Source organism: Pedobacter sp. KBW01, from assembly GCF_003852395.1.
In the GTDB taxonomy this organism is placed as follows: Bacteria; Bacteroidota; Bacteroidia; order Sphingobacteriales; family Sphingobacteriaceae; genus Pedobacter.
Map to the genome: position 1 here is coordinate 1 of NZ_QAJQ01000039.1, position 57671 is coordinate 57671.

A 57671-nucleotide genomic window follows, 5' to 3' on the forward strand; every position below is an offset into this window, starting at 1 on the left:
AACTTTTTGGGGTCAGTCTAGTTTCATTAATCCGGCCTTTTGTTTTTAATCTTTTTTCTTGGGCTCGTCTAAATAGCCATTAAAAAGAATGGGTTGCTTGTTTACACTCGTTGCTGTTAAAGAGGCATAACCATTGGTAGAAATATTAATGGTAAACCGGTAATTTTCTTTGCTTACATCCTTAGTGTTAATCTGGATGGTATAGGCTCCTCTTTTGTTTTTGGTTTCGGTATAACTAAAATCTTTCGAAGTAAATTTAATTCCGCCCTGCGTTGGGTCCATAGGTGCTGAGAATGCTCTGCCGTAATAGGGTAGGTAAGCCACAATACTATCTTTAGTTACCCTAACATCGTATTGCGAACCCGAAAGGTTAATACTCGAACCGCCTTGTCCACCAGGCATCATCATCAGTACTTTATTGATGTCGTTATTCGCCATTGGGATAGCTGTATTGGCTACAAATATATAATTCTTATTGCCTACGATCCGGGTGGTGGTTTCTTTGTTTGTTTGGGCAAATAACTGAGTGGCAAAAGAAATAAATGCCAGGCTCAATATTAAATTTAAACGTTTCATAATGTGTGTTTTTAAATGTTTAACAATTTAAAGATGCGCCAATGCGGAATATTCCATAATGGTGCCAAGAATGAAATGCTTAGTAAATTTAACGAATTTAGTTCTTATATAGTGGGTTTACGCCCACAGAATTGTTCGATTTATAAAGTGGGTTATTCTTTTCACCCTCTGATGCACCAAGCGCAGTGAATTTATAGCTTCCAGGCGCCAGGTTGTTTAATTCAATTGTTCCGTTTTCATCCGTAATCAGTGTAATTAAGCTACCGCCTGGGTTTTTGCCACCTTTAACAATAATGCCACCAATAGGCGAACCAGCTACCCTCGATTTTGGATTACTTGCAGGTACGGAAATAACAAATTTATAATCGCCGGTAGTGGTATTATTGAATTGGATTTCTCCTTTTTCGTTCGTGGTGAGGTTAATGGTATTATCGCCCGATTTTTTACCTCCTTTTACCACAATACCGCCAATGGGCTGACCTGCAACAAAACTAACTTCACCTGTGGTAACATTAAGTTTGCCTTTGATCGATTTCATGATGCATGGGAAATGTGACTCTGGGTAGTTGAGTTTGCAATAATCGCAGTAGTGCCCTTCGGGAGCAGCAGTTTTTAATTGCTGCGGCACAGCTTCTTTTATAGCAGATGAGGTTTGAGTGGCAGTTCTTTGTACTTGTGCAAAAACGGCAAATGAAATGGATAGCAGAAATACCGCTATTGCAGCACATTTTTTCATAATATTTGATTAGAAGCATAAAATTAATCAAAAAATATGGCTCTTGCTACTTTTTGCCTTGCGGTAAAACATAAGGGGCTTTTCGGCCTATTTCTTCTTCGATGCTTTAGCAAATGGATTAAAATCCAGTGCGAGGTTAATCCAGTAATCGAGTTCATCATTCCGGTTTAAAACATCGGCCGATACCAGGATGTAACCCTTCATGGGACGGCCACCCATTGCCATTTGCTCCCAGCCATCTTTATCGGCCAGGCTATCAAAAGTATTTGGATCAAGGCGTACCATCATGTTGCTTTTGGAAATCCCCAGACACATTTTGCCATTAACCATAAAAACTAAACCGCTAAACATCTCTTTCTCTTCTACATCGGTTAAGTGTTGCAAGCGCTCGGCTATACGCAGGGCTAAGGTTTCGTCGTAAGTTCTCATTAATTACTCATATTATTTACCATAACAATTTAATCTTTTAGCATTCCTTTGGCAAAGGATATTTATTATTTTTACAAAATGTTATTAAACTGCTACCAAGAAGAATTATTAGAAGCTGGATGTGATGAAGCTGGAAGAGGTTGTTTGGCTGGGCCTGTATTTGCTGCCGCAGTTATTTTGCCCAAGGGTTTTGTTTTGGAAGGTTTAAACGATTCGAAGCAGTTATCGCACGGGCAGCGCGATTTGCTAAGGCCAATTATCGAAAAAGAAGCTTTGGCCTGGGCAGTAGCCTCATGCGACCATGAAGAAATAGACCGGATTAATATCCTCAATGCTTCTTTTTTGGCCATGCACCGTGCTATCGAAAAGCTAAAAGCACAGCCAGGTTACCTGGTTATTGATGGAAACAGATTTAAAACATACCCAAACATTCCACACAGCTGTATTGTAAAAGGCGACGGAAAATATTTAAATATTGCTGCGGCCTCTATTCTGGCTAAAACACACCGCGATGAATATATGACCAACCTGCATGTCGATTATCCGCATTACAACTGGCAGAAAAATAAAGGCTATCCAACCATTGCACACCGAAAAGCGGTTTTGGAAATAGGATTGTCGCCCTTTCACCGCAAAACTTTTAATGTAAGTGAGCCTCAGCTCGAGCTGTTTTCAAAAAACGCCTAAAATTTCGTATTTTCACAGCACGTGAAGATTCTGTTAATTACTAAGCGGGTTCCCTTTCCGCCAAATAGTGGTTATCCAATTGTGGTTTACAATACCATAAAAGGCCTGCTGCAACTTGGTGCAGATATTACTTTGTTTAGTCTTAACCCCAGTAAAGCCCGCGTTGATATTGAAGATATTTACGACCCGATTTTTGAGCAGATTAAATACCACACCTGCGATCTGGATACCGAAGTAAACATTTGGTCGGCCTTTTTTAATATTTTCACCAACGAATCTTACAACGTTTCCAGATATTATAATGAAGATGCAGCCCGACAGCTGGAAAGCCTGCTGCGGGAAAATGCATTTGACATTATCCAGTTTGAAGGTCTTTTCGTTGTACCTTATTTAGATGTGGTTAAGGCCAACAGCAACGCCAAGCTGATTTACCGTGCCCATAATATCGAATTTACGATGTGGGAACGTCTTTCACACTCCGAAAAGTTCCTCATCCGGCGTAAATACCTTGCTTTTCTGGCTCAGCGGTTAAAAGCTTATGAAACTGATCAGATTAACCGTTTCCACCAGATTTTTGCCATTAGCGAGCCCGACAGGCAAAGCATCTTGCGGTTTGGCTGCGAAGTGCCCATGTCTGTTTTTCCGGTGGCCATCGATCTGGAAAAATATAAGGTAGATAAAAGTAAAACCAGTTTTCCTACACTTTTCCATTTAGGGGCTATGGACTGGCGGCCAAACCAGGAAGGTTTAGAATGGTTTTTAGACGATATTTGGCCGGATATTGAAAAACTCAATAAAGACCTGCGCTTTTACATTGCGGGCAAAAACATGCAGAAACATTTTTTTGAATATGATTCTGAAAACCTGATTGTTGAAGGCGAAGTTTTCGATGCAATAGAATTTATGAATTCGAAGGCGATTATGATTGTGCCTTTAATTTCGGGCACCGGTATGCGGGTAAAAATTATTGAGGGCATGGCCATGAAAAAATGCATTATTGCCACCGCTACTGCTGCCGAAGGCATAAACTGCCGTCATGGTCACGATATTTTAATTGCAGATTCGGCCGATGAGTTTTACCGTTCTATACTACAATGCATTATTAACCCAAAACGCTGGATGGAAATCGGTGAAAATGCCAGGAAAACGGTAGAGAACGACCACGGCGTGCATTTAATATCTTCAAAAATGTTAAAGATTTACGAAGAACTGATTGGTATTTAGTAGAAAACCAGACAGCAGTGGCAGCTAAATGCGTTCATAAATCTTCAAAAAACAGCTAAATTCTCCTCAATTTTAGCCTTAAACATTGTCATTTTCTTAGTACTTTTGCCGCAACTAAAAAATTAGCATGAAAAATACCGCATTAACAGAAAAACACATCGCTTTAGGCGCTAAAATGGTTCCATTTGCTGGCTATAATATGCCAGTTACTTACGAAGGTATAAACGCAGAACATGCAACTGTTCGTAATGGAGTTGGTGTTTTCGATGTTAGCCACATGGGTGAGTTTATTTTAAAAGGTGAAAATGCATTAGACCTTATTCAACGTGTAACCAGTAACGACGCTTCGAAATTACACGATGGTAAAGTACAGTACTCTTGCCTGCCTAATAAAGATGGTGGTATTGTTGATGATTTATTGGTGTACCGCATAGATGAGAAAACCTACATGCTGGTTGTAAATGCATCGAATATTGAGAAAGACTGGAACTGGATTGAGCAGTTTAATACCAATGGTGTAGAAATGCACAATATATCTGACCAGACTTCTCTTTTAGCCATTCAGGGACCTAAAGCTGCTGATGCTTTACAAAGCTTAACGGATGTAGATTTGGCCTCGATGGAATATTACACCTTTGTTAAAGGTACTTTTGCCGGTATTGAAAATGTAGTAATTTCGGCAACAGGTTACACTGGTGCGGGTGGTTTTGAGATTTATTTCGAAAATCAATATGCCGACCAGATTTGGGATGCTATTTTTGAAGCTGGAAAAACACAGAATATTAAACCAATTGGTTTGGGGGCACGTGATACACTGCGTTTAGAAATGGGTTTCTGTTTATACGGAAATGATATCGACGATACTACTTCGCCAATTGAAGCTGGATTAGGCTGGATTACCAAATTTTCGAAACCATTTACCAATTCTGAAGCTTTACAAGCCCAGAAAGAAGCCGGAATCCAGAAAAAACTGGTAGGTTTTGAAATGATCGACCGTGGTATTCCGCGTCACGATTATGAAATTGCTGATGCTGAAGGAAATGTAATTGGCAGGGTAACTTCGGGTACACAGGCACCTTCGTTGCAAAAAGCAATCGGAATGGGCTACGTAGCCAAAGATTTTGCTAAAGAAGGAACTGAGGTTTTCATCAACATCCGCAATACACCTATTAAAGCAAAAGTGGTTAAATTCCCTTTTTATAAATAAGATTTGAGATTATGGATATGAGATTTTAGATGGTTTGACCATCAAGATCTCATATCTCCAATCTTGATACCCCAATTTCGTCAAATGTCAAAAAAAATAGAAGTTTGCTTAACACCCGCTTTGATCGATTTATACGATATTGAGCAAAGTATTGTGGTAGTTATTGATATTTTAAGGGCTACATCATCTATTACTTATGGGATAGATAACGGCGCAGAAGCTATTATTCCGGTAGCTCATGTAGAAGATTGCTTAAAATACAGCGATAGTGGATTTTTATTGGCTGCCGAAAGAAACGGTGAAGTTGTGGCAGGTTACGATTTCGGGAATTCACCTTTTTCTTATACACCCGAAAAAGTGGGCGGAAAAACGGTTGTTTTAACCACAACCAATGGTACAAAAGCTTTACACCTGGCTCAAAAAAGAGCTTTCCAAGTGGTTATTGGCTCATTTCTTAATTTAAATACACTTTGTGCTTATTTAAAAAGCCAGGATAAAAATGTATTGTTGTTGTGCGCAGGTTGGAAAGATCAGTTTAACCTGGAGGACACCTTATTTGCCGGTGCTGTTGTAAATCAGCTTCGTAAGAGTTTTGAGCATTTCGATGATTCGAGCGTTGCGGCAGAAGATTTGTACCTGCTGGCTAAAGATGATTTACGAACTTACTTACATAAATCATCGCACAGCCATCGTTTGGCCCAACTTAATATAGAAGAAGATGTGGTGTTTTGTCTGCAATTAAATATTTGTAAGGCCATCCCCGTTTTGCAAGGTGAAAGTTTGGTAGCTTTAAAATACTAAAAGCTAAAATTCAACCCCAGGGCAATTGTATTTGCTCTGAAATTGGCTCCGTTAAATTGTGTTTCTTCTGCTTGCTTGTTATTAAAATAAGCTCTGTCTACTCCGCTATAAGTATTGATGTTGTTAATTTTATAATCAAGTTCAATCTGCAGCGTTTTGTTTAGCGGAACGGCTAGATTAATATTTCCATTAAGAGCAAAAGAATTTGCGGCATGCGTAAAACTAACTGGTTTTTGAAAATCGGGAATTAAGTTCCAGTTCGCCTTTGCCGAATACGTATAAAAACCACCCAAAATACCCGCAGTTACACGGAATGATTTGGCCTTAAAAGTTCCCTCAAGGCCAAAATCGAAACCCTTGTACCTGGTTTGATAAGTAGAATTTAATCCTGCGCTATTGATGTTGCTGGCACTTTCTAATAAATGGAATTTTTGTTGATTGTAAGATAATCCGATGATGGGATTAATTGCAAACCGATCTAAATTTAACAGTTGATAACTTAGCTGTAAACTGGTATTGAACAAATAACCCTTATTGGCGTCGAGCAGATCGAAGTAAAAAGCATTTTGCCGATTGTCATCTGCATAATCGGTATCTTCTACTTCCCCTTTGGCGATATTGCTATACTGGCTACCAGCTTTAATGCTTAACCGGTTGGTAATATGATATTTAACGTCAAATCCAAAGTTTGGTCCTTTTAGGTTTTTCCACACCAGTTCTGATAAAATGTTGGGACTTGTGCCCGAAGCATTTCCGGCAATAGACCAATCTGATTTAGCTTGCTGAATACCAATGGAAGGTTTAATTTCCCATTTGTTTGGTGTATTTTGTGCTAATGCAGTTTTACAAAAGAGTAGTAAGGTTAAACAAGCTAATAATCGGTTAATGTTACGCGGGAAAATAAGCTGCATATTCTGATTTCGGTTTTAAGCAACAAAATACACATAGTGGTTTACTAAACCACCATGTGTAAATTTATTTATTTTAAAAAGGATATACTGAAGCAATAAATGATTTATCGGTAGCAGATAGTACGGTATTCCATCCCACTTCAAAATCGCCAATGGTTAACTCATTCGGAACCGAATAGTGCATGATTGAATATTTATCATACGCACTGTAATTGGTTTGTGTGGTGCTGTATTTGGCAAACAGGTTGTTGTCTACGTCAGCCTGACTCCAATAATTCGGTGCAGCGGCATAATAGGCATAAACAGCTGGTTTATCCCACGGAATAGATACCAATGGATGCTGGTGTTCGTGTATCATACCTAAAGCATGGCCAAACTCATGAATTACCACACGGCTATATTCAGAATCGGCTGTTGATGCAGTAAGCCAACCAAAATTCATGGTTGCGCCAGTACTTGGAGTCGATTTTCCGATGTAAGACCATGAGCCATCACCACTTACAAAACTTACCCTGATTTTAGCAGTGTTATCGTTGGTTACAAAGTTGAATTTAATGTTGGCGTATTTTTCCCATTCTCTGGCATACTGTATTACTTTAGCTCTAATGGCTGCAGTGCTTCCGTTTAAACTCACTTTAATTGTAGTGCCCGCAGTCCATTTTGTCGATTTTAATACGGCGCCTCTTGGAGTCGTGCCATCCAACGATCTTTCAGTACAGATTTTGATATCGCCAAGCGGGTTTACGCTTAAGGTTTCGGGCTGATCTAGGTTTGCGTTTTCGGTAGGTTTTTCTTTTTTACAAGAATATAAAGATACAGTTAGTCCTAAGGCAATTAGGAGTGCCTTATTTAATTTTAGAAATTTCATGTTTTAGGTTTTTTAGGTAAAAGTTAATGATCTGTGTTTATGACTGGAAAATCAAGTTAGAAAATTGTAAACACAGGAATCCTACGCTTCTGCTGAAGCATAATTAAGGTGAAAAACATAGGTAGACGTTTAGGTTAAATACCCTGCATTTTGCAAAGTATAATCCTAAAGTAAAATAATATTATATAACCACCAAAATAAATGTAATATTTTTATTTCATATGTGTAGTTGTTACACTATATAAAAATTTACTTAAAATATTCTTTATTGTAGTTTTAATATTACTTTATAGAAGCGTCGCTCTCGTTTATTTTGTGATGAGCTCAGAAATAGTAGGACTGTTTTTAATGGTAATCAAAGCTTCTTCGTGTGCCAGCCAGTAAATATCTTCGGCTCGTTTCATGTCGAAGGTACTAATGGCACCCAAACCTTTAGGTTCGATAAGTACATTACAGAACTTTGCTTTTCTTTCCATGTCGTGGTTAATAGACATGATGCCCGCACGCCCCATTAAGTTGGTAATGCCCGTAATTTTATCAACAGGTTTTAGGTGGTTGCAAGACGATCCAATAATAAAATCGCAGTCTTCCATTAAAGGCTCGACCGGGAAATTGTTTAAAATTCCGCCATCTACATACATCTGTCCATCAATCATAATTGGCTTAAAAATACCGGGTATGCAGCTCGATGCATGGATGGCCCTGATTAATGGCCCTTTGGTAAAATACACCAGCCGGCCTTCGCTAAAGTTTACGGCAGCTATGGTTAACGGAATTTTTAGCTTCTCAATAGTATCTTCAGGGAAGTATTCTTTTAAAATTAGTGAGGTATTTTCGATATTAATTAGGCCGAGCGAACCTACAGCGGGGCGTACAAAACGCCATAATTTTGTTTTTAGGAAAATATTAAGTCCCTCTTCAGGATCTATTCCAGCGGCAAAAAATGCTCCGGCTATTGCTCCGGCACTCGTTCCGCTAATGTGACTAAAGGTAATACCTAAATTGCTGAAAGCTTTTAAAACGCCTAAATGTGCTATTCCTCTAATGCCTCCACCCGATAATACAATGCCAACTTTCATAGGTTTAATTTAGGATAATTACTTTAATGCTTAATTGTTTTTGGGCGGCTTACTGTAAATTGATAATTGCAACTAATTCTGTTGTTTTGGTTTGTATTTCGACTTATTTAAAATTTTCTGTGCATCCTGTTCGGCCATGAGCTGTTGTAGGGTTACATCAGGATTTTCTTTCATATATTTTTTTACCATCTGCCATCCAATCCATACTCCCAATTTTGGTGCCGAATCTCTATTTTCGCCTAAACCAGGTGTAAAAGGGCCTTCTGATAAAAAGACCTGTATTTTTTGGTAATCAGTTTCGAACAGAAAGTTGCGTTCTAAAAAGTAGGCCCAAATATCGCCTTCAAAATGCTGTGCCCAATCTAATTGTTGTGTTGTATAGCCAATTTTAACCGAGTCTGGCAGCTGTTCGGGCAATACCTGATCAAGAAAATAAAGTATTTTCCCCTGAAAAACCATTTTTGATAACAGTGATTTATTTCCATCAGGTTCTGCAAAAAGTTCTTCGTGGGCATAGGTTTCGGCTACGCGTGGCACAATATAGGCTGGTGTAAACCTGCGTGAAAGATATAGGGGAACACTTTGAACAATGGCTTTGTAAAATTTGCTATCCTTGCCCAAAAACATATCAAGGCCAATACCCAGATAGTTATCGCCAACCGGCATTTGGTAAGCAAAGCCCGAGGAAAAAGCAATAAATTTGGGGATTTTGGCTTTAGGGTAATAGTATTTGATGTATTTAAAAGTTTCGTTTAAACCAGCTTCCTGTGCTTTTAAATTTGGAAAAACACTATCTACTTCTTTGGTTAAATCGGTATAGGCCTGATCGTGGTAAAGTGTAGACAATGATTCTGTATTTGCAAATTTAGTATCAAGGATCTTATGCAGAAAATCGTCATAAAATATACCATACTTTGTACTTAGCGCCTGGTTTACCTCAACAGCGTTTTTGCTTTTTCCTGCAAATAGCTCTTTATCAAATCGTTCTATTTTAATATCTACGGCAATATTGCTAACATCGGGCCTGTTGCTTTGCTTACAGGAAATAAATGCAATGGCAAAAAGAAAAATTAGATAAATTTGCCTATGTTTTACGTTATACATCATGTAGAACAAATATATATAAACACCTATAGCATGAAAAGAATATTGACCATTTTAATTTTATCACTTTTAAGTTTTGGCGCCTGGGCGCAAAATTCTACCTTAACCAGTTACGGTTTCAGGTTGGGCCTAACTGCTACACCAACCGTTGGATGGATTAAACCAGAACAGGGAAAAACGAATGGGGTGGCCTTAGGGTTCTCTTACGGTTTAATAGGAGATTTTAATTTCGCTCCGAATTACAGTTTTTCTACGGCTTTAACCATTACCAGCATAAACGGTAAAAGTACCGAAGTAAATGTAATGCCCTATAATGGAACCAGTAGTTCATCTAATCCCGTGGCCTACGACTTAAAATATAAATTTCAATACATTGAAGTACCACTTACAGTAAAACTTAAAACCCTTAAAACCGATGGTAAGCGTTGGTTTGGCCAGTTTGGTTTATCAAATGGATTTAATATCAGTGCAAAGCAAGATGCTGTAAGGAACGGAACCCAGGTTGGTGATAACCAGAATATTTCTGACTGGAGAAAATTTTATAGAGCCGGTTTAATTATTGGTGGTGGAGGCGAATTTGATGTTTCGGGTAACACCAGCATTTTAGCCGGTTTAACTTTTAACAATGGTTTTACCAATATCGCAACAGATGGCAGCCGAAATGTTAAAAACCATTATCTGGCGCTTAATTTTGGTGTATTCTTCTAATCCTTAATACTTCAATCTTAATACTTGCTACTAAATCTCGCTACAAACCACGCTTTAACCCCGATCCCTTTATGAAAATCGCTTTAGCCCAACTCAATTACCACATCGGAAACTTTGAGGCCAACACCCAAAAAATAACCGAACATATCCAACTGGCCAAAGATAAAGGTGCCGATCTGGTTGTTTTTGCTGAATTGGCGATTTGTGGTTATCCGCCAAGGGATTTTTTAGAGTTTGACGAGTTTATTATGCTTTGCGAAAATGCAGTGCAGGAAATAGCGAAGCATTGTACTGATATTGCCTGTATTGTTGGCTTGCCGATAAAAAATGAAGTACTTCAGGGTAAGGATTTGTTTAATGCAGCTTATTTTATAGAAGGTGGGCAAGTAAAAGGTGTAGTAAGAAAAGCCCTTTTACCTACTTATGATGTATTTGATGAGTACCGATATTTTGAGCCTGCTACGCAATTTGGCTGCATTGATTTTAAAGGTAAAAAAATTGCGCTCACCATTTGCGAAGATCTGTGGAACATCAACGATAACCCGTTATATGTTTCTAACCCAATGGATGAACTGATTAAAGAAAAACCTGATTTAATGATCAACATTGCGGCTTCTCCTTTTTCGTACACTCACGACGACGAACGTATAAAAGTACTATCTGATAATGCAAAAAAATACCACTTACCTGTGTTTTATGTGAACCAGGTTGGTGCCCAAACTGAAATTATTTTTGATGGAGGTTCGCTGGTTTTTGATGCCGATGGAACCATGAAAGCCGAGATGAAGTATTTTGAAGAAGATCTGCAGGTTTTTGATCTCGATGAGGTTGAGCATGTGCGCAATAAATATCCTCAGGCCGAAAGATTAAGCGATATTGAGCAGATTCATGATGCGCTAATTTTAGGAATTAAGGATTATTTCCGGAAATCGGGTTTTAGTAAGGCTGTGCTTGGCTTATCAGGTGGGATCGATTCAGCAGTAGTATGTGCTCTGGCTTGCCGGGCGCTAGGTGCCGAAAATGTAATGGCTGTTTTAATGCCTTCCAAATTCTCTTCTGATCATTCGGTACAGGATGCATTAGACCTGGTAAATAACATTGGGTGCATGCACGAAATTATCCCGATTAAGGAAGTTGCAGAAGCTTTTGATCAGATAATGGCATCGGCATTTAAGGGCTTGCCATTTAACTTGGCAGAGGAAAATATCCAGGCACGTATCCGTGGGATTATTAATATGGCCATGAGCAATAAGTTTGGCTATATATTACTCAATACCTCTAATAAAAGCGAGTGCGCTGTAGGTTATGGTACTTTGTACGGCGATATGTGTGGTGCAATAGGGGTGATAGGCGATGTATATAAAATGCAGGTTTTTGAGCTGGCCAGATACATCAATAAGGAAAGCGAAATTATTCCGTTGAATACGATAGTTAAGCCACCTTCAGCAGAACTAAGGCCCGATCAAAAAGATTCTGATTCGCTACCTGAATACGAAATCCTGGATAAAATCCTTTATCAGCACATCGAAAAGAAACAGGGATCGAAAGCCATTGTTGCACAGGGATTTGATGCTGCACTGGTACAACGGATATTAAAAATGGTTAACATTGCCGAATTTAAACGCTACCAAACACCACCGATTTTAAGGGTATCGCCTAAGGCTTTTGGTATGGGCAGAAGGATGCCTATTGTAGGGAAATATATGGCTTAGGCTGTAAGGCGTTGGAAGGTTTGAATTTGTTAAATTGTTGGAATATTCAATTGTTCGATTGCTGAATAAATAACCTGTTTAATTGTGCTGAAGTTGATTTAACGCCAGCTCCCTGATTTCATTATCTTTTTCAAAGGCAATGATGTGGTTTAGGCGCTGCTTATCATTTATTTTGCTCACAGCCAGTTTTCTGCTTGCAGTATCCTTGTCAAACGACGCAATATGGAACAGGTTGGCTTGATCATTTAATTTATTAATGGCTATTTTTCTGGTTGCAACATCATCATCGAACGAAGCGATGTGGAAAAGCTTACTTTGGTTGCTCATTTTGCTTACTGCTAATTTCCTTACAGCGGCATCTTCATCAAATGAAGCAATATGAAAAAGGTTCGATTCGTCGCTCAACCTATCTACTGCAATTTTTCTTATTGTTGCCTCATCGTTAAAGCACGCAACATGAAATAGGTTAGCTTGGTTAGTTATTTTTACTACAGCGGTCTTTACAAGGGCAGTATCTTTATTAAAACAGGCAATATGAAAAAGTTCTGCTTCCGAAGCAGTATTAAGGCTTAAGTCAGGGGAGCTGACAGTAGGGGCGCTAATTACCAATTCTTTTTTTCTGCTGATGCAGCTGCTTAAGAATAATATGATGCCAAGAAATAAGAATGGTCTGTTCATTGAGTTTGCGTTTATACTAAGTTATATATTTTTAGCTAAGGACTAAGATTAAACGCAAAAAAACGTCATCTGATTGGCGAATGCTTCCAGATGACGTTTTATATGTTAACGGTTTTTTATGCTAAAGTAGCATCAATCGTAATGGTGGTGTTTAACAATTTAGAGATCGGGCAATTTTTTTCTGCATCAGCCACCAATTCGTCAAATTTATCTTGCGATAAGCCCGGTACCGAAGCTGTTAATGTTAAATGCGATTCTACAATCTCTCCTTTTGAAGGATCGAGGTTAATCTCACATTTGGTTTCCAGTTTATCTGCAGTAAAACCTGCTTCGGTTAAGTTAGCAGATAATTTCATGGTGAAACATCCGGCATGTGCCGCTGCAATTAATTCTTCAGGGTTGGTACCCACACCTTCCGCAAAGCGCGAATTAAAAGAATATTGTGTATTGTTTAAAGTTGTGCTTTGCGTGGTAATATTGCCAGCACCCTCTTTAATAGAACCTTGCCAAACGGCCGTTGCATTTCTTTTCATGATCAAATTTATTTTTGGTTGATTTTAGATTGTTTAACAGCTAAAGATAAATATATGTTTGTACAAGGAATGAAAATCTTTGTTAAGAAATAGATCTGTTTTGGCAGATTATTCAATTTCAGAAATGGTTTCTTCTTCAGGCCTGGTGATTTTACTCCTAAACGATTGTACCAGTAAAATGCCCACACCGATCATGATGGAAATATCGGCAAAATTGAATACCCCAGTTTGAAAAATGTAAAAGTCAATGTGCATAAAATCGGTAACCGAGCCGTGCACAATCCTATCGTATAAATTACCAATACCACCGCCAATTAAAAAACACAGTGCAATTTGAACGCTTATAGGAAGATTGCGTTTGGCAAATAGAAAATACAGTCCATAACCTAAAAATAATAGAGGTAGACCTGTTAAAATGATCAGTCTGAAAATATAGGGCATCTCATCTCCCAGACTTAAAAAGGCACCGCTGTTTTCTACACGCGTTAAGGTGAAACGGTCTTTAATGATGCTGATATGTTCGTAATTGCTGATTTTTACGCGAACAATTTTTTTGGATATCTGATCGCAACCAAAATTTAAGGTTAATAATAAGAGCAATACCGACCAGCGTAGGTTTTTTATTTTTTGCATAATTTTTTATCTGATAATATCGGCATCAACCGGCGTATAGCCTAAATGCCTGCTAAGCGACATAATTTGCCCTTTATGATGAAACTCATGGGTAATAACATGGGTAAATAATTTCAAGGGGTTTACAATTAAAGATTCCTGATTTCTTTTTAGCTCAATTTCCTGTTGTTCATTTCCTTTAAATTTTTCTATAAATAAGCCGATGTATTCATCTACCTGGTTAAAATAGCTTCGACAATCGCTTAAGGTCTGATAATTGTCGAAAGGTAAAAACTCCTGTTCAATGCCTAATGCTCTTTCGCCTATCCATGCACTATAGGTTTGGCAGATATGTAACAGTAAATTTCGGATTGAACCTCTGCCGAACGAGCTGTTTTCGGTTAAGAAATCCTGCTCGGATACAGTCCCAATGTAAGTTAATAGGGTATTTCTTGAGGATAAAACGAAATCATATTGTTGTTTAAGCATGGCCCGATTTTCTGATCCATTTTCTATATGGAATAATCAAAGCTAAAAGAATAGCAGCAAGGCTCAGGAATTTTGCAATAATATCTCCGCTTTTTACGTAAAAGGTTATTTCGTCATTCAGGTTAATATTTGCTTTTATGGCTGTTCTTGTCCACCATTTAGTACTTTGGGTTACATCGCCACGCTGGTTAATGAAGCACGAAATACCCGTATTGGCCGAGCGTGCTACGTCGCGGTGTGTTTCTATAGCCCTAAGTTTAGCATACATTTCATGCTGATCTTTGCCTGAGGTATTTCCCCACCAGGCATCATTGGTAATAACAGCAATAAACTGGGCACCATCTTTAACCGATTGACCAACCCATTCGCCCCAAAGACTTTCATAACAGATTACCGGTGCAACACCAATACCGCTTTGTGCATAAAGTACTTCTGGCTTATCCTGCCAGCCCCAGCCACCAACGGTTCCACCAAGTTGAGCGAATACACCATCCATGAAGGAAAATACTTTTGGGAAAGGCATTTTTTCTACACCAGGCACCAGCTTCGATTTATGATAAAACTGTACGTTAGCAGAATTCTCTACCTGCATGGCTGTGTTAAAATTATCCCAATACAGGTTGTTTTGCGGGTCGTACTTTGCCGAAACTGTTTTTTTTGTCTGGTAAACCTTTATACTTTCTATCCCGGTAATGAGCGTTCCGTTTTTGTATTTACTTAAGAAGTTTTGCAGTGCAAAGAAATCAGGATTTGATCTGATCCGATCCTCCTCGGCACGGTTAGGGATAGCCGTTTCCGGCCAGATAAAATATTCGGTATTGGTTTGGCCAATTGAGTCGGAAAGATGCGTCAAAATTCTGACCTGCTCGGCAGTAGGTATACTCTCCAGTTTTTGATAAGGATCGATATTGGGCTGAACCACCACTACATTGCTGGGTGTGCCTTTTTGCTCAGCGTTAAAGTATTTTGTTAATGAAACGGCAATTGGAATAATAACGACCAATGCCCAGATACCTAAAGTCCTGAGCTTTAAATAGCCACTTTGTGTTTTTAATTTTTTGTAAGCTTCGAAAGCAAGAATATTGCTGGTTAAAATCCAAAGTGAGCCACCATAAACCCCGGTATAATCGTACCATTGTGCCAGTTGGTGCATGCCTGCCAGTCCGTTACCTAAAGTCATCCAGGGGAAAGCCAGGTCCCAGGTTTGTTGCAGATACTCTAATGCAATGTAAAAGGAGATTAAGCCAATATAAGCTACGGTTTTATTAACGTACCTACCCAAACGGTAATAAAGCCAAACCGAAAAAGTCATTAAAAGTGCGCCCAAACCATAGGGGATTAACGATACCGGTATAGCTACGATGGGATTGTTGTAGGCACTAATGGCGTTGTAAACCCAGTAAATAGCTGCTGTGTTCCAAGTTAAGAACGTTAAGCCTGCAGTAAGGAAAATCTGCTTGCCGGTTTTTTTGATACCACTGTTTGCAATGCTGTCGATTGCAATTAGCAGGGGCACCAATCCAATTAACAATAATGGTGTGGTAAATGGCATAGGCGGCCAGGCCAGCCACAGTAAAAATGCACTTAAGAGGGCCAGGAGGTAGGTTTGCTTGGATTTCATATAAAATTACTTGTCATTCTGACGTAGGAAGAATCTCTACGCAGCAGAAAACTGATGCTGTTCTTGTTAATATAAGGCAGTATTACTATGTCAGAGATGCTTCGTGCCTCAGCATGACAGTATTGTTTATAAACTATCTAAAATATTCGCTTTTTTGGCTTCGTACTCTTCTTGTGTAATCAGGTGTTTATCGTACAAAGTTTTAAGCTTGCGTAGCTTTAATGTTGTTTCATCTTCAGCTTCTTCTACCACTTCGGCAATTTGGATAACCGGTTGCTCAGGTTCTGGCGCCGGGGCAGGAATTTCGGCAAATGGCTGTGCATTTAAATTAATGGGAGAGGCTGTTGCACGGTTTTCTTCCAATTTTTGCTGACGCAACATTTCTTTATACTCTTCTAACTGCTGATTTGCCGCCTGGTGTAATTTGCGTGCCTGTACTTTAGGAATAAATTCGGTTACAATATTTTCGCCGTGTTGTGGCACACAGATAAATTTAGAACCGAAAAACTCTTCTTTAAACGAAACTTCTTTAATGCTTTTCCATGAAATATCTTTAAAATTCATGGTTAAACCCAGGTTGCCCGGTTCGCAGTAAAAAATCCTTTTGTTCGAAATGGCAATGCTATCGGGTAACAAGTTTACAGCTGGCTTTTTCTGCACAGCTAAATATAAAAGCTCTTCGCCTGTAGTTAAAAGATCGTTTAATTTTCCAATCACCTTTTCAACCGCTTTTGGGTCTTGTTCGTCGCTTAGAAATCTATCTATACTAATCATAATATTTTTTAAAATTGATGTGTTGTTTATGTTCAGATGCTAATCTTCGGCATCATCATATTTGTTCTTGTTCTTTGTTACGGTTTTACCCGCTATGCAAATTACAAATTCTCCTTTTAAAGTATTGTTTTCAAAGTGTGATTTTATTTCAGTTAAAGTGCCTCTTACAGTTTCTTCGAACATTTTGGTCAGCTCTCTGCTTACTGATGCCTGCCGTTCTGCTCCCAAATATTGCGCAAACTCTTCTAAAGTTTTTAATAAACGGTGCGGACTTTCATAAAGTATAATGGTGCGCTCTTCTTCGGCCAGTTTTTTAAATTTAGTTTGCCTACCTTTTTTAACGGGTAAAAAACCTTCAAAACAAAAGGCATCGGCGGGGAGACCCGAATTAACCAAAGCTGGAACAAAAGCAGTTGCGCCGGGCAGGCACTCTACGGCAATATCGTTTTTAATGGCCTCGCGCACGAGAAAGAAACCGGGATCGGAAATGGCAGGAGTACCGGCATCCGAGATCAGGGCAATTTTCTGCCCCTCATTTAAAAACCTGATAATTTCTGAAGTGGCCTTATGTTCGTTATGCTGGTGGTGCGCGAAAACCCTTTTGTCAATGCCGAAATGCTTGAGCATGGGTGCGCTGGTGCGGGTATCTTCGGCCAAAATTAAATCACATTCTTTTAGAATCCGGATTGCCCTAAAGGTCATGTCCTCCAGGTTGCCTATTGGCGTGGGTACGAGAAATAGTTTGCCATCCATTGTATCAGGTATTTGTATCGGGTATTAAGTATTAGGTATCAAGTATCAAGTTATTGAGCTGCGGATGGTTGAAAACTGCAAACTAAAAACTGAAAACTCTTTCTATCTTTGTGAAAAAAATAAAATAATGCTGCAAGTTAACTATATCCGCGAAAATAGAGAGAAAGTTTTAGAACGTTTAAGTGTACGTAATTTTAAACAACCAGAACTGGTAGACGAAATCATTAAAATTGATGAAGAACGCCGTTCCACTCAAACTTCGTTAGATAGTATTTCTGCAGAGGCCAATGCAGCCGCTAAACAAATTGGCGATCTAATGCGAGCAGGCAAAAAAGAAGAAGCTGAGGCAATTAAAGCGCAAACTGCTTCTCATAAAGAAAATATTAAAAACCTAGGCGATAAATTAAATGAACTGGAAACGGCGCAGCATAATCTGATTGTTCAGTTGCCAAACCTGCCTTATCATTTGGTAAAACAAGGCTCAACTGCCGATGATAACGAAATTGTGCTTACACATGGCGAACCAGCAAAATTACCAACTAAGGCCTTGCCGCATTGGGAGCTTGCTGCTAAATATGATATTATTGATTTCGAACTGGGCGTTAAAATAACCGGTGCAGGTTTTCCTGTTTATAAAGGAAAAGGTGCCAGGTTGCAACGTGCACTTATCAATTTCTTTTTGGATCACGCTACTGCTGCGGGGTATAAAGAAATGCAGGTACCACATTTGGTAAATGCAGCTTCGGGTTTTGGAACCGGACAGTTGCCAGATAAGGAAGGACAAATGTATCACTCAACGGTTGATGATCTATATTTAATTCCAACGGCCGAAGTTCCGGTAACTAATTTATACCGCGATGTTATTGTTAAGGAAGAAGATTTACCGGTTAAAAATACGGCTTACACTCCTTGTTTCCGCAGGGAAGCAGGTTCTTATGGTGCACACGTACGCGGTTTAAATCGATTACACCAGTTTGATAAGGTAGAGGTTGTACAAATTACCCATCCAGATAAATCGTACGAAACATTGGAAGATATGAGCCAGTATGTTCAATCGCTTTTACAAGAGCTTGGTTTACACTACCGCGTTTTACGTTTATGTGGTGGCGATATGGGCTTCACATCGGCTATGACATACGATATGGAAGTGTGGAGTGCTGCTCAGGAACGTTGGTTAGAGGTTTCTTCTGTTTCTAACTTCGAAACTTATCAAACCAACCGTTTAAAACTACGTTTTAAAGGGAAAGAAGGCAAAGCACAACTGGCACACTCGTTAAACGGAAGTGCACTGGCATTACCACGTATTGTAGCTTCTATTTTAGAGAACTACCAAACCGAGAACGGCATTAAAATCCCTGAAGCTTTGGTGAAGTACACAGGGTTTGATATGATTGATTAGGGGTAACTAACGAAGTTTTGAGGGCAAGGCGCATGAGGAACTTCGATAGTTTAGCAAGAAGGGCTAAGACTTACGAAGTTTTCACCGCATAATCCTTAGCTAACTTCGTAAGAAGTGCATAAAAAAAGCTTTGCATCACTGCAAAGCTTTTTGTTTTTATATAGATAGATGTAATTTCGATTATAGGATCAGGATCAACAATAAGATGATGATGATAATGGCACCAACTGAAAGGTAAACACCACCAGAGATTGCGCGTGCTTGTCCTTTTAACTCTCTTAATTCGCTGCGTAATGCCTTACGTTCTGCTTTAGTTAGGTTTGATTTGTCCATGTCCCTGATTTCTTCAACACGGGTTTTAATTCTTTCTAATTTTACAGCCTGTTCTGCAGTTAATTCAGTTGGATTCTTAGCAGGTTTATCAGCTGCCTGAGCCGAATTAAAACTAATGCCTAAAGCGAAAACCAAGGCTAGCGTGTAGATGAATTTTTTCATAATATTAATTTTTTTAGTGTTCGACCTCTAACTAACAAAAAACCTACCAAAATGTTCTGGTAGGTTTTAAAAACAGCTAATTAAATGTTAAATATGTTATTTGATTTCGAAAACTACATTAACACTGAAGTTTAACTTAATTTTTTTGAAGTCGATTTCCGGTGCAGCATCTGCAGATTCGGCCATTGCCGACTTCATCATGTAGTTTCTGTAAACAGGTTGTACAACATTGTCGCCACCATCCTGTATCTCAATTACGCTACCTAATTTATCGCCCAAAGCTTCTACCATGTAAGCCGCTTTTTCTTTTGCAGCTAATAAGGCTTTAATTTTCAGCTCTTTTTTCAGGCTTTCGATTTTGCTGTAATCATAGCTTTCGATGTTGGTGTTTGCAATACCTTTGGCATCAATGGCCTCAATGATGGTGTTAAACTTGTTTAAATCGCTAACTTTTAAGCGGTATTGTTTGCTGGCTAAAAAATCAGGATTTTTCTTTTTCTCTGTAGCATAGTTCCAGCTGCTTAAATTGCTGATGGTTAAATTTTCTTTTGCAATACCAGCTTTTTGAACCGCTGCATAGAGTTGTTTTTCTAATTCAGTAATTTCTACTTTTTTCTTACCGTTTAAGTATTCTTTTAGCGAAATGCCAATGTAAATAATATCGGGTGTAACTTCTGTTTCGGAGGTACCGCTAACATTAATTTTTCTGCGTAAATCTACTTGTTGAGCCATCGCTGTCGATAATCCTAAAAATGCAACTAATGCAAGTGCTATTAACTTTTTCATAATTCAAATTTTTCTTTGTGTGTACTGTAAAGATGTAAGTGCTGCACAAATTCCACACCGTGATTAAAATATTTTTTGTTTTCCCTGATAACGGGCTTCACTTTCAAATAGCTACAATCAGGCCATTATTTATTGAAGTATAGGGTGATTTTTCAGTCTATCTTGTTTATTTCCAGTTGGATGTATTTTTGTGAAATAAAGACCGAAACGAGTTTTTTTAGGCCGAAAAGGCTAAAAATAAATTATAAAATATTTTTTAAATTTTAGTGGTGATGACCTTCGTTGAGTTAAAATTGTAGCCAAAGTATAGCTTATGCCTGTACTCAAAAAGGTTAATTTGGATTGAAAAATGTAAAACGGGTAGAGCGTGTTTTCTCAATCGAGAAAAATTATGCGCAAGGTTTTATGCTTAAATAGACGGAATTATATAGGATTATAAAACCGAGCGCAGCAGAATATTTCTGCAGAATTTTAATCTTATTGTATCCTTAAACTGATACAAATGGAGCGTATTTAGCGGTTAAACTTTTGAAACTTTAACGGCAGTTGGTCCTTTTTGGCCCATTTCAACTTCGAAAGTAACTTTATCACCTTCTTTAATCTGTGTGATTAAACCATTGGCGTGAACAAAGATGCTATCCTGAGTTTCGGTATTTTTAATGAATCCGTAACCTTTACTATCGTTAAAGAAAGTAACTGTTCCTTTTTTAACCGGGCTTTCGTCAATAATATCCTCTTGTCTTGAAATACCAATCTGAATGTCTTCAGTATTGATTACTTTCTTTTTGCTTGGATCGGGTGGAGTAGAAGAGATGTTTCCGTTTTCGTCAACGTAAGCCATCATATCTTCAAGCGATAAGCCTTTTTTAGCATTAGCCTGACGTTCTTCTTTTTTCTCTTGTTTCTCTTTTTGTTTCTTTAATCGTTTTTTTTCGTTCTCTTTTTTACTGTATGTTGCCTGAGATTTAGCCATATTTTATTTAATTGTTTTGTTTTAGAAGGGTGAGTGGAATGGAGAATTATGCAAAGATAACAATACTTAAGCATAAACACGATTTTATTCGGGAATGCCCATAATAAATTATCTAAGTTTTATTCGCCAAATTCGCATAAAATCAGTTACATAGCTGCCCAGCTTGCTTTATCTACCTGGTAAACAAAATTCAATTTTACCGGTTCGCCGTAATAGGCTACTTCTAATTCGCCAACTTTGCTTGCCCCTAATTTTTCTGTAGCTTTTTGCGAACGATAGTTGCTTGCGCCAATATGCAAAATTACTTTATCTACAAATTGAAATGCATAATCAAGCATCAGTGTTTTTAGCGCGCGGTTGTGCCCTTTTCCCCAAAATTCGCGACCGATAAAGGTATAACCAACAGCAACCGAACTGTTTTCTTCATCCAGTTCGTAATATCTTGAGCTCCCTACAATCTTGCCCGTTTCTTTTTCATAAACAATAAATGCCCCTTTCGATTCGATTGCGCCCTTAAAGAAATTCTTAAAAACTGTTCTCTGGTAACGGTCTTTGTTTGGATGCTGCTCCCAGATCAGCGGATCGGATGCTACCGCATACAAGGCTTCAAAGTCAGTTTCTTTTAACGGAACTATTTGAATTAAATCGTTTTCTAAGGTTGGTTGTAAATCGAAATACATATGGGTTGGTTATAAAAACGGCCAGCTAAAAAGCCAGCCGTTTGTTGAGTATTTTATAGTAGGGACCCTGAAACAAATCCGATAGGTATTGGATCAGGGTGTCGGACTCGTAGTCTAGTCTACCAGACCTTCAATGGCAACCACTTCGTTTGCTTCTTTCTGATAATCTACTTTATCAATTTCGAAACCGAACAGGCTTAAGAAATCAGATCTGTAACCTGGTAAATCGCCAATGGCTGGCAAAGTTTCGGTTGTAGCTTGCTCCCAAAGTTCGGCCACTTTTGCCTGTACATCTTCGCGCATTTCCCAATCGTCAATCCTGATTCTGCCTTTTTCATCAACAGGAACCGGGTTGCCTGTAAATAACCTGTCGGCATATAACCTTTGGATTTGCTCAATGGTACCTTCGTGAATGCCTTCGGCTTTCATTACCTTGTACAATAAAGAGATATACAACGGAATAACCGGAATAGCTGAACTGGCTTGTGTAACCAATGCTTTGTTTACCGATACATAGGCTTTACCGTTAATATCTTTTAATTTATCGCCAATGGTAAAGGCTGTAGCTTCTAAATCGTCTTTTGCACGGCCTATGGTACCTTTGCGGTAAACCGGTTCGGTTAAAGCAGGGCCAATGTAAGAGTAAGCCACTGTGGTAGCACCATCAGCCAAAAGGTTATCGGCTTTTAGGGCGTCAATCCACATTGACCAATCTTCGCCACCCATTACTGCCACGGTGTTGGCAATATCTTCTTCTGTTGCAGGCTCGATCGAAACTTCGCTTACATTGCCTGTATGGAAATCGACAGTTTTATTGGTGTAAGTTTCGCCGATTGGTTTTAAGGTAGAACGATGTAAAACTTCTGTATCAGGGTGTTTTCTAACCGGAGAGGCTAAACTGTAAATCACTAAATCTACCTGACCTAAATCAGCTTTGATCAGTTCGAGCGTTTTTGCTTTGATTTCTTTTGAGAAGGCATCGCCATTGATGCTTTTAGCGTATAAGCCAGCTGCATGTGCTTCTTTTTCAAATGCGGCACTGTTGTACCAGCCCGGTGAAGCAGTTTTACCTTCTGAAGGTGCTTTTTCGAAAAATACGCCAATGGTAGAAGCGTCAGAGCCAAAAGCAGCAGCAATTCTTGAAGCTAAACCGAAACCGGTTGAAGCACCAATTACCAATACTTTTTTAGGGCCGTTGATAGCTCCTTTTGATTTTACATATTCAATTTGATTCTTTACGTTTTGAGCGCAACCATCAGGGTGTGCTGTTAAACAGATAAAGCCCCTCATTCTAGGTTCGATAATCATTTTTGTTCTTTTTTACGTTTTGTAATGTTAAAATAAGGACGCTTTAAAGGTCTCTTGAAAAGCTTTAGTGCCTAAATCTTTAACGAAGATAAATTTTTAATTGCTTAACATTAAATGAATTTTAAATATTGAAGGTTTTTAAGTGGAAGAGTGTTTCTATTTTTAACCGCAAAGGGCGCAAAGAAACGCAAAGCTATAGTTATTGGCAATTAGACTCCGGACTTCTAACTCCCGACTTCCGACTCTCACATATTTCTTTTATTTTAGCGGCACACAGATAAAACCGGTAACCATTAATGAAAAAGCTATTACTGCCCATCTTATTTATTTTGATGGCATTTGGAAAACTATCAGCACAGACTCAAAATCAGAACTCTGGCTGGTTTATGTTTTTAAACAATACTAAATTTAACGATAAATGGGGATTGCAATTTGATCTTCAAGTTCGTTCGGCCGACGACTGGGGTTACGTACGTAACATTCTGGTGCGCCCGGCAGTGCAATATTTCATCAACAATAAAAGTAATGTGGCCCTGGGTTATTTATGGCAGAACACCGAATTAAGGTTATTGGGTTCTTCTAATAATTCTTTAACCGAACACCGTATTTTTGAGCAATACATTTATAACCATAAAATCAGTTCAGTATTTACGAGTCACAGGTTTAGGTTAGAACAACGTTTTATTGAGCGTTTAAACAACGAAGACTTGTTTTCGCAACGGTTTCGCTATTTTGTAAGGTTTATTAAGCCTTTGCAAAAAGCACAGCCAACTTTTACCAAGGGTGCTTTTGTAGCTTTACAGAATGAAATTTTCTTAAACCTGCAGAACAAAAGCCAGATTAATAATAGTGTTTTTGATCAAAACCGCGCATACCTGGCTTTGGGCTACCGTTTTTCGAAGCAGTTTGATGTTGAGGCAGGTTATATGAACCAGGCGCAACATGGGGCAACGGCTAATACAGTTAATAATATTATCCAGTTAGCACTGTACACCAGGTTTTAATTTTAAAGTCATTTTTTGTACAACAACTCTTACAAAGTGTTAAAGCTGTTGTAATTGACCTTGCTTTTTGCTCAATTTGCCGCGTGAAAAAATTTACCATTCTATTTTTAGCACTTTTATTCGGCAAGCGGATGCACGCACAAGAAATTAAAAGTTCTTCTGCCAACCAAACGCCGACCTCGAAAAGTTTATTTAACCCTGAACACAAGCGGAATTTTTCGCGTAAAGGCGATTTTTATTTTCATTGGGGATACAATAGTTCCTGGTATGGCAAAAGCGATATCCGTTTTCAGGGGCCGAACTACGATTTTATGCTAAAGGATGTTGTGGCGCACGACAGGCAATCAAAATTAAGTTGGGAATATTTAAATCCCGGTTTAATTACGGTACCTCAGTATAATATTCGGGTAGGTTATTTTATAAAAGATAATTACAGTATTTCTATTGGCTGGGACCACATGAAATATGTGATGGATATTCCGCAGACTGTTGCCATTACCGGACATATTGGTCCAAATATTTCGCATGAAAATACACCTACTGGTACATTGGCAGGTGATTATAATGGCCAAAGTATTAATGTTAAAGAAAGCATGCTTACTTACGAGCATACAGATGGCTTTAATTATGCCAATATAGAAGTAGAGCGTTATGATGATATTTGGGTTGCACCAGGTGGCAAAACCTCATTAACTTTAGAAACCGGTTTAGGCGGTGGGCTAATGGTACCACGTTCTGATGTACGTTTGTTTGGCCAGGGCCGCAATAACCACTTCAGCATTTCTGGCTACGGTGTTTCGGCAAAAGTTGGTTTGAAGTTTTACATCTGGAAAAACTTTTATGTACAAAATACAACCAAATTTGGGGCGACCAATTTAACCAATGTACACACCACAGGCTGGGACGAGTTTGATAAAGCCAGTCAGAAAATTAACTATATCGAAAACATCTGGTTAATTGGGGTTCAGTTTTAAAAGAGATTAAAGGAGGCTTAAGCCTCCTTTTTTGTTTCCTGATCATCTTTCTGCTCTTTAATTGCCGCCGCAATCTTTGCAATATCTTTAAACGGAACATCGGCAATGAGGTTGTGGATGTTCGTTTCTTCCTCGCGCCTTATTAATTTCTTTAATGGATGCTTGTCGCTAAGTATTTCGTTTTTATTGAGGTACCAAACAAATAGATCGGCAGGTTCGCAAATTAAAAGTTTGCATAATTTCTCGATATGATCTAACCTGATCGACCGTGTTTTACCATGTAGAATGTAGTGCGCCGGGTGTGGCGTGAAACCTGCTATAGTGAGGTAGGTATGGGGACGTTCAATGCCCCGGGCAATAAAAATTGGAATTACATTTAAAAATAACATATTGTTAATCGGTTAAGTGATAAAAAACGGTATTCAGTTTATCAGGCATGATTAAACAATAGCTATAGCGGATGTAAAAAGCTGATGGACGATTTAAAAACATAAAATAACGATGTTAAAAGGTCAAAATTTTATGTAATAAATAAAATTAAGTTGCTAATCTCTATCACTGTTGTTCAGTAGTTTTTAAATCTGTACTAACTTGCTGAAGCTCCTTGCCGAGTTTGTTTTGGTTAAAGAAGGCCGCTAGCGCTTTCAGTCTTTTTCTATTGTCGTATTTCAGGTTTGAATTTAGCTTTTGCTGGCATTTTGAACATAGTCTGGCTATGCTTCTATCAGTTTCGCCTAAACTATTAGTGTCATTCATTAGGCAATTGGCTTCAACACAATGGGTTAATCCAAACATGTGGCCAATTTCATGTGAAGCGGTTTTTAGAAGTCTTTCGAGGCTTAAATTAAATTGCTCATTTGCAAGGGGCTTTTTATGGAACCGGTAAATCGAGTTTACAGCCAATCCTTTATCATAAGATGCCAGCCCGAACACAAAATTCCATTTATCATTCGGGAACAAATCCATTTCGGTTATGCCAAGGATGGCGATTGCATCTTTTGGCCTCCCAACGGCTACAACGGTATCACGTATATAGGTGGCTAATAGTTGTTCGTGTTGCTGGCTTATCCTCCGGGCATGTGGTGGCACAATATTGTTGTTTACTTTGGGCAGCAATACTGTATTAAGCTGGAAAAACTTTTCTAAATACTCACGGGTAAGTTGAATTTGTTTCCACTCGTGTACCGAAAATTCTCCAATTGGTTTTAGATAAATGGTTTTTAATATTTTGTTGGGCGTAAGTGGGTGACTATTATGGTAATTGGCCAGGGTTTGAATTCGTTCCTGATGATTAAAAAGCCAGTCGCCTTTTTGTGTTTTTTTTAGCGGAATATCATTTTTAGCCACTGCACTAAAATAGCTGGAATTGTTGTTGCAAGATGCCAGCGCTACTATGATAAACAGGTAAACCAAAAGAGAATAGATCGCCCGCTTCACATTCTAATTTGCATCTAGCAATCTTCTGTGGTAATTAATTTGCCCCAGGTGATAGGCGAGATGGGTAGCAAGGTGTGTAAGAAAATATCCGGTAGAAGTTTTTCCTTCAAGCACCAGTAGGGGATATTCGGCCTCCAGCTCTTCTATTGTTATTTTATCGAGTGTTCGGTTTACAATGTCGATGGTTTCATCTATTTTAATAAGCAGTTCTTTGCTGGGCACATCTTTTAATGAAAACTCGAGGTCACGGTTTCTGATGTACCCCCTGTTTCCAAGTGTAGCACCAATGTAAGTATTTAAATTGCCGATTAGGTGCAGACAGAGGTTACCAGCCGAATTGGCTATGCCTTGATCGATGATCCATAAATTGGCCTCGTTTTGATATGATTCAATTTCCGTTTTCAGTTTATGCAGATCGCGGTCGAATAGTTTTTTAAGGATTTGGTTTAGCATGGTTACGAAGTTTGGTTTGGAAATCTTATTCAGCTACTTTTATGCTTTTCCAGGTTTCTATGGCCCATTCTATATCCTTCTTATCATCGAAATATATGGCCAGCATTAAATATTGCTGATCTACTATCGAATCAGCATAAATTACCTGATAGGCTTTTAAATTATCGCGTTCGTTAATCATATAGCCCACTTTTAAAATCTGATCATCTGAAAAGTCGAATGTATCTAATGTTTTGGCTACCGATTGATCGCGATCTTTTATAAACTGTATGCGTTCCTGGTATATTTCGGCCCTGGTTTTATCTTGTTCGTTGCAGATAAACAGTCTGACTGATTTATCACCTGTGGTGTACAATACATCTCCATCTGTTTCTGCTATCCGCTCAAAGAGATTGTTAATATCTATAGTCCACTTGTCGCTTAGCTGGTGGGTTACGATGTAATCATCTTCCAGTTCAAAATCTGTAATTTTTTTCCAGCTGGCATGTTCATCCGCTCTCTCATAAGCCGAACCCACTCCTTTGAGCAGGATCTTTTCTATTGAGGAATCAATTTTAAGAATGGTAGACGGATTGTAGATTTTAATGTTTTGCGGATCGTCTACATATCCTTCAGATTCGTGGCCGCTAAAAATTCTCCAGCCACTGTCTTCAGCGCATATTCCTTTTTCGCGGTACATAAAACGCGGTTTCATATTTTCTTCTGCAATCATTTTCGAAACCATCAATCCTCCAATGCGGGGAAAATGATCGAAATTCTCTTCTCTTTGCTTTTTTTTCTTTTTAGATAGATGCATTTGTTTTAACTGTAAGATGTTGGAAAAAGCCGGATAACTGGCAATTAAATGTGCGCTTATGCTGGAATTACATTTACCACCACTCTTTCGGGGGCAACCAGTGAAAGCTGTTTTACACATTTCCATTTCGAGCCCGCTAATCCTTCCATGGTGTCTACTTCTTCAATAATGTCGCCATATTCGTAAACGTGATAGGCGTAACTCCACAGTAAATTGGCCATTTCATTTTCATTAAATGCTGTAAACCTAATCTGGAAATCGGGAAGGCCTAGCGCATGCATGCCGATGGTGTCCATCAGTAATTCGCGGTTTTGAGGATCGTTACTTACATTGAAAAGCCTAACGTTGCAGAAGGCATACAGTGCCTGTAATTTATCGGTTTCCCAAAGGTTGGTAATGGCGATGGGGTTTAATATTTTGTCGCCATGAAAGGTATATACTGCATTAGGTTCTGTAACCCTGATTACGGTCGTCAGGAAATCCATAAACAGGTTTACACGTGCTTTATAGGGCAAGCTTCGCGACATTAAATCGGTAATCAGTATTTCGTATTGACAGCTTTGCGCTATCTCATTGGCTTCCGGCCAGTGCCAGTTTTGGGTAAATGCGGTATCGGGAAGGCCAACTCCAGCCTCATTCCTGTCGGGGATCAGGATGTTGAGCTGTGCAGGGAGGGTAGCGTCGGTCAGCTGAACAGGATAATCGGGAAAGGAAAAAATAAGGCTGCTTGTAGAAAATGAATGATCTATATTGGTGATCTGTTTTTTGAGTTCCGCTAAAATCTGATCGGCATTGAGGTTGGGTTTGCCAGAAAATAAAAGCTTGGTCATCAGCATTTCGGGGAAATTCTGAGGTTGATTATCTTCAGCGATCGGTTCAATATCTGCTGTTATTGTGTTTTTCTTTTTAAATGGGTTGAATAAATTCATGCCTAAATGTAGCATGTTTTGGATATAGTGGGAGATTCTTTTTCATTTTTACGAATGATTTTAAGTTACGATTTGTTATAGCCTATCTTATCAAAAATGGCATTTAATATTTTACACAGTTGGCTCGTTAAAAGGATAGTATATGCAAGTCATAAAAAAACGTCCCGAATTGCTCCGGGACGTTTCTTAAATAAGGTTTTATCAGGTTTTAAACTTTTCTCACTTTTCCTGAGCCGATTACAGTTTTATCAACTGTTGGATTGCCAGAATAGTTTACACTGCCTGAACCGCTGATTACGGCCCTGATACTTTCGTCAACAGCGATGTTAACAGTACCTGAACCACTAATGGTGGTAGATAGCGTTTTTACAGCAAAAGATTTACCGGCAAAAGCACCTGAGCTGCTGATTACCACTTTGGCATGATCGGCACCGCCGGTAATGTTGATAGAACCCGATCCGCTAATAACACCGCTATAATTATCTACATCAGCCGTGGCTTTGATACTTCCAGAGCCACTAATTGTAGTGGTTAAGCTACCTGTACTGATTTTCCCGCTAACAGTTATGCCGCCATCGCCGCTAACGGTTAAGCTGGCCAGTTCTTTTGCGGTTACATAAGCGGTAATTTTTTTACCATCATATTTATTAGACCAGCTTCTGATGCTGGTTTGTGGGCGGATTACCAAAACGCCGCTTTTTACTTCGGTAACGATGGTAGCAAGGGCGTCGGCATCGCCTTCTAAACGGCAGCTTTCGGTGTTACCCAGGGTTACAATTACATTGATTGGTCCGGCCGAGGCTATACCATTGAAGTTTTTAACGTCGCGGTCGTCTTTTAGGGATTTAACAGCATTGATGTGCGAATGTGCTGTTGCAGCTATGCTAATACCAGAAGTTAATGTAAATGAAGCTAGTAATAGGGCAAATAATTTTTTCATGGTTATAGATTTATAGGTCTTTAATAATGATGAATAATCGGTTTTGAATATAAGACGGCAGTTCGGCCAAAAAGTTGCACCCGGTGAAAAATTTCGTGCTAATTTGGTGTCAGATTTTTAATGTCAGATGGGAACATCTGACCTCACCTAAAAGGTTCCAGAACTAGATCGTCATTCCCGCGCAGGCGGGAATCTTAATGCAATGGGCTTTAAGATTCCCAATCAAGTTGGGAATGACGATCGTCTAAACTTAGGATCTCCATAGGTTATTGTACTTAACCCTTCTTAATGTTAATATAAAACAGGGGATCGTGTTTGAAATTTTCCACAGTTACGCCTGCATCCACCGTAATGGCTTTCCAATCGTTGGTAGGTTTAATTAAAGTATAAGTACCGGCCTTCAAAGTAACGCGTACCGGCATATCGAAACCCTTAACATCGGTTACCCAACGGTAAGAAAGCGTATTGTTGTTGATTTTATATTCAAGCACCGGAATTTTGGTGTAACGCAAATACTGGTCGAATATCTTATCTAATTTTAAACCGCTTTGCCTGGCTATGTATTGCTCAATTTGAGCTGTAGTAACTGTTTGGTGATAAAAGGTTTTGCCTAAACCACGTAAAATCTGCCTGAATTTCTCATCGTTATTAATTAACTGGCGGATGGTGCTAATGAGGTTCGCTCCTTTAGGGTACATATCGCCAGAGCCTTCTTTATTTACACCGTAAGGACCAATAACCGGAACGTCGTTACGGATGCTTTTTTGAAGCCCGATTACATATTCATCTGCAGCAGCTTTATTCTCGGTACACTCGGTAAATAATACTTCAGAGTAATTGGTAAAACCTTCGTGAATCCACATATCGGCAATATCTTTTGAAGTGATATTATTGCCAAACCACTCATGACCACTTTCGTGGATGGTGATGAAATCCCATTTTAAACCATGCCCAGTGCCACTTAGATCGCGGCCCAGATAGCCTTGCTTAAATTGGTTACCGTAGGCCACAGCACTTTGGTGCTCCATACCCAGGTGTGGTGCCTGTACCAGTTTATAACCATCTTTATACCAAGGGTAAGGGCCAAACCAATATTCAAAACATTTTAGCATGGGTTTTACATCAGCATCCCAATGTGGGCGTGCTTTGGCACTGTCGGTTTGTAAAGCCCAGTAATCGATGGTTAGTTTTCCATTTTCACCATTGTAGCTATCTTCCCAGTGAGCGTATTTGCCAATGTAAAAGCTTACATCGTAATTGTTGATTGGATTGCCCACAATCCAGTTGTATTGCCTGTAACCATCTGGTTTATCAACCGTGTTTCTTAGTCTGCCATTTGATATTTCTTGTAAGGTATTGGGTACGCTGATACTGATAAGCATACTGTCTACCTCATCGCTCTGGTGATCTTTATTTGGCCACCAGCAGCTGGCGCCCAAGCCCTGGCAAGCTACCGAAACAAACGGATTGCCTGCGCTGTCTTTCTTGAAAATGAAACCGCCATCCCAGGGTGGTGTTTTCGCGACAACCGGGTTGCCTGAATAATAAACAGTGAATTTATCTTTGCTTCCTTTTTTTACGGCCTTAGGGAAGGCTACAAAAACAGCATTGTATTCTCTTTTAAAAGCTAGTTCAGCACCTTTGTAAACTACCTTTTCTACTTTAAGGTTATCGAAAAGATCGAACTGTAGTTTGGTGAAATCTTGTGTAGCGGTGAAGGCAAATTCGTTACTGCCGCTAACCGATTTTTGATCGATATCTATTTTCACATCTAAGTGATAGTAGTTGATGTCGTAACAAGTACGTAGCGGCGTAAGGGTTCCGCGCAGGCTATCGGCACGCGAATTTACCTGGTTTTTGCCCAGCATTTGCGCTTGCAGGCCTGAAATACTGAATGCGAGCGCTAAAATGGTGAATAGTTTTTTCATTTGTTTTTTATTAATCGTTTAAAACGATTGGTTATTACGCACACGTTAGAAACGCGCGCGGGCATATTGGCTTGTTATTTAATTACATCAACTTCGACAAAGCTATCGTTAAAAACAGTTTGTGTAGCTTTAATATAGTCGGCTTCGGTGGCTTTATAAGGATTGTCTACAAATTTTTGAGGATTGCGGGCAAACAACGGAAACGCAGTGCTCTGTACCTGAATCATGATGCGGTGTCCTTTTTTAAAGGTGTGCAATACATCCTGTAACTGGAAATTCACCTCGGTTTTTTGGTTAGCCACCAATGCCTCGGGTTTTTCGAAACTGTTACGGAAACGTGCCGGCATTACTTCTGAACGTACCATTTGCCAGTAATTACTCAAAATGATGTTTTTGTTAGGCATGTAGGCGTTGTTAGGTTCATCGGCCGGGTACACATCAATTAACTTCACAATAAAATCAGCATCGGTACCTGTTGTGGCAATTTTAAGGTGCGACATAATTTCGCCACCTAAAGTAATATCGTTATCCAAAACATCAGTTTGATAAACCAAAACATCGGGACGGCGGCCAGCGAAACGCTGATCTTCGCTCATGTAATTGTGTGGGGTAAAACCTAGTGTGGTGGTTAAATCTTCAGTGTATGGAACAGGCTTTAACGGATCGCTGATGTAATTAACTGAGCCTGTTGTGGCCGGAGCCGTCATACTCAGTTTACCATCGGCACCTAAATACAGTTTTTGTTTGCTTGCTTTTTCGGTAGGCCATTTGCTAAAGGTTTCCCATTCTTTTTTGCCGGTATCGAACATGTACGCTTCTGGTAAACCAGAGTTTTTATCGCCATTTCCTTTTAAAAAGTGGTTGAAGAATTTAGCTTCGATGTTTTTTTGATAGAAAGTGGCAATGCTATCGCCAAAATACACATTGCTGTGCATGGTATGGCCGGTTTCGCGACTCCATCTTCCGTGGCCAAAAGGTCCCATTACGATGGTGTTGTAAGCATTCGGATTTTTCTTCTCGATGGTTTTGTATATGTTTAACGGACCTGATAAATCTTCGGCATCGTACCAGCCGCCTACCACCATTACTGCCGGTTTAATAGTGCTATAGTGCTTTAGCAGACCACGTTTTTGCCAGAAATCATCGTAGTTGGGGTGGTTTACCGTTTCCTGCCAGAAAAAATTGTTTTTATAATATTTGTCAGCATTGGTTAAAGGCCCCAGATCTAATGCAAATTGATAACCGTCTTTGGTTTTAGGATTAATCATCTGGTTGTTGTACCAGGCTCTAGAAGTAGTATCGGTTTTCTGTACGCCAAACACAGGGAAGGTAAAAAAGTAACTCTGTAAAAATGAGCCATTGTGGTGGAAATCATCAAAAAAGAAATCCGAAATGGGTGCTTGTGGCGAAGAAGCCTTTAAAGCAGGGTGGTTACTTAAAATACCTGCTGCGGTATAAAAACCGGGGTAAGAAATTCCCCATTGTCCAACCTTACCGTTATTATTGGCTACATTTTTAACCAGCCAATCGATGGTGTCGTAGGTATCAGATCCTTCATCAACATCTTTTTTGGTTTTTTTATTGTCGATTACAGGTGTCATATTGGTCCAGGTTCCTTCGCTTTTCCAACGGCCGCGAACATCCTGATAAACCACAATGTAGCCTTCTTTCATCATCAGCTCTGATGGCCCTAAACGGGCAGGGAATTTATCTTCGCCATAAGGGGCCACGCTGTAGCAGGTGCGCTGCATCACCATCGGATATTTTTTATCCTTAGCCGCATCTTTAGGCGTGTAAATGGCAGTGAAAAGTTTTGTCCCATCGCGCATGGGGATGTAAACTTCTTTTTTGGTGTAGTTGGCCTTTGGGTAATTGGTATCTCCCTGTGCAAAGGCAGATGATGCCGAAAGCAGGATGATAAAGAGTTTAAAGTATTTCATTTTTTAAGAATAAGTAAGTTGGTCTGCATTTGGTTGATGGATAAAAGAACCAATGCGGTAGCAATGTTTATTTATTGAGATTAAAGTTAGTATTTAAATTTCTTTATTTGAATTCGATCCTTCGACAAGCTTAGGATGATAGTTTTGCCCTTCCGGTTCGTGTACGCACGAACCGGGGAGCGGAATTATTTCAACACCGAAACTGTAATAAACGAACTGTTAAAGGTATCGTGGTAAATTTTATGGGTTGCTTTTTGGAAATCGCCGGGCTCTGCCTGATAAATATCCATAAACTTTTGTGGGTTGCGATCAGCCAATGGGAACCATGAGTTTTGAATCTGGATCATGATTTTGTGCCCTTTTTTAAAGGTATGCGCTACATCAGGCAATGGATAATTTACTTTGGTAATAGCACCAGGTACAAAAGGCTCGGGTTTTTCAAAGCTGTTGCGGTATTTGCCACGCATAATTTCGCCGCGTACAAGCATTTCGTAACCGCCCATAATCAGGTTTTTAGGGTTAGGCACCGGGTTTGGTGCATCTTCCGGGTAAACATCAATCAGTTTAACCACATAATCGGCATCTGTTCCGGTTGTAGAAACTACCAGGTTAGCCAATACAGGACCGGTTAAAGTAATATCTTCTGTCAAAACATCGGTTTGGTAAGTTTTTACGTCGGGCCGGCGGGCTGCAAAGCGCTGGTCGTCGATCATGTACTCGCGGGTACGTTTGGCCTGAACGCCATCCTGATAAGGTACCGGATTATTCGGATCGCTTACATATTCATCCCAGCTATCGGTACGGCCCACTTTTTCGAAAGCCAGTTTTCCGTTAGGGTGTAAATACAGGTTTTTCGTTTCTACATCCTGTGGTGGCCAGTTACTGAATTTTTTCCATTCGTTGCTTCCGGTTACAAAAATATTGGCTTCGGCAGGGTTAAAATCACCTTCGCCTTTTAAATAATGTTTAAAGAAAGGTAATTCGTATTGTTGCTGATAATCGATACTGGTGGTTTTGCCAAAATTAATATCGCCGAGGTAAGAGCCATCACTGCGCACCCAACCACCGTGGTACCACGGCCCTGCTACCAGGATATTATTTGCACCGGGGTTTTGTTTCTCGATAGCTTTATAAGTGGCAAATGTACCGTACGCATCTTCGGCATCGAAGAAACCGCCAACCACCATCACAGCAGGTTTAACATTGGTTAAATGCGGGGTAATTAAGCGCGCTTTCCAGAAGGTATCGAGATTGGGGTGTTTAAATAAATCGTTCCAGAATTTAATGCTGTCGGCAAAATAACGGTCTTTTAAATTTTTAACCGATCCGGCTTCGAGGTAAAAGCGGTAATTATCCTGTATCGGGAACTGAAAACCTTTCGGTCCCTTATCTGGTGTAATCGGTTTTGGACGGGGAACACCAAAGCTGCCCATAAAACTAAAGGCATCCATTAAAAACAAGGTGCCACGGTGGTGAAAATCATCACCTAAAAACCAATCGGTAACGGGTGCCTGTGGCGAAACTGCTTTCAGTGCCGGGTGGGCATTGGGCAGCGAAGTGGTAGAATAAAAACCAGGGTAAGAAATGCCGTAAATACCGGCACTGCCATTATTGCCTTTTACATTTTTAACCAGCCAGTCAATAGTATCGTAGGTATCGGTACTTTCATCAATTGCTGTTTTGGTTTTTTTACCGCTTACTTGTGGACGGATATCGGCAAAAGTGCCTTCACTCATCCAACGGCCACGCACATCCTGGTAAACAAAGATGAAACCTTCGCGCATCATGGCCGGAAAATTACCTAAACTCAATTTGTACTGGTCTGCGCCATAAGGTGCAACGGTATATGGCGTGCGGTTAATTAGAAATGGATATTTTTTGGATTGATTTTTGGGTATATAAATTGACGTGAATAGTTTAACCCCATCCCGCATGGGAATCTGGCGTTCTATTTTGGTGTAATTCTCTCTAACATACGCCGAATCGCTCTGCTGGGCCAGCAATTCATGTGAAATAAACAAACAGATTAGGAGACTGAAAATTCTGGGAAAGTTCATTTAAGTTTAGTTTTTAGGAATAAAATTTAAAGATAGCAGATTCGTGTACGATTCTAAAAAAAACATCCCGTAAAAGGTTTGTTAGTAAAGATGTAAAAGGGAAGATGGAAGTAGATTTTACTATTACAGCGTCTTCGTCATCACGGTATCAAAATTTAGTTAAATATTGTTAAGGGATAATCTTTTAAGAATTTTCATCGTCATATAGATAATCGAATTAAACACAAAATAATGAACAGGTTATTGAATAAAGGATTGGTTGTTTTCGCTGCAGCAGCGATGATTGCAACTTTAAGCGTAGAAAGTGTTTCTGCCCAACGGCCAAGCAGAAGTGGCGGCTCTGGTGGTGGTAGCAGATCGGGGTCAATCGGACCTTCGAGAGGTGGTGGTTCTATTTCCAGACAGCCATCTATGCAAGCACCAAACCGGGGTAGTTTTTCTCCGGGCAGGGTAGGTGTTAGGCCAGAGCGTCCGGGTTATAGTTACAACAGGCCGGGGTATCGTCCGGGGTCTGGCTATCGCCCAGGTTACAGGCCAGGTTATGGTTACCGTCCGGGTTTTGGCAGACCTTATTACAGACCATACTACAGCTATTATAATTTCTACCGTCCATTTTTAGGTTTTAGGATCGGTGTGCTGCCTTATGGTTATTATCCGTTTTGGTTTGGTGCCAATCAGTTTTACTATTCAGGCGGATTGTTCTATCAACAAAATAACAGTCAATACGAAGTGGTAAGCCCACCAGTTGGTGCCGAAGTTCCGAACTTACCATCGGATGCGAATCTTGTTACCATTAACGGGGTAGATTATTACGAGTATAAAGGTGTGTACTACACCCAGAAAGAAAATGCTGATGGTAAAACCGTATATGTGGTAGCAGGTAAAGACGGTATTTTGAATACGACTGATGGTCCGGTTGATACGCACCAGATTGGCGATATCATTAACCAATTGCCTGAAGGTTGCCGCGAAGTAACCATTAAAAACGAAAAGTATTTTGTTTCGCCCGATGATGTTTACTACGAAGAAATTGTAGATGGCAATAACATTACTTACCGCGTAATTGGTAAGTTGTTTTAAGCACATCCCCAATAGTGATCAAGAGTTGTCAACTTTTTAGCAAATTGGCTAGTAAAGTTGACAACTCTTTTGTACAAATAGATAGCCGAAACAGATAAACGATCAGAAATGCGCTCAGAAGCGACCCTGAAATAAATTCAGTGTGATGCGTATTACAGACGCTCAAAAATCGATACTTTTACAGCCTAAATACTCCGATTTGAAACCTGTATCTCATCTGCTTATTATTTATGCTTTTTTTGCCCTTGTGTTCTCTTCTTGTTCTGCAACAAGGCAGGCTGCGAAGCAAAAAGAAACCAGCATTTCGTCGGTTAAGTTTTTAGATGAATACGTAATGCCGTTAAACCAAACCTTTCAAAATACCGTAGTTGGAGGTTTATCGGGTATTGATTACGACGCGGCCAGCAATCAATATTATCTCATTAGCGATGATCCTTCGCAGTTAAGCCCGGCGAGGATTTACACTGCGCAAATTGCTATTAAAGCCAATAAAATTGATACTGTGCAGGTAACAGGGGTAACTTTTATGCTGCAGCAAAATGGAAAGGAATACCCGAAATACCGCTCAGATAAAACATTAAAGGCAGATGGTGAGTCAGTTCGTTATAATCCTAAATTAAAAAGTTTTATCTGGAGTAATGAAGGGGAGCGTTTATTGAAAAACGGAGATACCATTATTGTTCAGCCAGCATTAACCTTTATTGCTAAGGATGGCCGGTTTTTAGATACCATACCTTTGCCTGCAGGCTTTCATTTTACAAAAGGAGAAAACGGACCACGCAAAAATGCCTTATTTGAAGGCGTAACTTATGCTGATCATTACAAAACCATTTATGCCAGTTTAGAAGAACCACTTTACCAGGATGGACCGCAGGCCGCTTTCGAATTTGATAAAGCGCTTACCCGAATCTTAAAGTTTGATGCCATAACAAAGAAAAATACAGCACAGTATGCCTATAATCTGGGGGCGATGCCGGTAAAACCAACTGTAGAAAACGACTGGAATGTAAATGGCATATCTGAAATTTTAGCGGTAAACGATCATAGCTTACTGGTAATGGAACGTGCCTGGGCTAAAGGACACGACGACCATACTTTTATTAAACTGTACCTGGTTGATTTGAACGGGGCAGAAAATGAAATCGATAATACTGGTTTTATTCAAAATCCACCTAAACCCTTAAAAAAGAAATTGCTTTTTGATTTCGATTCCCTTAACAAGCATATCGATAATTTTGAAGGGATCACTTTTGGCCCAAAATTACCAAACGGTCACCAGTCGCTGATTTTTTGCGTCGATAATAATTTCAGTAAATCGCAAACCCAACAGTTTTTCCTGTTCGAGGTTATTCCTTAGTTACAATTTATAATGAGTAAAATAAAAGCGCTGCTCTTCGATTTAGACGGTACGTTGATTGATTCGGAGAAATTTCATTTCGATTGCTGGAATACATTTTTATGCCCCTACAATGTTCAAATTGATTTTAAGGACTGGTTAAGCAATTATGCGGGAATCCCGCTGCCAAAAAATGCAAAAACCATAATAGGCCGCTACAAAATTGATGAAGATTTAGATGGCTTTATTAACCGAAGGGAGAAAGTAACGTTTGAGGGGTTTAGGACAACCGATATCCGGTTAATGCCGCATGCCCTGGAGTTTGTACAGTTTGCTTACGAAAAAGGGCTTACGCTTGCAGTAGTTACAGCAAGTCCGAAACTGGATGTCGAAGCTGTTTTTGAACGCAATGGTCTGGCAAAATATTTCCGTTTGTTTATTACACGGAGCGATGTAAGTAAATCAAAACCTGATCCTGAAAGTTATAACCTATGTGTGGAGCGCCTGGGTTTGCAAAAAGACGAATGCCTGGTTTTTGAAGATACCATCAACGGGGTGAAATCGGCTATGGCTGCAGGTATCACCTGTTTTGCTGTTCAGGCCAATGTACGGGCACATCAGAAATTAAGGGTGGCCGATCAATTGTTTCTGAATATGGCTTATGCCCAAAAATATATCATTGAAAATGAGCTTGTCGCTATCCATTAGCCTTAGCCGGCTCATTTAACTGTCAAATCTCTTAGCAGTGTGGTAAACTAAGGGGATATTGGTTATTGCAATACGGCTACGTTTGCAGCTTTTAACCTTTTTTCCCTACATTTGGCTAATCAAAATTCTCAAGAAATTATGCAATACGATGTCGTTGTTATCGGTTCAGGACCGGGCGGTTATGTAGGCGCAATCCGTTGTGCTCAGTTAGGTTTAAAAACTGCAGTGGTAGAAAAATATAAAACTTTTGGCGGTACCTGCTTAAACGTAGGTTGTATCCCATCAAAGGCTTTATTAGATTCTTCAGAGCATTACCACAATGCTGCCCATACTTTCACTACCCATGGTATCAACTTAAAAGATTTAAAAGTTGATATGAAACAAATGATCGCCCGTAAAGACGATGTTGTTGCTCAAAATACAGCCGGTATTACCTATTTATTCAAGAAAAACAAAATCGATTCTTTCGAAGGTGTAGGTTCTTTTGTAGATAAAAATACCATTCTGGTAACCAAAGCTAATGGTACTACCGAAACTTTATCGGCAAAAAACGTAATTATTGCAACGGGTTCTAAACCTACTGCTTTGCCGTTTTTACCAATCGATAAAAAACGCATCATTACCTCAACCGAGGCTTTAAACATTAAAGAAGTGCCAAAAACAATGGTTGTAATTGGTGGTGGTGTTATCGGTTTAGAGTTAGGTTCTGTGTACGCACGTTTAGGTACCAAAGTTTCTGTAGTTGAGTTCTTACCTTCAATTATTGGCACTATGGATGCTGGTTTAGGTAAAGAACTTCAACGTGTGTTAAAGAAAACTTTAGGTATGGAGTTTTACATGGGGCACAAAGTTACAGGTGCTACCACCAAAGGTAAAACCGTTACAGTTACAGCCGATACGCCAAAAGGCGAATCTATTTCTTTAGAAGCCGATTACTGCATTGTTGCTGTGGGGCGTACTGCTTATACCGAAGGTTTAGGCTTAGATAAAATCGGTATCACGGTTGAGGAAAGAGGTAAAAAAATTCCGGTAAACGAACACTTAGAAACTTCGGTTAAAGGTGTTTATGCTATTGGTGATGTAATTACAGGCGCAATGTTGGCGCACAAAGCCGAAGATGAAGGTACTTATGTTGCTGAATCTATCGCCGGACAAAAACCACATATCAATTATAACTTAATCCCTGGTGTGGTGTACACCTGGCCGGAAGTTGCTTCTGTTGGTTTAACCGAAGAGCAATTGAAAGAAAAAGGAACAAAATATAAAGCAGGTTCATTCCCGTTCAAAGCGAGTGGCCGTGCTAAAGCAAGTATGGATACCGATGGTTTCATTAAAGTATTGGCTGATGCCGCTACTGATGAAGTTTTAGGTGTACACATGATTGGTCCGCGTGCAGCTGATATGATTGCCGAGGCTGTTATAGCAATGGAATTCCGTGCATCAGCAGAAGATATTGCACGTACCTGCCATGCGCATCCAACTTATACCGAAGCGTTAAAAGAAGCAGCTTTAGCCGCAACTGATAACAGAGCAATACATATTTAATCAACCAGTTATGCTGAACTAGTTTCGGTAGCTGTTTGATAAGTTATACTTATAAAATCCCGGTATTTATATCGGGATTTTTTGTTTAAATTTTTATCCGTCCTCTCAAGCGGAGTGCAACGTAGTCGAGAGATCTATCTCGAGTTAGATCTCTCCCTGCCCGAAGCAGGCGGGCGCTCCACTACGTTCCGGTCGAGATGACGACGCTTTGTAATGAAGTTGGTGAATGATAATGGTGTGTATTGCAGCCAGGATGATTGGAGGTTGCCTTTTTGGCCTTTCTGCTTTCCACTTTCGGCTTTTTGCTTTCCTTGGGTATGCCCCAAGCTGCGCAAAGGTCGGGCTATCCGTTTCAATTTTTTGTTTTGCTTTCGACTGCGCTCCAGCTAACAACAAAAGGATTTACACTGTTATCCCTCATGCAAAAAAAAACAGAATGGATAGGAAATTGTCTCCCCTCTGCTTTCTGCTTTGGTCTTTCTGCTTTAGTCTTTCTTTATATTTTCTTAATAAAATGATAACGTACATTGCTTGAAAAACAGCGTTATACGAATTTATTTTTGCGGTTCAGATAATAAACAAACGATGAACTGTAAAAAACTATTTGGTGCAATCCTGATTGCATCACTGGCATTTGCTGCCTGTAAGAAAAACCCAACCGATGAACCGATTATAGATCCGCCAACCGAAGCGGTAGTTCCCGAAAAAATAGACAGTTTTAAGGAAATTGCTTCAATTGATTTGGGCGGCGAATTTGCCTCAGAAATTTCTGCTTACGATCCCTTAACCAAACAATTATTTGTAGTGAGTAACGATGGGGGAACCAAGGTTGATGTAGTGGATATGAGTAAATACCCAACGGTTACCAAATTAAAAACATTAATTTATCCAAACAACGCAGGCATTAACAGTGTGGCGGTGAGCAACGGTTTACTGGCAATCGCTTTAGATGGTGCCGATAAGCAGGGAAATGGCGATGTTTTAGTGTTAAAGACCTCCGATTTATCAGAAGTTAAAAAAATTACCGTGGGTGCTATGCCCGATATGGTTACTTTTAGCCCGGATGGTAATTACATTTTATCGGCTAACGAAGGTGAACCGAACCTGGCTTATACCGTTGATCCTAAAGGAACCATTTCAATCATTAATATCAAAGATAATTATTCAGTAAAAACAGTAGATTTCTCGGCTTTCGAATCGCAGAAAGCAACTTTATTGGCAGGGGGTTTCAGGATTTATGGTTACAACGCCAGTTTTACCCAGGATATTGAACCTGAATATATTGCCGTTAGCACTGATTCTAAAAAGGCATACGTTACCTTACAAGAAAACAACGGGGTTGCCGAAGTTGATATTGTTGCAGGAACCATTACCAAAATTACGCCTTTGGGTACCAGAGATATCAGTTTAGCTGAAAATGCCTTTGATGTAAGCGATAAAGACAGTAAAAAAGTATTAGGTACATGGCCTATCAAGGCTTACTATTTGCCAGATGCAATTTCATATTTCAGCACTGGAGGTACTGCTTATCTGGCTTTAGCAAATGAGGGAGATACCAGACAGGATTATACTCCAAAAGATTCAAAAGAAGAGGTACGCGTAAAAGATCTTATTTTAGACCCGGTTAAGTTTCCAAACGCTGCAACCTTGCAGTTAGATGCCAATCTGGGCAGGCTTACCGTAACCAATACTGCCGGTTATACAGTGGTTGGTACCAATAAAGTATATCAGGAATTGTTTTCAACTGGCGGAAGATGTGTGAGCATCCTGAATGCAAATACCGGAGCTTTGGTCGCCAATATTGGAAAAGACCTTGAGCAACAGGTGATTGATGCCGGTAAATATGATGATGACCGCTCGGATAATAAAGGGGTAGAGGTAGAGAGTGTAACCGTTGCCCAGGTAAATGGAAAAACTTTAGCTTTTATTGGTATGGAGCGCGCAGATGCGATTGCCATTTATGATGTTACTACTCCTGCTGCGCCGAAATTTGTTCAGCTATTCTCTACTGGCGATGCACCTGAAGGTTTGTTGTTTGTTAAACCAAAAGATAGCCCGAATGGCAGAAGTTTATTAATTGTTTCGAACGAAGCAGATGGAACAGTAAGGTTTTATCAGCCTGATAAAATATAGTCGACTCTCTTATTAATTATTATGTTTTAGGCCCCGGTATGCTATCGGGGCTTTTTTGTTTTATTGCTGTTCCGCTCCTAGACCGTCATTGCCACGAAGGTGGGAATCCTAATACATTGGTATTTGTGCTGTAAGCATGGTTTGTTCCGTACAACACAGTAATGATCTGGTTGTAATAATAACCACGCACTGGTCTTTAAGCTTCCAACTTTTAACCCTATATTGCAGCACAAAATAAAACTTTAGGGGTGCCTTCAAATTAGTTGGCTGAGAATATACCCATTGACATTAAATTACCAAATCAAAATATTCAATTTTCAAAAGTTTGAACATTGGAATTTGATTATTGGAATTTTAAAGTCATGAACCTGATCCGGATAATGCCGGCGTAGGAAATTAGTTTGTCTGCTGCGTAAATTGCATTTCTGCATTTTGAAGACTCCTGAAGTGTTATAAACAAAGATGAAGTCTTAGAACCATGAATTATATTAATGTTTTAACCATAGCCGGCTCCGATAGTGGTGGTGGCGCGGGTATTCAGGCCGATTTAAAGACCTTTTCGGCGCTGGGCTGTTTCGGTACTTCGGTAATTACAGCGGTAACAGCACAAAATACGATGGGCGTAAGGTCTGTTCATGGTATTCCACCCGAACTGATTAAAGACCAGCTGCAAGCCGTGCTTGAAGATATACAGCCTGTTGCCATTAAAATCGGGATGATTAACCGGGTAGAAGTGGTCGATGTAATCGAAGCTGAACTTAAAGCTTATGGCAACAAAGTTCCTGTTATTTTAGATCCGGTGATGGTGGCTACCAGTGGTCATAAGCTTATTGAGCCCGATACTGTTACGCAGTTAATCGATAAATTATTTCCGCTCGTAAGCCTGGTTACCCCGAATATAGATGAAGCCATTATCCTTGCCGAACAACCCATTTTTAACCTCGATGATATGGTTGCCGCAGGGCGAAAAATTATCGGAAAAGGAGCAAAGGCGGTATTGGTTAAAGGCGGTCATTTATCTGGTCCGGTTATTTACGATGTGTATATCGCCGGCAATGAGGAACCTGTGATTTTGGAAAGTGCTTTTATTGCTTCTAAAAATCTGCATGGAACAGGTTGTACCTTGTCTTCGGCTATTGCTGCTGAAATGGGTAAAGGCAACAATCTGCTTGCCGCGGTTAAAAACGCGAAACAATATATTGCCGCTGCATTACAGGCAGGTAGCGAGATTACTACAGGTGCCGGAAACGGCCCTCTGAATCATTTTTTTAACCCTTCAAAATTAATTGTACAATGAAATGGAGTGAGCAGGCCTGGGAGTTAGTGAAGCCCATCTATGATAAGATTTTAGCCATGCCTTTTAATCAGGAGTTAAGTGAGGGCACTTTACCTAAGGAAAAGTTTATTTTTTATCTGGCGCAGGATGCCTATTATCTATTGGAATTTGGCCGGACATTAAGCACCATTAGTGGTCGCGTTGATGATGCAGAACTGGTTATGGCCTATGCCGGATTTTCTACCGGAGCTATTTTTGCTGAGCGTAGTTTGCACGAAAGTTATTTTGTAGAATTTGGTCTGGAAAGCAAAGTAACACCATCGCCGGCAACACTTTTGTACACCAATTATCTTTTAAACCAAGCCGCTTATGCCAGTGTAGAAGTAGCTGCTGCGGCAGTTTTACCTTGCTTCTGGATTTATAAGGCAGTTGGCGATCATATCTTTGCGCAGCAAAAGGGAAACCAAAATGTTTATAAAAGGTGGATTGATATGTATTCAGGAATTGAATTTGCCCAGGCCGTAACACAGGCCATCAATATAACCGACGATTTGGCCAGGCATGCAAGCCCTGCTACACGACAAAAAATGTTTGATGCTTTTGAAATGGCCACACGGCTTGAATGGATGTTTTGGGATAGTGCCTACCAACTTGAACAGTGGAAGATTTAACCAGGTTATAGCGTTTTTTGCAAATATTTTGATATAAACTTAAAAAAATGTCGGTATTTCCAATAGATTTAAGGAACTTTGTAGCTTAATCTTATTACTCATACATCAATTTTGGAAGAAAACCCGCAAGATCAGGCCCTATTAAGTACACCAGAAAGTAAACCTGTATTAGCGCATAGTTCTCCAAAACAAGTACGTTTTGCCATCTCAGCCTTTTACTTTATGCAAGGGGTTTGCTTTGCAAGCTGGGCTAGCCGGATTCCGACATTTAAAGCCTTAATGAACTTAAATGATGCAGAATTAGGTTCCATTCTCTTTGCATTGCCTGCTGGTCAGATCATGACGATGTTTTTTTCGGCAAAACTAACCACGCATTTTGGTAGCAAGAAAATGCTTCAGGCCACAGCACCCATGTATGCCATCGCGTTAACCTTTTTGGCGTTGGCGACTACAGGCTGGCAACTGGCTGCTTTTTTGGTGCTGTTTGGCATTACAGGTAATCTTTGCAACATTGCCTTAAATACGCAGGGCGTTGCCGGCGAAAATTATTACGGCAAGCCGATTATGAGTTCTTTCCACGGTGCTTGGAGTATTGGGAATTTAACCGGGGCATTAATTGCACTGGGCCTGGTTAACTTAAAATTAGGAATGTATACGCATTTCTGGATTATCGCCGCCATATCCTTAACTAATGTGGCGTTTAACGCTAAAAAATTACTCAACTACAATAAACCTGATACACTGGCCGAAAAAACAAAGTTTTTTACCATGCCGCAGGGGATCCTGGTTTTATTGGGTCTTATCGCTTTTTGTAGTATGGCTACCGAAGGAACCATGTTCGATTGGAGTGCCATTTATTTCGAAGATGTAGTGAAGTTGCCGCATAACCGTGCCATTATTGGCTATGCCTCTTTTATGTTTATGATGGCCAGCGGTAGATTTTTGGGGGTATATCTGATCGGTAAATTTGGTCGGAAAAACCTTTTGCAAATCAGTGGTGCCATTATATCAATAGGTATGGCACTTGCGGTAATATTCCCGAATATTTTTGTGGCCATTATTGGCTTTATGCTAATTGGTTTGGGTGTTTCGAGTATTGTACCCATGGTTTACAGCATTGCAGGTAACAACAAAAAAGTACCTGCGGGTAAGGCCATAACCATGGTTTCGAGCATTGGTTATTTCGCATTCCTGTTTGGTCCACCACTAATTGGATACATTTCGCAACTATCGAGCCTGCGCTATTCTTTCGGAATTATATCTGTTTTTGGGTTGTTAATCACCTTTGTAATTACCAAAATTAAGGAAATAAACTAGTCTGAGGTTAATTGTTTGAAGCGGTTAACTTAAAACATTTCGTTATACGCTTTCATGCTAAAGAGATCCTGAAATAAATTCAGGGTGACGCGCTAGTAAATTTACTCCTTCTTCACCAATCCATGCTCTTTTAACGCTGCAATGGCCAATTCTATTAATCGTAGGTTTTCATCCTGATGACCGTGTTGTACCTCAACATTGATGTAAGGAATGTGGTTCTGCATAGCGTAAACGGAGAGCGAACCATCGTTGGAAACAAACTTGGATTGAAGAATAACATTTACATTCGCTTTTTTTAAGGTCGAGAATAATTTAGGTTCGGTTACGTACAATAGGTCGTCGTTATCCATCTGGAAATTGATATAAACCGAATCGGCCGTACTGGCTAAATCGTATCCGGGCAGGTATGAGGAAATTCCAAAGCCCCCATTTGCATTGTTATGTAGAGTTAAGAAGTAACCCGTTGATTTGGGATCGTAAAAATCTACAATTTGCTTACCTGCATTTAATATCGCTTTCTCTACTTCGTTCGAGCTATAAGCATCTTTCTTCAACCGTGTGTTTACCCCAACTTCAGTATAAATGGCATTTGGGTCAATCCGGTAGCGGTCGTCCATATAGGTGAAATTATAGTCTCTTACGCCACCATACTGGCAGTCTATGAGTTCGCCACCGCTCCAGCGGATATAATCGAAACCAGCCTTTACGCCTGTATCTTCATTGTCGTGAACCACCAAAAAGCGGATCCCATTAGGTTTATAGCTGTATTTTACCAGGGTAATATTGAGGTTTGCTACTTTAACGAATACCGAATCGGATTTCATTGCCGGGAAAACTGGCGGATGCTGGGCTTTTACAATGAGGGCAGTACAGATGAGAAATAGGCTAATGACGGTTTTAAACATAATCACTAATATACAATGTTGATTAACAATTTGTTTGGATACAGTATTGTAGGATTATCTCCGCGTAAAATTTAGCGCAATTTTTAATGGTTCGTGGCGATACGAACCACGGCGAGGGCGAGCAGCCATAAAAAAAGCCCCGATGCAAATCGGGGCTAATTGATTGTTAATTTGGAGAGATATTAATGTCCGTGATCTAAATCGTATTCATTTACATCTTTATGGTCGTATGGTTCAACCATTAACTCATCGATGGTTTTTCCTTTTTTATTGAAACCAAAGCGCTCTAACATTCTATCAAAAATTAAATACACTACCGGTACTACAATTAAGGTTAAGAATAATGAACTGGTTAATCCACCAACAATTACCCATGCCAAACCATTTTTCCACTCGGCACCTGCGCCACTTGCAAGGGCAATAGGAAGCATACCAAATACCATGGCAATGGTGGTCATTAAAATCGGACGTAAACGTGCGTGGTTGGCCAGTACCAGTGCTTCCTTAGTTTCTTTACCTTCGGCTTTTAAGTGGTTGGTAAAATCGACCAGGATAATCGCGTTTTTAGCTACCAGACCCATTAGCATAATTAAACCTAAAATGGTAAAGATACCAATTGAGTTGTTGGTTAAGGCCAGGGCAAGTAAGGCTCCGATTACCGCCAACGGTAGCGAGAACATTACCACCAAAGGATAAATGAAACTATCATAAAGAGCTACCATGATCAGATAAACCAAAATAATAGAGGCTAACAAGGCAATACCTAAAGTACCAAAACCTTCTGCCTGGTTTTCCTGATCACCCGCCCAGCTGTAACTAACACCAATTGGTGCTTTTAACTTGCCATTTTTTTGCAGCTCTTCCAGTTTCGCCTGGAATTCGGCAACTACTGTACCTGTGGGGCGACCAATTGATTGTGCTTTAACCGATACTGAAGTAGATTTGTTTAAACGCTCTAGCTGACTTGGTCCTGAACCTTCTGTAATAGTTGCGAACTGTGATAACTTAATTTGTTTGCCATCATTGTTTACAAAAATAAGGTTACGTACATCTTCCACATTCTGGCGGTTAAAGTTTTGATACTGAATATTAATATCGTACTCGTATTCGCCTTTTCTGTATTTACCATCGGTGTTACCAGCAAATGCTGTTTGCATGGTCGAACCTACTGTTTGTAAGGTTAAACCCACTGCCGACATTTTATCGCGGTCTACCTGAACGTTAATTTCAGGTGTTCCTTTTTCTACTGATAGTTTAATCTCTGTAGCACCCGGAATTGCGCCAAGCACTTTTTGTGCACCTTCGGCATATTTCAATGCGCTATCTAAATCAGAGCCCATAACTACTAATTGGATCGGCGCATTTTCTGCAATACCCAAAATACTAATCGGCACAGTTTTTACTTTTGCACCAATCAGCTCTTTGGCCAATGCACGACTCATTTTAGTCGCGAAAATATCTGAAGATACACCTTTACGCTGATCGCGCTCAACCAATTTAACATTGATTTCAGATTTGTAGGCAGTTGCCTGTGTACCCCCAAAATCACCAGTTGATTGACCAACAGTAGTAATTAACTGGGTAATTTCTGGTTGTTTATCTAAGAAAGCTTCCGCTTTTTGGGTCAGGAAGTTGGTTTGCTCTAAAGAAGCATCTTTAGGTAACTCTAACTGAACCAAGAACTCGCCTTTATCAGATTTAGGGAAGAACTCAGAACCAATGAAACCGCCTGCTAATAATCCGCATGAGCTGAAGAACATCACCACAACTATAATCAAGGTTAACGCTTTGTGGTTTAACGACCAGGTTAAGATACTGGTAATCCACAAAGTGAATTTTTTAAGCTGCTTCTCAAACCAAAGGATAAAACGGCCAAACAGATTTTTGCCCTCAATACGCTCTAACTTGCCAAAACGTGAGAAAATAAGCGGTACAATGGTAAATGAAGCCACCAACGATAGTAAGGTGGCAATAATTACCACGATACAGAACTGGCGCAGGATGTTCGAAACCAAACCTGTACTTACCGCAATAGGGAAGAATACCACCACAATTACGAAAGTGATCGATACTACGGTAAAACCAATCTCACGTGTTGCATCAGATGCTGCACGTACCTTATTTTTACCCATTTCCATGTGCCGCTGGATATTTTCCAGTACCACAATCGCATCATCCACCAGGATACCTACCACGAGCGACAGCCCCAGTAGCGACATTAAGTTTAACGTAAAACCGAATAAACCGATGCCGATAAAAGTGGCGATTAACGATACCGGGATCGATACCATTACAATGATCGCGTTCCGTAAGCTGTGTAAAAAGAAAAGCATTACGAAGGCTACCAAAATAACCGCTAAAATTAAATCGTGGATTACGGCATCAGCAGATTCTAAGGTGAAAATAGAACTGTCGTTAACAATTTTGATGTCTAATTTATTGCTTGCGTATTCGTTTTTAAGTTTAGCAATAATGGCGTGTACGCCTTTACTCACTTCTACAGCATTTGCATCACTTTGTTTAATAATTTGAATAGCGATAGAAGCCTTACGATCGATACGGGCTAATTTTTCAGTTTCCTTTTGCGAATCCTGAACATCGGCCACATCGCCTAAACGGATTTGTGCACCATCTTTACCGGTGGTTAAAACCAGGTTTCTTAACTCTTCAATGCTTCTGTATTTACCCGATAAACGGATTAAAACGTCCTGATTTTGTGTTTTAACACTTCCGGTAGGGAAATCAAGGTTCGACGAAAGAATCATTTGTTGCACTTGCGGAACCGAAAGGCTATAGCCTTGTAGTTTATTGGCATCAAGTGAAACCTGGATTTCACGCTCAGAACCACCCACTAAGTTTACCTGAGCAATACCACTAACCCTCGAAATTACCGGGGCAATACGTTTGTCAATTAAATCGTAAAAACTAACGTCGTCCATGTTAGCAGAGGCCGACATGGTAATTACCGGTAAATCATCAAGCGAGAATTTACTTAACGAAGGCGTTTTTACATCTTCAGGCAACTCGGCCAGGATGGCATTTACCTTACGTTGTGCATCATTTAAAGAGATGTCGATATTCGCCACATCTGTTAAAGTAATGGTTACGGTTGATAAACTCTCGAAAGAGACCGAGTTAATTTTTTTGATGTTCTCCATCGATGATACCGCATCCTCGATTTTTTTTGTTACGGTATTTTCAACCTCATTTGGCGATGCACCAGGGTAAATGGTCGAAATAGATACTACGTTGTTCGAGAATTTTGGAAGTAACTCATAGCCCAACGAAAAGTAACTGAGTAGCCCAAGTAAAGTTAGTGCGGTAAAAACCACAATAACCAGCGAAGGCCTTTTTATAGATATATCTGTTATCTTCATTTTAAATTTTTATTGCAATTGAAATAATATCGTCCTTCGACAGGCTCAGGATGACAAACTGTAAACTGATAACTGCCAATTGAACTATTTTACGATACTCACAGCAGTTCCATCAGCCAGGTTAATCTGTCCGCTGGTAATTACTGTTTCGCCTTCTTTTAAGCCATCCAAAATCTCAACATTATCTCCTAAAATACGGCCTGAAACCACATTGCGGATTTTTGAAGTATTGCTGGCTTTATCCAACAAGAAAACCTGGTTGCTGCTTACACTACCCACAAATGAGGTACGTGGAATAAGGATGCCTGGAGCCTGTTTAGGGAATTTAAACACAGCGGTTCCGTACATACCGGCTTTTAAGCTGTTTTTGTGGCTGTTTTCTACTTCAATCTCGATTGGGAAGTTTAAGGTAGCATCGGCTTTAGCGGCAATAAAAGTTACCTTACCCGAAAAATTATCAGTTGGGAAAACAGAAGATTTGATCGTAATCTGATCGCCAATTTTAAGGTTAGCCACCTGCGATTCGTTTACATTAACCTTCAGTTTCAATTTAGAAACATCAACCAGCTCGAACATTTGCGTACCCTGAGTATTTACAAAAGCACCAACTTCAATGTATCTTTTGTTTACGATACCGTTAATTGGTGATTTGATATTGGCATCGCTCAATTTGCGTTGCGAGGCCTGTAAACGCAATTTCGCATTTCTGGTAGCCAGTTTAGCCTGGTCTAACTGTTGTTGCGTAACGCCGCCGGTTTGAAATGAGCTCTGGTATCTGGCTTCATCGCGTACCGCATTCTGGTAGTTAGCCTCAGCCGTTTCCCTGTCGGTATTGATAATTTCTGCATCAACACGTGCCAAAACCTGACCCTTGCTTACGCGATCGCCTTCATCCACATAAATGGCGGTAACACGACCTGCGTTTTCTGATAAGAAGTTTAATTCTTGTTTAGGGATAAAATTTCCGTTTGCACTGAAATCTAAATCCACAACTTTTTTCTGTACGTCTGCAACCCGAACGGCAACTGCGCCACCACCTTTAGCAATGAAAGCAGTTTTTTCTTCGTTCTTCTTTTTGTTGTTTTTTAAGACATAAGCTATTGCACCAAGGGCAACAACAACTACGATGATTATGGTAATTACTCTTTTCATTTCTATTGTACTAGCGATTTAATATTTCCGTTTGATTTGATTAATTGTATTTCGGCTATTTTATAATTTAATAAAGCCTGTGTATAGCTGTTTTGTGCTGAGGTTAATGCGTTTTCCGTATCCAAAAGATCGGTTAACGAAGCTAAGCCATTGTTATAATTGTTTTGAGTACTCTTGTAAATCTCTTGCGCTAAATCAGCATTTTTACGTTGCGATTTAATGGTGTTTAAGTTATTGCGCAACTGTATTTTGGCATTTTCGTAAGCCAGGTTTAAAGAGTTTGTAGTTTCTTTTCTGCTTTCCTGTGCCTTTTTAATGTTTACATCAGCCTGGCGGATTTTAGAACGGGTTAGGAAGCCGTTAAAAATTGGCACTTTTAAAGTCAGGCCTACTGCCGAAGCTCCATATCCGATTGCTGCTGCATTGGATTTTAAGAAATCGAAACCATCGCTTTGGCTCGAGTAAGTATAGTTACCCGTTAAAGCCAATGAAGGATAATATTCAGCCACATAAGCTTTTCTTTGTAGCGATAATAGTTTATCCTGGTTATTTAAAAGTTTAACCTCTGTTCTGTTGGCCAGATCGATAGAATCTGTAAATACAGGTAGGGTAGTCACTTCCGTTAATTCGGTTGCAGGTAGGTTAATCGGTGTTGCAACAGGCATTCCCATCGAAAATTTCAATTGGTTTTCCAATTGGGTAATTGCATTGATGGTTTGCTCGCGCTGTGTATTCAGGTTAGTTAAGTTTACACTGATCCTGTCTACATCGATTTTTCTGGCCAAACCATTTTTATACTGGTTGCTTACAATTTTTTCAACCACCTTAACATTTTTAATGTTGGTATCGATTACGTTAAGCTGTTGCCTGTTTACCAAAACCTGGTAATAATTGTTGGCTACCAGTTCGATAATCTGCTCTTCTGTTAACTGCGAAGTAAGGTTATAATATTCTTCGCTCGATCGTGCAGCCTGTAAACCGGTAAAAACCTGCTGGTTAAATAATTGCTGCGAAAGCTGGACGCCGGCAGTCGAATTCCAGTTCTGACCCAGTTTGATCGCCTGTGTTTGTCCGCCGAAATTAGCTACCAACTGGCCGATAATCGGGTTGTAGGTTAAGCCTACGTTTCCGGTAATTTGTGGTAAGGCTTGTGCCCTTACTTCTTCTACCTTGTATCTTCCACCTTCAATATCCAATTTGGCATTTCGCACTTTTGTATTGTTTTGGAGCGCAAAAGTGAGCGCATCTTTTAAGGTAACCTGCTGCTGTGCAATTGTCAGCTGCGGTAAAACCGAGCCGATAATAACGATGAGCATTAATCTTACCATTTTTATTCTAAGCATAATGTATTGATTTTTTGTTTTTGGGTTCTTCTCTGTTTTTTTCAGCCATTAACCTGAGGCTGTTTATTTGGGCTAACGTTAAGCTTTAATCTATGCACCTTAAACCCCTTACAAATATGGTGGTCAGGTTTTTTTGCTTCATCGTCATTTTATTTAATGCTTTTTTATCAGGGAAAAGGTCTTTGCCGGTCTCCATAATACACATGGTACAGAGGCCCATTAAGCTTTCCAGGTATAGTTCGGCAACATGGGCAGTGTCATCGTGCTCAATTTCTCCTTTTGCTTTAGCCTGACTAAAAATCTCGGCGAAAAAAGCTTTTTCCGATTCTTTTAGTGCATGTAGCTTGCCTTTAATCACCTCATCGTTCAGTAAATCCGGAATTCCTTCCGTAATGCGGAGCATGTAATATTTTTGGAAAAAAGTGTTCCTTACATCAATGGTGTTAAAAAGAATTTCCTGTACTGGCAGCTCAGGGTTGTATTTCTTTTTAATCAGTTCGAAGAAATCGTTAAACACTCTTTCAATCACCCCCACAATCAAATGTTTTTTATCCGGGAAATAATAATAAAGAGATGGTTTGGATACAGACAGATCTTCGGCAATATCGTTCATTGTGGTTTTACCAATACCAAAATGGATAAAGCGTTTTATAGCGCCATCAATAATTTGCTCTCTCTTTTTATCGGCTACAATCATTTTACTTTTCTACTTTCTGACTTTTTTAATATTTTAGTCAAAAATAGTGCTAAAAAATGATTTGTCATGAAATGTTTGGCTAAACCAGAGGTAAGCTTACAATCTCATGACATAAATATACAGTTTTTGCTGTTATATATCTTTACAAACCAGTTGTTTATATATTTTGTTCGTCTTAATTAACATATTAACTGTACTATTTACCATCATTGCAATGGAGTGCTTGTCGTGGTTTATACACAAGTATTTATTTCATGGGCCCTTGTGGTTTTTGCATAAAAGTCACCATCAAAAGGCTAAATCATTTTTCGAATGGAACGATTTGTTTGCACTGTTATTTGCCGGGCTTTCGTTACTGTTAATGTATATTGGCAGGAAGAACTTCGATTACCGCTTTTTTGTTGGACTGGGTATTACCCTGTACGGCCTGATTTATTTCATGGTGCACGATTGGTTTGTGCACCGGCGTTTTAAAACCTTCAAAAGCACTAATACCTATTTGTTGGCTGTGCGTAAAGCCCATAAAATGCACCATAAAAATAGGGGAAGGGAAAAAGGAAAGGCTTTTGGGCTGTTGTTTGTGCGGAAAGATCTAATCTCGTAAGCCTGAAATAGAAATAATCACTAAAAGTAATTTGATAAACTAATTAATTAGTTTATATTTATTTTATAAGATATAAATATGAAACGATACCTGGTCATTCTGGCAATTTTCTTTGCTTCGTCTGCAATTGCGCAAAACATTAATTTTACTATCAAAGGTGAAATTTCAAATACTGATAGCATCAAATATGCTTATTTAACCACGCTTTCCCAGCAAATTCCTATATCAAGCGATAAAATATTTATGGTAATGCCAGTTATTAACGGCAAATTTGAGTTTAAGGGGGCTTTTGATCTTGAGGGTAAAGATTATCAATACGCCAGTGTTTTTTTTGAAGAGAGAGGAAATATTTCTAAGGAAGAAGCATTGTCTAAATTTAGAAATCTGATTTGGCTAACAGGAGCCCGGAGGAATGCAAAGCTTATCGTACTAGAGGATTTAACCCTGTCGATTGATAATTATGGGAATACTAAAGCTGCTAAAATTACTGATAAAGGTATTTTAACAAGGCAAAGTGATGAGGTTACTGAGGCCATAAAAGCCAGAGATAGAAAAATGATAGCCTTTGTAAAGAAGTATGCTGATTCACCTGTAGCTTTCTATCAGGTAGAACAAATCACCTCGATGTTTGATGTGTCTCGTAAGGATAGGATGCAAAGTATGTACGGCTTGCCACTAGAGTTGTTTAATGAACTTTCTCCTAGATTAAAAAATAGTAAAAAAGGGCTCGAATTAAAGAAAAATATCGATGATAAGGTTAAGTAGTAAACCTTTGGTTCTGTTGTTTGCGGCATTGTTTAATTTTATGGATTCTGTTAACGCTCAACAAACTTTTAAGGGGAAGCTTATCCTAAAATCGGATTTTAGCACACTCATTCAGCAGCCATTTAAAGTTGTACTGAAAAGATACGATTTGGCCAGTTTAGGCGGCGTAACCGACACGATTATAATTAAAGATAAAGTGCTGAGCTATGAAACTGAGCTTTTGGAACCAGTAAACTTATTGATGGATTTTTACTGGAACAATAAAAAAGTTACTTCAAAGAAATTTTGGACAATGCCCGGTAATTATGAAATTGCGATAGACAGCAATTTAGTTCCTGAAATTGTGGGCGTTAAACCTGCAATTGTAGCCGGCATAACAGAGCTTGATCGGTTTTCGGCTGTTTTTTCTAAAAAGGCGGAAACAATGGTTGGTAATGTTAATTATGAAAATCAGAAAATTGCTGATGTTGAAGCCAGGATTTGGCAAATAAGAGATTCGATAGATATTGCGCTTGATAAAAATGTGTACCTCCCGGCCATAAAATTGAACGCAAATTCGCCGGTTGGCTTATATGCACTTTGGCAGTACGCAGATAGGCCACATGGTAAGCCACGAACTATAAATCACCCAAAAGAAATTAATTCATTATTAAATACGCTAGGGCCGGATATTAGAATACTTCCATCTGCGCTAAAATTAATCGGTACCATATCGCTCGAGAGACAACTTAGGGTTGGTAATGTAATGAAGCGTTTTTCGCTACCTGATGCTAAGGGTAAAATGTACAACCTTGATGATTTTAAGGGGAAGTATTTGTTGGTGGATTTTTGGGCAAGCTGGTGTGTGCCTTGCAGAGATGAGAACCCGACCCTGGTTAAAGCCTTTAATAAGTATAAAAAATCTGGATTCCAGATCGTAAGCATAACAAGAGACCGATTATCGGGAAGGACAGATTGGCTTGAAGCGATACAGAAAGATAAGGTAAATATATGGCCTCAGTTAAGCGACTTTAAAGATGTAGCGCAGAAAATTTATAACATTGAAACTATTCCGGTAAACTACCTTGTGGATCCTAAAGGCATAATTGTTGGCAGAAATTTAAGAGGGGATGATTTGGAAAAAGCACTTAAAAAGATTTTTAAGTATTAAAAGTGATTGCTAGATTTCTCTGCAAATGCCTCAAGAGGTCGAAAAAGGTAGTGAAATCTACCATAAAACAATGGCAAAGAAAACGAAAAGGCTTTTGGACTGTTGTTTGTGAGGAAAAGCTTATTAAGAATTAAAGCTATATGATAAATAAATATTTCGCCATCTTTCTTCTCGGTTTTATTTCTATAATCCTATACGCCTGTGGCAAAAAAACAGATAAAGAACGCGCCATTGCCCTTGTAGAAAAGCAATACGAAAATAGTAGCCAAAAGCTGAACTTTGAGCAGGCTACGCTTGATAGTCTTTATCATATTTCGCCCAAAGCTTACGCCGATAGCATTGCAAAAGGACATGAGCTCGATTCGACTCTGGCGGTACTCGAAACAGAAATTGAACATTTTAGTCAGGCAGAATCAGATAGTGTAGGCTTGATTAGTGCAAAGCTGACCAAAGAAAGATACAGTTTACTGGAGCTGGCTAAAACCAAACCAAAGTTTATTGGATGGAAGTTATCAGGAGTGACTAAAGCTGGAGATATAGCAGCGTCTTTGAGTTTTAATTTTGATCAAGGGATTAGCAAAATCGTTCCTTAATTAATTTTTCTTTTACTTTTGCAGCATAACAAAATCAACATGCTTCAAATTCAGGAAAATATTTCGTTAAAACCTTACAATTCTTTTGGTATCGATGTTAAAGCAAAGTTCTTTGCCGAAATATTTTCGGAAGCTGAGTTGAAGGCATTGTTTCAGCATGAACTGGTAAAAAATCAAAAACTACTTGTTATTGGTGGGGGGAGTAATGTACTGTTTACACAAGATTATCAAGGTCTTGTAATCAAAATTAGTATTAAGGGCATCGAATCTAAAGTTGCCGGAGATGAGGTTACGATAATAGCGGGAGCAGGCGAAATATGGAACGATTTTGTAAACTATTGCGTAAAACATGGTTTTGCAGGGGTTGAGAATTTAAGTTTAATTCCTGGTACCGTGGGGGCATCGCCTATACAAAACATTGGTGCTTACGGAGTAGAACTGAAAGATGTTTTTGAAAGCTGTACCGCATTCGAGATTAAAACCGGTAAAATTAAGATCTTTAATTATGACGATTGCCATTTTGGTTACCGTGAAAGTGTTTTTAAAAGCGAGCTAAAAGGGCAGTACATTATTACCTCAGTTGCTTTTCGTTTATCGGCTGTGCCAAATATCAATACTTCTTACGGTGCTATTGAAACTGAACTGCAGAACAGGGGAATAGAAAAACCAACCATTGCTGATGTTTCTGCAGCGGTATCGCATATTCGCGTAAGCAAATTACCAGATCCATCAACCATTGGTAATGCTGGTAGTTTCTTTAAAAATCCTGTAATTGAAAAGCATGAGTTTGCTGATATTGTAGCAAAACACCCCGATGTGGTGCATTATGCTACAGCCGATGATAAAATTAAACTTGCCGCTGGCTGGCTAATTGAACAGTGCGGTTGGAAGGGTAAAGTGGTAGGGCAAACTGGTACCTGGAAAAATCAGGCTTTGGTGTTGGTTAATCACGGCTATGCCACTGGTACAGAAGTGTATAGTTTTTCTGAACAAATAATAGACAGTGTAAAGGCCACGTTTGGAGTCGCTTTAGAATGTGAGGTAAATATTCTGTGACGAAACAACGCATAGGCATAAACCAGTACTTTTAGGGGCGTGCCAGAAATTTTTGGTACTAAGTTTGTTTGGATTATAGTGAATGGACATTAATTCATTTGTTTTTTTTAATCTACCTAAAGCTTAAATATCATGACAAAATTCGAATTCAATCACCTCGTTAATCATCACTCCGTATCGCTTAGATCTTACGCTTTAAATTTTACAAAAGACGCTGAAGATGCAAATGATCTGGTTCAGGATACCATGCTGAAGGCCATTACTTATTATAATAAGTTTAAAGAAGGTACGAATTTGAAAGGTTGGTTGTTTACCATCATGAAAAATACTTTCATTAACAACTATCGCCGTTTAGTAAAAAC

56 protein-coding genes (1 of these 56 running past the window's edge) are annotated in these 57671 nt (G+C 39.4%); 23 read left to right on the top strand and 33 right to left on the bottom strand.

Going from position 1 to position 57671, the window contains the following annotated elements; all coding sequences use genetic code 11:
- Window positions 1–45: 45 nt before the first annotated feature.
- From DBR40_RS25385 to DBR40_RS25395, 3 genes are all read right to left on the bottom strand, one after another.
- The gene (locus DBR40_RS25385) at window positions 46–576 is read right to left on the bottom strand and encodes a DUF4251 domain-containing protein (protein ID WP_124562534.1); all 531 of its coding nucleotides are present in this window, start codon (window positions 574–576) and stop codon (window positions 46–48) included.
- A 97-nt stretch (window positions 577–673) separates the two neighbouring features.
- The gene (locus tag DBR40_RS25390) at window positions 674–1312 is read right to left on the bottom strand and encodes a hypothetical protein (protein WP_124562535.1); all 639 of its coding nucleotides are present in this window, start codon (window positions 1310–1312) and stop codon (window positions 674–676) included.
- Between the two features lie 87 nt (window positions 1313–1399).
- Complete coding sequence (locus DBR40_RS25395; RefSeq protein WP_124562536.1) at window positions 1400–1741, bottom strand: TfoX/Sxy family protein; 342 nt, start codon at window positions 1739–1741, stop codon at window positions 1400–1402.
- Between the two features lie 78 nt (window positions 1742–1819).
- On the opposite strand from DBR40_RS25395, the gene DBR40_RS25400 reads away from it, so the two are divergent.
- The 4 genes from DBR40_RS25400 (at window position 1820) to DBR40_RS25415 (ending at window position 5660) form a co-directional block, all read left to right on the top strand.
- Window positions 1820–2428 carry a ribonuclease HII gene (locus DBR40_RS25400; protein WP_124562537.1) on the top strand — a complete coding sequence of 203 codons (609 nt, stop codon included), beginning with the start codon at window positions 1820–1822 and terminating at the stop codon, window positions 2426–2428.
- 21 nt (window positions 2429–2449) lie between these two features.
- Entirely contained in the window at window positions 2450–3652 is a 1203-nt protein-coding gene (locus tag DBR40_RS25405; RefSeq protein WP_124562538.1) for a glycosyltransferase family 4 protein, read from the top strand.
- Between the two features lie 127 nt (window positions 3653–3779).
- On the top strand, window positions 3780–4859 hold the full coding sequence (gcvT, locus tag DBR40_RS25410; protein ID WP_124562539.1) for a glycine cleavage system aminomethyltransferase GcvT: 1080 nt from the start codon (window positions 3780–3782) through the stop codon (window positions 4857–4859).
- Between the two features lie 84 nt (window positions 4860–4943).
- A complete protein-coding gene (locus tag DBR40_RS25415; RefSeq protein WP_124562540.1) occupies window positions 4944–5660 on the top strand; it encodes a 2-phosphosulfolactate phosphatase in 717 nt (238 codons plus the stop codon).
- Here DBR40_RS25415 and DBR40_RS25420 read toward each other — a convergent pair.
- From DBR40_RS25420 to gldB, 4 genes are all read right to left on the bottom strand, one after another.
- Complete coding sequence (locus DBR40_RS25420) at window positions 5657–6571, bottom strand: outer membrane beta-barrel protein (RefSeq protein ID WP_124562541.1); 915 nt, start codon at window positions 6569–6571, stop codon at window positions 5657–5659. The two genes, DBR40_RS25415 and DBR40_RS25420, sit on opposite strands and share 4 nt — an antisense overlap.
- Window positions 6572–6644: 73 nt before the next feature.
- Window positions 6645–7439, bottom strand: a complete 795-nt coding sequence (locus DBR40_RS25425; protein ID WP_124562542.1) for a M12 family metallopeptidase — start codon at window positions 7437–7439, stop codon at window positions 6645–6647.
- A gap of 308 nt (window positions 7440–7747) precedes the next feature.
- Window positions 7748–8518: a patatin-like phospholipase family protein gene (locus DBR40_RS25430; protein WP_039473207.1), complete on the bottom strand. Its 771-nt coding sequence runs from the start codon at window positions 8516–8518 to the stop codon at window positions 7748–7750.
- 72 nt (window positions 8519–8590) lie between these two features.
- Entirely contained in the window at window positions 8591–9625 is a 1035-nt protein-coding gene (gene gldB, locus DBR40_RS25435; RefSeq protein WP_124562543.1) for a gliding motility lipoprotein GldB, read from the bottom strand.
- A 30-nt stretch (window positions 9626–9655) separates the two neighbouring features.
- Between gldB and DBR40_RS25440 the strand changes: the two genes are divergently transcribed.
- Both DBR40_RS25440 and DBR40_RS25445 read left to right on the top strand, forming a co-directional pair.
- Window positions 9656–10330, top strand: coding sequence for a porin family protein (locus DBR40_RS25440; protein WP_124562544.1), 675 nt, complete (start codon window positions 9656–9658; stop codon window positions 10328–10330).
- A 71-nt stretch (window positions 10331–10401) separates the two neighbouring features.
- A complete protein-coding gene (locus tag DBR40_RS25445; RefSeq protein ID WP_124562545.1) occupies window positions 10402–12042 on the top strand; it encodes an NAD+ synthase in 1641 nt (546 codons plus the stop codon).
- 78 nt (window positions 12043–12120) lie between these two features.
- On the opposite strand, the gene DBR40_RS25450 is transcribed toward DBR40_RS25445, so the two are convergent.
- From DBR40_RS25450 to rsmI, 7 genes are all read right to left on the bottom strand, one after another.
- Window positions 12121–12720 (bottom strand): hypothetical protein, encoded by a 600-nt coding sequence (locus DBR40_RS25450; RefSeq protein ID WP_124562546.1) that lies wholly within the window; start codon window positions 12718–12720, stop codon window positions 12121–12123.
- Between the two features lie 116 nt (window positions 12721–12836).
- Entirely contained in the window at window positions 12837–13253 is a 417-nt protein-coding gene (locus DBR40_RS25455; RefSeq protein WP_199748427.1) for an OsmC family protein, read from the bottom strand.
- A 108-nt stretch (window positions 13254–13361) separates the two neighbouring features.
- On the bottom strand, window positions 13362–13886 hold the full coding sequence (gene lspA / locus DBR40_RS25460; RefSeq protein WP_124562548.1) for a signal peptidase II: 525 nt from the start codon (window positions 13884–13886) through the stop codon (window positions 13362–13364).
- Window positions 13887–13892: 6 nt separating this feature from the next.
- Entirely contained in the window at window positions 13893–14354 is a 462-nt protein-coding gene (locus DBR40_RS25465; RefSeq protein ID WP_124562549.1) for a DinB family protein, read from the bottom strand.
- On the bottom strand, window positions 14347–15975 hold the full coding sequence (gene lnt / locus DBR40_RS25470) for an apolipoprotein N-acyltransferase (RefSeq protein ID WP_124562550.1): 1629 nt from the start codon (window positions 15973–15975) through the stop codon (window positions 14347–14349). The genes DBR40_RS25465 and lnt overlap by 8 nt, the downstream gene beginning before the upstream one ends.
- 126 nt (window positions 15976–16101) lie before the next feature.
- Window positions 16102–16749, bottom strand: coding sequence for a PH domain-containing protein (locus tag DBR40_RS25475; protein ID WP_124562551.1), 648 nt, complete (start codon window positions 16747–16749; stop codon window positions 16102–16104).
- 39 nt (window positions 16750–16788) lie between these two features.
- Window positions 16789–17502, bottom strand: a complete 714-nt coding sequence (rsmI, locus tag DBR40_RS25480) for a 16S rRNA (cytidine(1402)-2'-O)-methyltransferase (RefSeq protein ID WP_199748428.1) — start codon at window positions 17500–17502, stop codon at window positions 16789–16791.
- Between the two features lie 127 nt (window positions 17503–17629).
- Between rsmI and serS the strand changes: the two genes are divergently transcribed.
- Window positions 17630–18901: a serine--tRNA ligase gene (gene serS, locus DBR40_RS25485; RefSeq protein ID WP_124562553.1), complete on the top strand. Its 1272-nt coding sequence runs from the start codon at window positions 17630–17632 to the stop codon at window positions 18899–18901.
- A gap of 180 nt (window positions 18902–19081) precedes the next feature.
- On the opposite strand, the gene DBR40_RS25490 is transcribed toward serS, so the two are convergent.
- From DBR40_RS25490 to fabV, 5 genes are all read right to left on the bottom strand, one after another.
- On the bottom strand, window positions 19082–19396 hold the full coding sequence (locus tag DBR40_RS25490; protein ID WP_124562554.1) for a hypothetical protein: 315 nt from the start codon (window positions 19394–19396) through the stop codon (window positions 19082–19084).
- 96 nt (window positions 19397–19492) lie between these two features.
- Window positions 19493–20182: an SIMPL domain-containing protein gene (locus DBR40_RS25495; RefSeq protein WP_124562555.1), complete on the bottom strand. Its 690-nt coding sequence runs from the start codon at window positions 20180–20182 to the stop codon at window positions 19493–19495.
- A 520-nt stretch (window positions 20183–20702) separates the two neighbouring features.
- Entirely contained in the window at window positions 20703–21155 is a 453-nt protein-coding gene (locus DBR40_RS25500) for a cold-shock protein (RefSeq protein WP_124562556.1), read from the bottom strand.
- A gap of 146 nt (window positions 21156–21301) precedes the next feature.
- Window positions 21302–21835 carry a GNAT family N-acetyltransferase gene (locus DBR40_RS25505; protein ID WP_124562557.1) on the bottom strand — a complete coding sequence of 178 codons (534 nt, stop codon included), beginning with the start codon at window positions 21833–21835 and terminating at the stop codon, window positions 21302–21304.
- 114 nt (window positions 21836–21949) lie between these two features.
- Complete coding sequence (gene fabV / locus DBR40_RS25510) at window positions 21950–23143, bottom strand: enoyl-ACP reductase FabV (protein ID WP_124562558.1); 1194 nt, start codon at window positions 23141–23143, stop codon at window positions 21950–21952.
- Window positions 23144–23439: 296 nt separating this feature from the next.
- Between fabV and DBR40_RS25515 the strand changes: the two genes are divergently transcribed.
- Both DBR40_RS25515 and DBR40_RS25520 read left to right on the top strand, forming a co-directional pair.
- Window positions 23440–24147, top strand: a complete 708-nt coding sequence (locus DBR40_RS25515) for a DUF2490 domain-containing protein (protein ID WP_124562559.1) — start codon at window positions 23440–23442, stop codon at window positions 24145–24147.
- 83 nt (window positions 24148–24230) lie between these two features.
- Complete coding sequence (locus DBR40_RS25520) at window positions 24231–25121, top strand: hypothetical protein (RefSeq protein WP_233603989.1); 891 nt, start codon at window positions 24231–24233, stop codon at window positions 25119–25121.
- 17 nt (window positions 25122–25138) lie between these two features.
- On the opposite strand, the gene DBR40_RS25525 is transcribed toward DBR40_RS25520, so the two are convergent.
- From DBR40_RS25525 to DBR40_RS25565, 9 genes are all read right to left on the bottom strand, one after another.
- Window positions 25139–25510, bottom strand: coding sequence for a helix-turn-helix domain-containing protein (locus tag DBR40_RS25525; protein ID WP_124562560.1), 372 nt, complete (start codon window positions 25508–25510; stop codon window positions 25139–25141).
- Between the two features lie 166 nt (window positions 25511–25676).
- Window positions 25677–26558 (bottom strand): archaemetzincin, encoded by an 882-nt coding sequence (locus tag DBR40_RS25530; protein WP_199748429.1) that lies wholly within the window; start codon window positions 26556–26558, stop codon window positions 25677–25679.
- 3 nt (window positions 26559–26561) lie between these two features.
- Window positions 26562–27011 (bottom strand): DUF1572 family protein, encoded by a 450-nt coding sequence (locus DBR40_RS25535; protein WP_124562561.1) that lies wholly within the window; start codon window positions 27009–27011, stop codon window positions 26562–26564.
- A gap of 25 nt (window positions 27012–27036) precedes the next feature.
- A complete protein-coding gene (locus tag DBR40_RS25540) occupies window positions 27037–27807 on the bottom strand; it encodes a DUF2185 domain-containing protein (RefSeq protein ID WP_158674139.1) in 771 nt (256 codons plus the stop codon).
- Between the two features lie 56 nt (window positions 27808–27863).
- Window positions 27864–28736, bottom strand: coding sequence for a DUF4261 domain-containing protein (locus tag DBR40_RS25545; RefSeq protein WP_158674140.1), 873 nt, complete (start codon window positions 28734–28736; stop codon window positions 27864–27866).
- 208 nt (window positions 28737–28944) lie between these two features.
- Window positions 28945–29676: a head GIN domain-containing protein gene (locus tag DBR40_RS25550; protein WP_124562564.1), complete on the bottom strand. Its 732-nt coding sequence runs from the start codon at window positions 29674–29676 to the stop codon at window positions 28945–28947.
- Window positions 29677–29951: 275 nt separating this feature from the next.
- Window positions 29952–31604 carry a M1 family metallopeptidase gene (locus DBR40_RS25555; protein ID WP_124562565.1) on the bottom strand — a complete coding sequence of 551 codons (1653 nt, stop codon included), beginning with the start codon at window positions 31602–31604 and terminating at the stop codon, window positions 29952–29954.
- 74 nt (window positions 31605–31678) lie between these two features.
- Window positions 31679–33544: a CocE/NonD family hydrolase gene (locus tag DBR40_RS25560; protein WP_124562566.1), complete on the bottom strand. Its 1866-nt coding sequence runs from the start codon at window positions 33542–33544 to the stop codon at window positions 31679–31681.
- Window positions 33545–33729: 185 nt separating this feature from the next.
- Window positions 33730–35601 (bottom strand): CocE/NonD family hydrolase, encoded by a 1872-nt coding sequence (locus DBR40_RS25565; RefSeq protein WP_124562567.1) that lies wholly within the window; start codon window positions 35599–35601, stop codon window positions 33730–33732.
- A gap of 231 nt (window positions 35602–35832) precedes the next feature.
- Between DBR40_RS25565 and DBR40_RS25570 the strand changes: the two genes are divergently transcribed.
- From DBR40_RS25570 to DBR40_RS25605, 8 genes are all read left to right on the top strand, one after another.
- A complete protein-coding gene (locus DBR40_RS25570; RefSeq protein WP_124562568.1) occupies window positions 35833–36681 on the top strand; it encodes a DUF6515 family protein in 849 nt (282 codons plus the stop codon).
- 145 nt (window positions 36682–36826) lie between these two features.
- A complete protein-coding gene (locus DBR40_RS25575) occupies window positions 36827–38038 on the top strand; it encodes an esterase-like activity of phytase family protein (protein ID WP_124562569.1) in 1212 nt (403 codons plus the stop codon).
- 12 nt (window positions 38039–38050) lie between these two features.
- Window positions 38051–38725, top strand: a complete 675-nt coding sequence (locus DBR40_RS25580; RefSeq protein WP_124562570.1) for an HAD family hydrolase — start codon at window positions 38051–38053, stop codon at window positions 38723–38725.
- 138 nt (window positions 38726–38863) lie between these two features.
- Window positions 38864–40270, top strand: a complete 1407-nt coding sequence (gene lpdA, locus DBR40_RS25585; RefSeq protein WP_124562571.1) for a dihydrolipoyl dehydrogenase — start codon at window positions 38864–38866, stop codon at window positions 40268–40270.
- Between the two features lie 585 nt (window positions 40271–40855).
- Window positions 40856–42403 (top strand): choice-of-anchor I family protein, encoded by a 1548-nt coding sequence (locus DBR40_RS25590; protein ID WP_124562572.1) that lies wholly within the window; start codon window positions 40856–40858, stop codon window positions 42401–42403.
- A gap of 478 nt (window positions 42404–42881) precedes the next feature.
- On the top strand, window positions 42882–43700 hold the full coding sequence (gene thiD / locus DBR40_RS25595) for a bifunctional hydroxymethylpyrimidine kinase/phosphomethylpyrimidine kinase (protein ID WP_124562573.1): 819 nt from the start codon (window positions 42882–42884) through the stop codon (window positions 43698–43700).
- Window positions 43697–44350, top strand: coding sequence for a TenA family protein (locus DBR40_RS25600; RefSeq protein WP_124562574.1), 654 nt, complete (start codon window positions 43697–43699; stop codon window positions 44348–44350). Before thiD ends, DBR40_RS25600 begins: the two co-directional genes overlap by 4 nt.
- A gap of 111 nt (window positions 44351–44461) precedes the next feature.
- Window positions 44462–45667 carry an MFS transporter gene (locus DBR40_RS25605; RefSeq protein ID WP_233603990.1) on the top strand — a complete coding sequence of 402 codons (1206 nt, stop codon included), beginning with the start codon at window positions 44462–44464 and terminating at the stop codon, window positions 45665–45667.
- A 101-nt stretch (window positions 45668–45768) separates the two neighbouring features.
- On the opposite strand, the gene DBR40_RS25610 is transcribed toward DBR40_RS25605, so the two are convergent.
- The 5 genes from DBR40_RS25610 to DBR40_RS25630 form a co-directional block, all read right to left on the bottom strand.
- Complete coding sequence (locus DBR40_RS25610) at window positions 45769–46572, bottom strand: hypothetical protein (protein ID WP_124562575.1); 804 nt, start codon at window positions 46570–46572, stop codon at window positions 45769–45771.
- A gap of 182 nt (window positions 46573–46754) precedes the next feature.
- Window positions 46755–49949: an efflux RND transporter permease subunit gene (locus DBR40_RS25615; protein WP_124562576.1), complete on the bottom strand. Its 3195-nt coding sequence runs from the start codon at window positions 49947–49949 to the stop codon at window positions 46755–46757.
- Between the two features lie 84 nt (window positions 49950–50033).
- Window positions 50034–51101, bottom strand: a complete 1068-nt coding sequence (locus DBR40_RS25620) for an efflux RND transporter periplasmic adaptor subunit (RefSeq protein ID WP_124562577.1) — start codon at window positions 51099–51101, stop codon at window positions 50034–50036.
- Between the two features lie 2 nt (window positions 51102–51103).
- Entirely contained in the window at window positions 51104–52444 is a 1341-nt protein-coding gene (locus DBR40_RS25625; protein WP_124562578.1) for a TolC family protein, read from the bottom strand.
- An 85-nt stretch (window positions 52445–52529) separates the two neighbouring features.
- A complete protein-coding gene (locus tag DBR40_RS25630; RefSeq protein ID WP_124562579.1) occupies window positions 52530–53141 on the bottom strand; it encodes a TetR/AcrR family transcriptional regulator in 612 nt (203 codons plus the stop codon).
- A 166-nt stretch (window positions 53142–53307) separates the two neighbouring features.
- On the opposite strand from DBR40_RS25630, the gene DBR40_RS25635 reads away from it, so the two are divergent.
- From DBR40_RS25635 to DBR40_RS25660, 6 genes are all read left to right on the top strand, one after another.
- Window positions 53308–53745, top strand: coding sequence for a sterol desaturase family protein (locus DBR40_RS25635; protein ID WP_124562580.1), 438 nt, complete (start codon window positions 53308–53310; stop codon window positions 53743–53745).
- 78 nt (window positions 53746–53823) lie between these two features.
- Complete coding sequence (locus DBR40_RS25640) at window positions 53824–54510, top strand: DUF4369 domain-containing protein (protein ID WP_124562581.1); 687 nt, start codon at window positions 53824–53826, stop codon at window positions 54508–54510.
- A 40-nt stretch (window positions 54511–54550) separates the two neighbouring features.
- Window positions 54551–55660: a peroxiredoxin family protein gene (locus DBR40_RS25645; protein WP_158674141.1), complete on the top strand. Its 1110-nt coding sequence runs from the start codon at window positions 54551–54553 to the stop codon at window positions 55658–55660.
- Between the two features lie 140 nt (window positions 55661–55800).
- A complete protein-coding gene (locus DBR40_RS25650; protein ID WP_124562583.1) occupies window positions 55801–56253 on the top strand; it encodes a hypothetical protein in 453 nt (150 codons plus the stop codon).
- Window positions 56254–56292: 39 nt separating this feature from the next.
- On the top strand, window positions 56293–57309 hold the full coding sequence (gene murB, locus DBR40_RS25655) for a UDP-N-acetylmuramate dehydrogenase (RefSeq protein WP_124562584.1): 1017 nt from the start codon (window positions 56293–56295) through the stop codon (window positions 57307–57309).
- A 132-nt stretch (window positions 57310–57441) separates the two neighbouring features.
- Window positions 57442–57671: the beginning of an RNA polymerase sigma factor gene (locus DBR40_RS25660; protein ID WP_124562585.1), read on the top strand. The gene runs 301 nt beyond the window's last position; the window shows 230 of its 531 coding nt (coding positions 1–230); it begins with the start codon at window positions 57442–57444; its stop codon lies beyond the right edge, outside the window.

Bases quoted from the DNA above. Each gene is read 5' to 3' on its own strand.
- DBR40_RS25385 (WP_124562534.1), bottom strand. From the start codon at position 576: ATGAAACGTTTAAATTTAATATTGAGCCTGGCATTTATTTCTTTTGCC.
- DBR40_RS25390 (WP_124562535.1), bottom strand. From the start codon at position 1,312: ATGAAAAAATGTGCTGCAATAGCGGTATTTCTGCTATCCATTTCATTT.
- DBR40_RS25395 (WP_124562536.1), bottom strand. From the start codon at position 1,741: ATGAGAACTTACGACGAAACCTTAGCCCTGCGTATAGCCGAGCGCTTG.
- DBR40_RS25400 (WP_124562537.1), top strand. From the start codon at position 1,820: ATGTTATTAAACTGCTACCAAGAAGAATTATTAGAAGCTGGATGTGAT.
- gcvT (WP_124562539.1), top strand. From the start codon at position 3,780: ATGAAAAATACCGCATTAACAGAAAAACACATCGCTTTAGGCGCTAAA.
- DBR40_RS25415 (WP_124562540.1), top strand. From the start codon at position 4,944: ATGTCAAAAAAAATAGAAGTTTGCTTAACACCCGCTTTGATCGATTTA.
- DBR40_RS25420 (WP_124562541.1), bottom strand. From the start codon at position 6,571: ATGCAGCTTATTTTCCCGCGTAACATTAACCGATTATTAGCTTGTTTA.
- DBR40_RS25425 (WP_124562542.1), bottom strand. From the start codon at position 7,439: ATGAAATTTCTAAAATTAAATAAGGCACTCCTAATTGCCTTAGGACTA.
- DBR40_RS25430 (WP_039473207.1), bottom strand. From the start codon at position 8,518: ATGAAAGTTGGCATTGTATTATCGGGTGGAGGCATTAGAGGAATAGCA.
- gldB (WP_124562543.1), bottom strand. From the start codon at position 9,625: ATGATGTATAACGTAAAACATAGGCAAATTTATCTAATTTTTCTTTTT.
- DBR40_RS25440 (WP_124562544.1), top strand. From the start codon at position 9,656: ATGAAAAGAATATTGACCATTTTAATTTTATCACTTTTAAGTTTTGGC.
- DBR40_RS25445 (WP_124562545.1), top strand. From the start codon at position 10,402: ATGAAAATCGCTTTAGCCCAACTCAATTACCACATCGGAAACTTTGAG.
- DBR40_RS25450 (WP_124562546.1), bottom strand. From the start codon at position 12,720: ATGAACAGACCATTCTTATTTCTTGGCATCATATTATTCTTAAGCAGC.
- DBR40_RS25455 (WP_199748427.1), bottom strand. From the start codon at position 13,253: ATGAAAAGAAATGCAACGGCCGTTTGGCAAGGTTCTATTAAAGAGGGT.
- lspA (WP_124562548.1), bottom strand. From the start codon at position 13,886: ATGCAAAAAATAAAAAACCTACGCTGGTCGGTATTGCTCTTATTATTA.
- DBR40_RS25465 (WP_124562549.1), bottom strand. From the start codon at position 14,354: ATGCTTAAACAACAATATGATTTCGTTTTATCCTCAAGAAATACCCTA.
- lnt (WP_124562550.1), bottom strand. From the start codon at position 15,975: ATGAAATCCAAGCAAACCTACCTCCTGGCCCTCTTAAGTGCATTTTTA.
- DBR40_RS25475 (WP_124562551.1), bottom strand. From the start codon at position 16,749: ATGATTAGTATAGATAGATTTCTAAGCGACGAACAAGACCCAAAAGCG.
- rsmI (WP_199748428.1), bottom strand. From the start codon at position 17,502: ATGGATGGCAAACTATTTCTCGTACCCACGCCAATAGGCAACCTGGAG.
- serS (WP_124562553.1), top strand. From the start codon at position 17,630: ATGCTGCAAGTTAACTATATCCGCGAAAATAGAGAGAAAGTTTTAGAA.
- DBR40_RS25490 (WP_124562554.1), bottom strand. From the start codon at position 19,396: ATGAAAAAATTCATCTACACGCTAGCCTTGGTTTTCGCTTTAGGCATT.
- DBR40_RS25495 (WP_124562555.1), bottom strand. From the start codon at position 20,182: ATGAAAAAGTTAATAGCACTTGCATTAGTTGCATTTTTAGGATTATCG.
- DBR40_RS25500 (WP_124562556.1), bottom strand. From the start codon at position 21,155: ATGGCTAAATCTCAGGCAACATACAGTAAAAAAGAGAACGAAAAAAAA.
- DBR40_RS25505 (WP_124562557.1), bottom strand. From the start codon at position 21,835: ATGTATTTCGATTTACAACCAACCTTAGAAAACGATTTAATTCAAATA.
- fabV (WP_124562558.1), bottom strand. From the start codon at position 23,143: ATGATTATCGAACCTAGAATGAGGGGCTTTATCTGTTTAACAGCACAC.
- DBR40_RS25515 (WP_124562559.1), top strand. From the start codon at position 23,440: ATGAAAAAGCTATTACTGCCCATCTTATTTATTTTGATGGCATTTGGA.
- DBR40_RS25525 (WP_124562560.1), bottom strand. From the start codon at position 25,510: ATGTTATTTTTAAATGTAATTCCAATTTTTATTGCCCGGGGCATTGAA.
- DBR40_RS25535 (WP_124562561.1), bottom strand. From the start codon at position 27,011: ATGCTAAACCAAATCCTTAAAAAACTATTCGACCGCGATCTGCATAAA.
- DBR40_RS25540 (WP_158674139.1), bottom strand. From the start codon at position 27,807: ATGCATCTATCTAAAAAGAAAAAAAAGCAAAGAGAAGAGAATTTCGAT.
- DBR40_RS25545 (WP_158674140.1), bottom strand. From the start codon at position 28,736: ATGAATTTATTCAACCCATTTAAAAAGAAAAACACAATAACAGCAGAT.
- DBR40_RS25550 (WP_124562564.1), bottom strand. From the start codon at position 29,676: ATGAAAAAATTATTTGCCCTATTACTAGCTTCATTTACATTAACTTCT.
- DBR40_RS25555 (WP_124562565.1), bottom strand. From the start codon at position 31,604: ATGAAAAAACTATTCACCATTTTAGCGCTCGCATTCAGTATTTCAGGC.
- DBR40_RS25560 (WP_124562566.1), bottom strand. From the start codon at position 33,544: ATGAAATACTTTAAACTCTTTATCATCCTGCTTTCGGCATCATCTGCC.
- DBR40_RS25565 (WP_124562567.1), bottom strand. From the start codon at position 35,601: ATGAACTTTCCCAGAATTTTCAGTCTCCTAATCTGTTTGTTTATTTCA.
- DBR40_RS25570 (WP_124562568.1), top strand. From the start codon at position 35,833: ATGAACAGGTTATTGAATAAAGGATTGGTTGTTTTCGCTGCAGCAGCG.
- DBR40_RS25575 (WP_124562569.1), top strand. From the start codon at position 36,827: ATGCGTATTACAGACGCTCAAAAATCGATACTTTTACAGCCTAAATAC.
- DBR40_RS25580 (WP_124562570.1), top strand. From the start codon at position 38,051: ATGAGTAAAATAAAAGCGCTGCTCTTCGATTTAGACGGTACGTTGATT.
- lpdA (WP_124562571.1), top strand. From the start codon at position 38,864: ATGCAATACGATGTCGTTGTTATCGGTTCAGGACCGGGCGGTTATGTA.
- DBR40_RS25590 (WP_124562572.1), top strand. From the start codon at position 40,856: ATGAACTGTAAAAAACTATTTGGTGCAATCCTGATTGCATCACTGGCA.
- thiD (WP_124562573.1), top strand. From the start codon at position 42,882: ATGAATTATATTAATGTTTTAACCATAGCCGGCTCCGATAGTGGTGGT.
- DBR40_RS25600 (WP_124562574.1), top strand. From the start codon at position 43,697: ATGAAATGGAGTGAGCAGGCCTGGGAGTTAGTGAAGCCCATCTATGAT.
- DBR40_RS25610 (WP_124562575.1), bottom strand. From the start codon at position 46,572: ATGTTTAAAACCGTCATTAGCCTATTTCTCATCTGTACTGCCCTCATT.
- DBR40_RS25615 (WP_124562576.1), bottom strand. From the start codon at position 49,949: ATGAAGATAACAGATATATCTATAAAAAGGCCTTCGCTGGTTATTGTG.
- DBR40_RS25620 (WP_124562577.1), bottom strand. From the start codon at position 51,101: ATGAAAAGAGTAATTACCATAATCATCGTAGTTGTTGTTGCCCTTGGT.
- DBR40_RS25625 (WP_124562578.1), bottom strand. From the start codon at position 52,444: ATGCTTAGAATAAAAATGGTAAGATTAATGCTCATCGTTATTATCGGC.
- DBR40_RS25630 (WP_124562579.1), bottom strand. From the start codon at position 53,141: ATGATTGTAGCCGATAAAAAGAGAGAGCAAATTATTGATGGCGCTATA.
- DBR40_RS25640 (WP_124562581.1), top strand. From the start codon at position 53,824: ATGAAACGATACCTGGTCATTCTGGCAATTTTCTTTGCTTCGTCTGCA.
- DBR40_RS25645 (WP_158674141.1), top strand. From the start codon at position 54,551: ATGGATTCTGTTAACGCTCAACAAACTTTTAAGGGGAAGCTTATCCTA.
- DBR40_RS25650 (WP_124562583.1), top strand. From the start codon at position 55,801: ATGATAAATAAATATTTCGCCATCTTTCTTCTCGGTTTTATTTCTATA.
- murB (WP_124562584.1), top strand. From the start codon at position 56,293: ATGCTTCAAATTCAGGAAAATATTTCGTTAAAACCTTACAATTCTTTT.